A 57,671-nucleotide genomic window follows, 5' to 3' on the forward strand; every position below is an offset into this window, starting at 1 on the left:
TTGGCTATTCGATGGGAGCTGCAATTGCGCTGATGGCGGCTGCACGCCGACCGGAAGTCGAAGCGGTAATCGCTGACAGTCCTTTTGCCACGCACAAGAGCGCGGTCGAGTATGCTGTGCGGCGAACCTTGCATATCCCGTTTGTGGTCTTTGATCGCATCACTGATACCCTGTTATGGTGGCGTGCCGGGTATCATTTCAATCAGGTTGAGCCAATTCGGGAGATTGGAAAGATCGCGCCGCGACCGGTGCTGCTCATTCATGGATTGAAAGATTCGATTGTGGATCCTGAGGATGCGCCGAAGCTGTATGAAGCCGCGGGCGATCCTAAAGAGCTCTGGCTGGTGCCCGATGCCGAACATTGTGGCGTCTATTTTGTCGATCGTGAGGCATATGTGGAGAAGATGCTGAACTTCTTTGACCTGCATCTCCGAAAATCGCGCCCCCCCATTCAGTTACAGGGGCGAAAAGAGGCATCTTCAGCGGAACAGGGCGGGACGCGACCGTTCGGTGTAGGTCAAGAAGTATAGTTGAGCGTAATAATCATTCCGTCTTTCCCGGTGCGGGTGTTTGGAAATACACTGCGTGCCAGTTTTTCGGCCTGGGACGTATTCTGCACTTTCGGACTGAAGTGGGTCAGAACAAGCTGACGGGCGTGTGCGGCTTTCGCCAGGCCCGCGGCTTCGTTCGCGACCATGTGTGCATTCGCCTTTGCGAGTGGAAGATCCTCGATCGTATCGTACATACTTTCGCAGATCAGCAGATCAACATCGTGTGCAAACTGGCTGAGCGACTCTGCCGGGCGTGAATCGGTAATAATCGCGAACGAGATACCACGACGTGGTGCTCCTAAAACCTGCTCTGGTCGAAATGTCTGTCCTTCATATTCGATGACCTCGCCCTGCTGAAGCGGCTTCCAGTATTGAACAGGGAGCCCCAGACTTTTCGCTTTCTCGACTTCAAAAACCGGCTTCCGTTCAAGCTCGACACGATAGGCCAGGCAGGGAACGCCGTGGACCGCGTCAATGCATGATGCTTTGAGACCGCCAGGGAGCTCAAAATGCTGCTCACCTCTTAATTCATGGATGTGGATTGGAAAGGGAAGCTCGGGGGCAAGCCTCCGTAAGCCATCAATGATATAGGTTGTTCCTGTTGGTCCATAAATATCGAGAGGATCTGTTTTCCCTGCATGAGCAAGCATAAAGAGGATGCCGGGGAGGCCTGCCACGTGATCGGCGTGCATATGTGAAAAACAGATAGCTCCTAACTGGCGAAATCCCCAACCAAGCGATTTCCAGGGAATCTGTGTCCCTTCACCACAATCAAACAGAGTCAGTGTGGAGCCGAAGCGGACAAGCGTACTTGAGAGCCAGCGCCCGGGTAATGGCATCATCCCGCAGGTGCCGAGTAAACAGATATCAAGCATACGAGGTGGCGTCTTTCTTCACTTGGATCTACATTCAATTCTCTGACCTCAAACTGACTATATAGTATAGCAGATTCTGTCCAGGCCAGAGCTCATGAATGCTATGATATGATAAGGGGCAAGGAGTATAAGAGAATGTTACAGGTAATTGACCGTTATCACCCACAGAGACGACGTCAGCTTCAGGAAGCCGTTGACGCCGGCAGATTTGAGACATGTGACGAACTGGAATTGTTAGGAGAGGAACAGCTTTTGCCTCTGGCGCGACAGAGTCTCTTCCTGTTGATTGCGGGAGGGGTGGCACTGGCCGTCTTGAACATGCTGACGTATTTCTGGCACTACGGGCAGTGGTTTCCTTCGCTCTCATGGGGCTCTGTTTTCCTCTGGGTTGTTGTCAGTATTAGTAGCTATATTATCATTCTACCTGTTCATGAGGCCATTCATGCACTGGCTATCCTGTTCTGGGGAGGACGCCCGCATTTCGGGCTGAAATTGCCGCTGGCGCTGTTCTGTGGGGCACGTGCACAACTGTTTCGGCGTGACCAGTATCGCATGATTGCCCTTGCTCCGCTGGTGGTGTTGACCGTGGCTGGCCTGCTTGTGCTCTTCTGGCAGCCAGGACTTGCGGGCTATCTCTGGTTCGCACTGGCCGGGAATATCTCGGGAGCCGCAGGGGATATTCTGGTTGCGCAGAGAGTGAGGCGCTTTCCGGCGGAGACGCTCTTTGAAGATACTGAGACCGGCTATCGAGCGTTGCGGGTACACCCTGAAACGATATAGCTATCTGCATTGACGTTGGTCAGATGTTCGTGCTAGCATACTTCGGAATTGTACAGGCACGAGCCTGTATCATGGAATAGATGAAAAACAGGAAAGAAGTGGTATATGCCTGAACTACCTGAGGTTGAATATACAGCGCGTCAATTGCGCTCTGCGCTCGTCGGGGCGACGATCCGGGAAGTGCATCTCTTCTGGGAGCGCACGATTGGCTACCCGGATGTCCCGACTTTTCTTGCAGAGATTGCGGGAAGAACAATTGAGGGGATTCGTCGCAGAGGAAAGTATCTGATTCTCGATTTAAGCGGCAATCTGTTTTTGAGTATCCATAGACGTATGACCGGAAATCTGCTACTCTTGCCCGCTGGCTGGACGTTGGATACCAGCTTGCGCGAGCGAGACCCCGCTGTATGGAACACCAAAGGGCCAACTTTTAGGCTTGATCCAGCCAGCGGACTCTCATATAGTCATGAGCTGAACTACTGCCGGGCCTGCCTGGTGTTTGAGGATGGACGCTGTTTACTCTATACTGATTTGCGCAAATTTGGCCGTTTTGAGCTCTGGGAGCGTGAACGCGAGGCTGAGGCCTTTGCTCAGCTTGGTCCGGAGCCCCTGAATGGAGAGTTCACGGTGGAGGGATTTGCCTCAGCGCTGGCAAAGCGCAAAGGGCCAATCAAGCAGGTGTTGCTTGATCAGCTTGTGGTGGCAGGGGTCGGCAACATTTATGCCGATGAAGCGCTGTTTTATGCCGGAATCCACCCTTTGCGCAGTGCTGCCTCGCTGAATACGGATGAAGTGAAGGCATTGCATACCGGTATTGTGACGGTACTGACACAGAGCATCGAGCATGGGGGTACTTCATTCAGCGATTACCGTGACCTGTGGGGCGAAGCAGGAGACAACTACAACCACGTACAGGTGTACAAGCAGGACGGAAAGCCCTGCTCGCGTTGCGGTTCGCTTATCGAACGCATGATCGTTGCTCAGCGCAGCACGCATTACTGTCCGAGCTGCCAGAAACCTACTGGGGTGTAAAGAACGCCGAACATGTGACTTTCTGATTGCCCGCAGTAAAGGTGATATCAACCGTCGCAGGGGTTAAACGGGGCTGACGACCACCAAGTGCAATGACAAACGAAACATAACCACCCTCATCACTTGTCTGAGGGTCTCCCAGTGGCTCACTCCAGCCATCAAAATTGACCGTCCCGGTGGCTGTTAGCCCTTTCACTCCCTTGTTGTCTTTTGTAATGCGTGCATAAATAGTGACATTTCCATAGGCGGGCGGGCCATAGTTGGAAGCCCATGCTCCACAACGATATGGAGGTACGGTCGGGACTGGTGAAAGCTGCGACTGAAAAGAAGGGTCAATAGTAGCAGTCGCTCGCGGTTTTGCTGGACTGGCAGCAGAAGGTCCTGAACATCCCACGATCAGGAGCAGGACCGTACACAGAAGAATGAGTTTTAGGCTGAATTGGTAGAGATGTTTCATATTTCTTAGCTTAAAGAATACTCACCTGATTTATATTTATCACTGTACACAACTGTTGATGTGTATAAGTATACCATGACCGCGCCCGGGAGGAAGAGAAAAGGGGAATGAAGTCACGAGATCAGCTCCTCCGTCCCTGCCCGACCTCAAAAAGAGATACCGTTCCTTGTGTATGTCGCTGTTTTCCTCCTGGTATCTCAGGCAAAACAATGGAACACCAGTTAACACTAACAGCAAAGCTCCTCTCTGTCAACTTCTGAGGCAAATATACTACCCTTTTTGAACTCTGGCTTTTCAGTACTAGAATTGCCGTTTTTATCTTTTATGGACAGGAATGTGCTACCGTTGGCTTGCTGATTGTGTTAGACTATGTTACACTGTGACTGTTGCAAGATGCTCTGTTGAGCAATGTTTGTGTAATGGTCTATCTACGATTGTAGGACTCTTCAACGAATTCGCGGAGAAACAATCGTAAGCCAGTTGTGTGCCAGGAGTCGAAAAGGGCTCTACAGGCAAGCCGAAAATGGTGATTGGTTCCGCAGGGGTGCTGTGGCGAATGTGTGGAATGTGGAGGTAGGCATAGAATATGCCTGGCTGCTACAATAGTTCGTATGTGTAGTTGATCCTTGAGAAGTCAGGAGAAAGGGCAGTGCCTGTTGAAATGGTGAAGCCCCGCTGACGAAGTATCACCTGCTGAATCTAGCCATTTGAGGTGGAATGAGTGAATCGGGATACTGAACATCAACTGGAACTTTTGGGCCAAATGCTCGGGTCAAATGCTCCCGGGCAAGAGGCAACATTGAGGCATGGTAACGTAGTACAGCGGGATGCACAGGACCCTGTACAAGGTGAAGGAACATCTATTGTGGAAATTCGCCCTGATACCACTCGTGAGCTTCGCAAAGGAGCTCCAGAGGTTATCTTTGCTGAGACAAAGACCGGTGAGCAAACGATTCGTATGGCTCAAACGTTGCTTGCCGGGACAGGGCGGGCGATTATCAGTCGAGTACCTGCTGAAACCATGACGGCTCTTCAAGCAACGTTTGCGGAATATGAGACGCAGGTGCGAGAGGCGGCCCATGCAATGGTCATTTATCAACCCGGCTATGTCAGGAAGCGCAGCGGTGGGCATGTGGGCGTGATCAGTGCGGGAACCTCAGATGTTCCTGTGGCTGATGAAGCGGCGCTTCTGGCGGAAGAGATGGGCTGTCAGGTGACTCGCATCTATGATGTTGGTGTTGCGGGTTTGCATCGCTTGATCGAGCCTCTCCAGAAGCTACTGGCCGATGGTGTGGATGTGCTTATTGTTGCCGCGGGTATGGATGGAGCGTTGCCCTCGGTTGTTGCTGGTCTGGTGCCGGTTCCTGTTATTGGCTTACCTACCTCCGTTGGGTATGGCATTGGAGGTGGGGGGGTAGCTGCTCTCCTGTCAATGCTACAGACATGTGCTCCTGGTCTGTCGGTTGTCAATATTGACAATGGAGTGGGAGCAGGGATCACGGCTGGTTTAATCGCTAATCGGGTTGCGCAGGCGCGAAAACAGCATTAATCGTTCTGGGTTGTCGTCTGGGTCCTTTAGATGTCTCACCATGTTGTGGCGGGTCGCTGGCGAATCGCAATTGTTGGGAAAGAAGTAAAGAGAGGCGGGACTATCTATGGCGAACAACAAACGTGGACCTGAACCCGGATCGCAGAAGGCCAAACATGGCGGACAGGCAGTGCGGGCAAAGTATGGCGCTGAGTTCTATTCGCGCATCGGAAAAAAAGGCGGCGAGACGGTTAAGGAGAAACGCGGCCCACAATTCTATGCTGAGATTGGAAAGAAAGGCGGTGAGTCAACCAAACGACAGCAGGGATCAGAATTCTACTCGCGAATTGGCCGAAAAGGTGGTGAGAAAGGTCGTTCTCCAAGCAAGGAAGCTGTGAAACAGGTTGAGATAGAGTCATAACGTGCTTCCCGAAGAGCTCACATGCTTTTCAGCCTCTTTACCGGGGTGAAAAGGTATGCAAACGAAGAGACCCGCTAGCAATGCGATAAGAGGCAGGTTGGCTACCGGGTCTCTTTTTGCTTATTCATAGCGCTTCAGGAAGGGAGGAACATCAATAATGTCGTCCTCTCCGGCTCCCTGCTGCTTCACAGTACGACCGCGTGGGTCCTGAAAGTTGCGCTGTGGTCGTGGTGCATATGGGGTCCGCTGTGGCGTCTGTGGCGGCCGCTGATTGGGCCATCGTTGTGGGGTCGCTGGCGGACTCGGGTTGGTCTGCATGGGTCGGGCCGGGCGTGTCTGGTCTAGCTTGATCGCCTCAATTCTGGCTGTCGGTACTTCTTCCATACCGGCGGCAATCAGTGTCACGCGAATAGTATCATGCAGCGTTGGATCGACGACAGCGCCAAAAGTGATATCAGCAGCATCGTCAATGGCAACGCCGATGCGCTCGGCAACCTCGTTAATCTCAAAGAGCGTCATGTCTTCGCCGCCGCTGATATTAAAGAGGACACGCTTTGCCCCTCGGATCGTCACGTTCAGGAAGCCGCCTGCTATTGCCTCTTCGGCTGCCAGTTGAGCACGGTTGCGTCCGACCCCCTGTCCAATGCTCATCAGTGCGGTACCCGCGTTATGTAGGACATTGCGCACATCAGCGAAATCAACATTGACCATGCCCGGAACGTTAATCACCTCTGCGATACCCTGAACGCCCTGACGTAAGACATCGTCGGCGACTTTGAATGCGTCGTTCAAACTAAAATCGCGTGCGACTGTGGTGAGCAGGCGATCATTGGGGACCGTAATCAGCGCGTCGACTTCGGAACTGAGTTCTGATAACCCCTGTTCAGCAGCGCGACGGCGTCGCGTTCCCTCAAAGGTGAAGGGCAGGGTGACAATACCGATGGTTAGTGCTCCGAGCTTTTTGGCGAGAGATGCAATAACCGGAGCCGCGCCTGTGCCTGTTCCGCCGCCCATACCTGCCGCAATAAATACCATGTCGGCCTTGCCCAGTGCAGCGCGAATCTCAGGCGTGCTTTCGGTCGCGGCACGCATGCCCACTGCCGCAATGCCTCCCGCTCCCAGCCCTTTGGTGTGATGCTCTCCCAGACAGATACGGGTGGGAGCCTGAGAAAGACCAAGCACCTGGGCATCCGTGTTCATCGCGACGTAGCGAACGCCACGCACATTTGTATTAATCATGCGATTGACGGCATTCATGCCGCCGCCTCCAACTCCAACCACAACAATATCTACGTTATGGGGCGACTGTACTTCCTGATTGTTGGACCCCGGGCTTTCCTCTGTATCTCGTATCTCCCAGTCTGCCCGAACGCGCTCTCCCTGCCGTTGCATAGTTTCATCCTCCACCTCGTGTCGGAGTACGGCCCACTGGTCCTCTGGCTCCTCATATACGTCTGGCTGAGCGTAAGCATTCTCCGCCCACTGCTTCGGGACGATATTTCGTCTCTGCGAGTTGTGGTGTATTGGCTGCATGCACTCCCCCATTTCCTCTCATCGGAACTACGGCACGGGACCCTCGCCTTGAGGCATAGTGAGCAAGTGCCGACATTTTCTGAGCGTTTTCACAGAGGCCGGTCAGGTTCTCAGCCTGCTCTCCTCAGGCTTCTACCACTTTGGTGGATACCCTGACTGATAAAAAGCATTCCATTCGCATTGTAACAAGAGTGTCAAGTCATGCGATTACGTGCCAATGTGGGTTGCTTGCCTCTATATAAAATAACGTATGAAATGGTCGAAAGTGATATAGAGATTCCTTAGATGCTTTCTTTTTTACTGCAATTTGCCCCTGAATTGCTCAAAAAAAAGAAACTCTGGCGGGAAGTGCTCTCTCCTCCATTCTGCCAGAGTTCTCTTTCTGCTTCCTTCTATTTATACTGCTCGTGCAACATTCTTTCTTCGTAGCTTGCCATCGCATGGGTGATCATGCGAAGCACATTCCCGATATCCATTGGCTTCTTGAGCTGATAAATGCCCCTCTGCTCAAGATCTCGCACCGGCAGGGTTGCGCTCATCATAATGGTGGGTATGCTCCGCATTTCTTCACGCTCTTGCAAGCGATCGTAAAGCTCCAGCCCATTAATACCCGGCAGTCGGTAATCAAGGAGTAAAAGACATGGGTGGATCTTAGGAGCCTCTTCTAGTGCGGTCAGGCCATTATCGATCAGCCTGGTATTATAGATCGTCTCGTCTTCGATAAGCTGCTGTAAGAACTGCCCTATATCGGCGTCGTCCTCGACGATTAAAATGGTGGTATTCCGTGGCCCCTGTGCTGCTGGCGGAATAACTTCCCCTGGCATGTTACACTCCTTTAATTGTGCATCAATAGTACCGTTGGTTCACGTTCTTTAAAACGTACAGGAGAGGAGATCGGTGACGTTTTCTCCGGGCTTCTTTGACTGAATGGAGAAAGCTTGCTGACGGCACCGTGCTCTCTTTTCCTCTATCGGCAACTGGATAGTATCCCGATAGCTGCCAATGATCTCCCCTTCATTGGTGAATGACCATACTGTATCACATGAATTCCTATCTGCTCTATTATGCTCATGCCGGCAATAGCAAGGCTAGCAGATAGGGATGGTTGCTGTAATTGTTCCTGCTGAACGGAAAGGCTGTCAACTGCATAGGATTTTTGATCAGACACAGGCTCTCACGCAAGAAAACAATTGACAATATAGCTCGGATATGGTAACGTAAGAGACGAAGTGTCCGACCGCCTGTGTACGGCAAGGATCGCTTCTGTTGTTCCCGATTTTTGCGCCTGTAGCTCAACGGATAGAGCACTTGACTTCGGATCAAGCGGTTGGGGGTTCGAATCCCTCCAGGCGCGTCACTGAGAAGGTGGCTCATAGAGCCACCTCTTTTTTTTGGGAGTTGTGCAAAAATCTGGCAGGTCAAACAGTATTCGAACACGATCAAACGGTCTATAGGCTTGAAATCAAGTGGTTTCCCACCTCCGAAATCCAGTGTTTTGCCTTGCACAGAACTCCCGTCCTTTCTTTTTAGAAGAACTGATCCTTCATTACCATAGAGAGTGTAGAATAACCTCTTGATTAAAAAGGGCACTGCCACCAATTCCAGTGTCGCCTGAGAAGGAATAATGGACCCACTTTTTACGCCATTTTCACAGCGAAAACGGGGAGAAAGAGACAGAGTTCCGATTATGGGGATATATCAGTACTTGAAAAAGAGGTCCCTGCCACCGAAGCTGGTGTGTCGGCGACAGGGAATTGCAGGCAAAAAGAAAAGACCTCGGGTAAATACCCGAGGTCTTGAAGTGCCGAAGGTGGGATTCGAACCCACACACCCTTGCGAGTACAACGCCCTGAACGTTGCGTGTCTACCAGTTTCACCACTTCGGCGTCTGTCTTTTGTGTTCCTTTGAACACGGTGTATAATACAGGATCTTCTCAGCTTTGTCAATAGGTTTCCTGGCACATTTTCAGATCCCTCAAGATAATTGCTCGGTTGGAAAGACTTTTCAGCCCGATGCTATAATTAATCCATCTTTATTGCTTCGCATGAAGCCTCTATTCTCGAAAGAAGGGATATCTGATGTATGTTGGAGCAGAACTCCCCTGTACGAGCGGCAATTGATGTCGGTAGCAATACTATTCATATTGTTGTGGCTGCATGTACTCCGAATGACCTACAGATCCTGGTTGATGAAGATGAGGTAGTGCGAATAGGCGAGAGCGTCAATACCTCAGGAAGCATTTCTGCGCAGAAACAAAAGGCGGCGATCGCGGTGTTGCAGCGCTATAAGGCGTTGGCTGAGCAGCATGGTGCAGTGCAGATTCTGGTGGTTGCGACGGAAGCCATTCGTAAGGCTCGAAACAGCCTGGCTTTTTGCGAGGCTGTTTCCCGTGAAACCGGTCTGACCGTTCAGCTTATCGGAGGAGAGACCGAGGCGCTTTTGACCTTCTATGGTGCCACCTATGAGGCTGTACGCTCTAACACGGTTCCCGAACTGATCGGCGTGATGGATCTTGGCGGTGGAAGTACAGAACTGGTCACTGCGCATCATATGCGGATAAACTGGCGGGTATCAGTTCCCCTCGGGTCGGGCTGGCTGCATGATCGCTATCTATTGGCTGATCCTCCGTCGCAAGAGCAGATGGAGGTCGCTCAGGCGTTTTTGCAGACCTACTTTGAGGGAATGCAGATCCCTTATCGTCCTGAAACATTGATTGCCACCGGCGGCAGTGCCAGAACGCTCCTCTGGCTCGTACAGGAGGCTTTCCCTGTGCCTGAACGTGGCGCGTCCCTTTCGCTGGCTGATCTACGTCAGTGCGAGGACTTGCTTCAGGAGTGGCCGGCGGCAACTATCACAGAACGCTATGGTATTCCAGAGGTGCGGGCACGGCTCCTACCTGCGGGAGCCCTGATCATTCATGCACTGATGGAGCAGCTCGGCCTTTCAACGATTCAGGTGAGCTCACATGGTATTCGTGAGGGAACCCTGCTGGTTTATGAGCGCTATGGAACGCGCTGGCTTGAACTGCTTGAGCAGGAAGAGGAACTCCTGAACGCTGAGCAGCAGGGCGAGGCTGAACGGATGCTTTCTGAATCCTTTGGCGAAACGGGTCGCCGCCTTCTGCGAGAGTGGGCCTTGAAGGTGGAAGCGTGGCGGGAAAAAGTTGAGGCAAACGAGGATAGCGAAGCGGTCCATAAGATGCGTGTGGCGACGCGGCGCTTGCGGGCAGTGATGGGTGCCTATCATGATGTCAGCCGACCCCGGAAGTGGAAGAAGGCTTTGCGGCGTGTGAAAGAGCTTGCCCGTATGCTCGGGAATGCCAGAGATAGTGATGTGATCAGTAAGCATATCGCGCAATATCAGGTGGAGGCATCGCCTGCGCAGGAGGCAGGAATTCACTGGCTGAAGGGGCGGCTTGAGCACTATCGCCAGACCTATCAACAGCTACTGGTTGATTACTTGCAAGATTTTGATACGCGCAAACTCTATACGCTCCTTCAGGCCAGCATTCCCGAGCCTGCGAAAGCCCCACAGGCCAGTCTCGAACGTCTGACTGCCTCAACAGAACAGTGCGTCCGCTCAGTGGTTCAAGAACACCTTGAGAAAATGTATCGCTGGAGTGCGTATGTAGAAACAGAGAATGGTCCGGTCCATGAGCTGCATAAAATGCGGATTGCCGCTAAACGACTACGCTATAGTCTTGAGCTTTTTCAGGATGTTTTGCCGCCTCTCTGTCGGAAGCTGGCGAAAGAAGTGGAGCAGATACAGAGTGAACTGGGCCAGCTTCATGATAGTGATGTATTGATTGCTTTGATACAACTCTGCCTGGCCGTACAGGCACATGAAGAGGGACTGGCGCGTCTGGATCCGGAACTACTTGCCTATCTGACGGAGGCAAGGACCGATCTTTCTCCGCTTGAAGCGCAAGGGTTGCGTGAATTACTTGCTCGTGTTGAAGGGCGGCGTAAAGAACAATACCGTGTGTTTCGACAGCATTGGAAAAAGCTGCAAGAGCGAGATTTTAGAGGTGAAATTCTGGCGGTCTTGTGTGCATAATGAGGGAGAGATACATGTTACTCTTTATCAATCTATCCGTTCTAAACAAGCGGCCAATACTGGTGATGTATGAGCCCCAGACAGAGCAGCCGGTGTTTAAGCCGGAAAGATAGGGAGGATTCTTATGACGAAGCCGAGTTCGGTAGAGGAATTACAATGGTGGCAAGAGGCCCAACCGACCGCAGAGGAACTATGGATGAGTGGAGGATTGCTTGTGGAAGATTGGCCGCATGCTCGGCATGTGAAACGCCTCTCCCTGGAACTTTTTGATGCAACACAATCGCTTCATAAGCTTGATGACCATGCACGACGTTTATTAGATCGAGCGGCCTTCTTGCATAATACGGGGATGATCGTAGAGCAGCGTCAACATCATAAGCACTCATTTCGTCTGATCAGCAATACCAGGTTACCTGATTTTACCGATGAGGAGCGTCACGAGATTGCCTGTATTGCACGCTATCATCGGCGGGCCCTCCCAAGCGAGGACCATGAGGAGTACGCTGTGTTAGGTCCTCAGGCGCGAAAGCGTGTATCCGCTCTCTCTGCTATTCTTCGCGTTGCTGATGCACTGGACTTCAATCATGATGGCCGGGTCCTGTCGCTGATGGCTGATCCTGAGGGGTGCAACTCGAAGGTCTGGACTATCCAGCTCAAGGCTCGTCCATTGGCAGATCTGGATGAAGAGTTGCAGCATGCATACGAAAAGGCCGATTTGTTTGAGAAAGTATTTCGGCGCAAGCTTCGTCTGACCGTTCAAGAAGCGTAAACTCTCTACGAGGGGCAGATATGCTGCCCGCTCGTCTCTTGTTATTGCTGATACAGGATAATCGTGGCTCCGCAGGCATGGGCGGAGTGAATCCAGAGCAGTGGACGCGGTTTAGCCTGATAGGTATAAGGGACGTGGTGCGAGTCAAGATAATGCCGTGCCTCTGTCAGGTCAGCGACTTCCAGGGTCATATAGCAAATGCTTTCGCCGAGGCGTTGAAGATAACCGGCCAGCGCTCCTGGCATTGGAAGATGTGCGGGGGCATCTTCTGGTTCCAGGGTTGTTGATAGAGGCGCTATCAGGAAAATACGTTGCCTGCTCTCGCTGAAGGAGAAAGAGACGTAATTGGCATCTACCCCGAATTCCTGTCCGGAAAATGGTTCCGATGGATTAAGGCCGAAAATGCGTTGGTATCGGGCGGTTGCCTCTTCAAGGTCTTGCACCACAACTGCCACGCTATATACTCTGGTTGCGCCGAGAGGATGTGCCGGGGGCGTTTGCCAGCCAGCCAGACGGAACCGTCGCTCTTCTCCAGTGCTATCATGCTGAATCAGGAATGGATAGCGCTGTACCAGATCTGAGCGTTCAATATCAGTACGCATCCAGCCGCGATACTTGCCATCCGAGCTTTTCAGCTCTCCTGCATATGGGCCGATGACCGAGATTCCTCGCTGTTGGATGGCCTCACTGTCGCTATGAATTCGATTTGAGGCAATGACATAATTGAAGTAGCCGTTTCCTTTCGCCATCCGCTCAAGCATGCTTTGCTGAGCTTCTTCGGGCTTGCGCACTGTGATCAGTTCCAGATAGGTATCACCAATGACAATGATCCGGTTCGCGGTTCCTCCTGTGGGATGTTCGCCTCCTCCACTTACGGCCAGCCCAAGTGAGTCGTTAAAGATGCTTGTCGCTCGCTCCAGATCATCTACGCCGATAATGATATGATCCAATCCTGTTAACATGTAGAAGCTCCTCTTTGAAAAGGAATAGGGAGAACAAAAAGAAAAAGCGCCAACTGACATTTATTTTAATAAACTCTGTCAATTGGCGCGTTTTTCGTTGGACTCAAGCCTTAGCCACGTGAGCGAGCAAGCTCACGATCGCTCACATGTGAGCGTTTGCCCGAAGGCTCCTCATTTCCTTTTCTGCGTAGCCATTTCAGACCCAGTTCGCCCTTTTCCCAGACGACCAGCAGCATACTGGCGTTAAAGATGGAGGAGTAGGTACCGCAGAAGATACCAATCAGCAGACACAGCGTGAAGGTATGCACGCTGCCGCTTCCTCCGAAGAGCGTGAGGGACAGCATCGTAAAGAGCACTGTCAGCGAGGTGTTCAGCGAGCGAGCCATTGTCTGTACAAGGCTGGCGTCAACCACCTGCTCGAAGGTCTCTGTTGTGCTGATGCGCATGTTTTCACGGATACGGTCAAACACCACAATCGTATCATGGACCGAGAAACCGATAACCGTGAGCAGCGCTGTGATAAAGAGCGAGTCAATCTGGATACCGAAGAAGTGACCCAGAATAGAGAAGATGCCAATCACGATCAGGACGTCATGCAGCATGGCGATGATCGCACATGCGCCATAGCGCCACGGACGCGGGATCTTCCGGAAGGCAAACCAGATGTAGAGCAGGATCATGGCCGAGGCGGCTGCGACTGCGTAGACCGCATACCAGCGGGTCTGTTCCGCCACAGAAGCGCCAATGTGGCTACTGCTCTGAAGCTGAGTATAGATGCCATGTTTCAGGAACTCGTTCTGAATGCTTCCGACCGGGCCTTTGCCTTCAAAGCTCGTGCTGGTCATCAGGCTGATGGTCTGGCCCTTCTGACCGGGGTCACCGGTGGTGATGTTCACGATATTGACGGGAATGGTGCCCTCTTCCGGCTTCGATGTCGCGGTCGGCTGAGCTGTGGCCGTTGCGCTTGGCGTGCTTGTCGCCTGAGCGGTCGCGGTCGGCTGGGCGCTGGCTTCGTTATTGGTTACCTCAGAGGACTTGGGCAGGGTGCCCAGAACCTGCTTTAGTTCGTCTGTCGACGGAATCGGGTTCAAACCGTTGACGGCAACCACACTGAAGCTCTTGCCGTTGGTATCGGTATAGGTATCGATACCAAGCTGAATCTGGGACTTTGGATATTTCTTTTGCAGGGTATTGGTGATGTAATCGGTGACGTTCTTGCTGACCTGCGTATTGAGCTGAATCCAGACCTTTTTACTTGGCTGGAGCGCCTCGTTCGTCGAGAAGACAACCTGTAAGTCGTGCAGATTCAGCGGTTTCAGCATGTCGCGAACATCTTCGGTGTTAGCGATCGTCTTCTGCGGTACAAGCTCAACACTGGAACCGCCTTTGAAGTCGATACCGACGTTGAGACCCCAGGCGAACAGCGAGATGATGCCCGGGATAATCACCAGCAGGGAGACACCCAGGAACCAGTAACGATGCTTCGCCAGATGGAAGATGTGCGCGTTTTCATCTGTGTGTGTCTCTTTGGTGCGGGTGGTACCGGTCGTGCCAAAGGGCAGACCGAAGAGCGCCGGATGGTTGATCACGCCAGTCGGGACCAGCAGATTCAGGAAGGTGCGGGTAACCACGATAGCGGTGAACATACTGATCACAACACCCAGGAACAGGGTAGTTGCAAAGCCGACAATGATGGTCGCACCAAAGGTCGTACCAAAGATATAGAGTACTGCACAGGTGATGGTGGTCGAGATATTCGAGTCACGGATTGAAGGCCATGCGCGGGACCAACCATGGTCGATCGCCTGTGCCAGCAACCTCCCTTCTCGTAGCTCCTCTTTGACGCGCTCAAATATCAGCACGTTTGCGTCAACGGCCATACCGATTGAGAGGACAAAGCCAGCAATCCCGGCCAGTGACATCGTAACGCCGATCATCTTAAAGATCGCGAAGGTCAAAAGAGAGTAGAGAATCAAGGCAATGTCTGCCAGCAGACCCGGGAGACGGTAGTAAATGAGCATGAAGAGGATAATGATCGCCAGACCAATCGCACCGGCATAGATGCTTTTTATGATCGAGTCGTGACCGAGCGTCGGGCCGATGGTATCCATACTGGCAATCTTAAAGGAAATTGGCAGTGCACCAATCTTCAGCATCTGGACAAGCTGCTGTGCCTCTTGTAGCGTAAAATTACCGCTGATCTCACCTTTGCCCGGAAGCTGATCTTGAATCACGGCAGAAGAAATGACTTTTCTATCCAGGGTGATTGTCATATAGCTGCCACGATTATTTGCGGTGAACTTGCTTAGCCGATCGACCGCACTGCCCTTCATCGCGAACTGGATCACGTACTGACCGGTTTGCGGGTTCTGGCCGACGGTAAGGTCCGGGGAGTTAAGGTCATCGCCTTTGAAAAGTGGTTCGGTTGAATTATTGTTGTACTGCTTGAACTGTTCCGGATCAAACATGGTATCGTTCTGTAGCGGCGTCGGGCCGGTGTTCCAGAACTCCAACTTACCGGTTTTCAGCAGCGTTTCGATCTCTTCTTGCTGGTTACCGGTGTTGTAGCCCGGAAGCTCTACCACGATACTCTGCTGTCCATCGAGCGACTTCTGCGTACGCACAACTGGTTCGTTGACCCCGAGGCCTTTGTTGACGCGCTGCTCAATCAGGGTACGAGCGGTGTTCATGTTCTCGTCAGAAGGTTGTTTCGTCTCGTTGGGTATCAGAAGAGCGCGTACGCCGCCTTGCAGGTCCAGACCAAGCGTGACCTGAAACGGGTTGTTTATACCATATAGGGGCTTCCCGCCTTGCTGGCTGGCGTTGGGCCAGAAGACGACGAATGATGCGCCCATGGCTAATAAGATAATGAGAATGAGGAGTGTGAGTGTTGATCCTCGGCGCATATGTACTGTTTCCTCTCACTCAAAGAGTCTGGTTGATTTGAAGGGTGTACAATCTGACTGCCCGTCTTCCCTGAGCGCAACAAAAAACGTCCCTTGATGCGGCTTCTGGAGCCAAATTGTGTCGCCTTTCTATGACACTGATTCTGCTATGATACATACCGCTTGCGTTAGTTTTAAGGACGCGGATGCGCGTATATATGAATTACAGTGCAGTATAGCATAGTTGATTGTCATTGCCTATACCACTATCCGGCATGTGTTATCTCTTTTTGCACTATTCCTATCCTGAAAAGGAGTGATGCGGTCGATATATTCTCAGGTATTTTCTCCGAGAGAAGTGCAGGCACCTTCGGCTTCAATGCGATCAAATACACCACATGAATCGTATACTATGCGAACCAGTACTCTTTAACAGGTCGGCAGTTTGCCTATCTAATACAACGGTTTTCTTTCCCGTTTCGTTTGCCTGTTCAGTACCAATGGTTCGGAGAAGAGATGGCATGCTTGCTCTCAGGCTGTCCGCTCTCCTTGCTGTTCCCGCACATCGCTGCGGCTATTCTCTGGTTAACGATATATCGTGTTATAATCAGAAAGAGGAATCTGATTGCTGTTTATTAAAGGAGCGAAGGACCTTTATGGATTCAACCGTACAAAGTGTAGAACAGGCCCAAATAACAACACAGCAGGTTGTGATGGATGTTCGCAATATTACGAAAAGCCTCCCCTTTGGAAGAGAACGTATAGAGATTTTGAAAGGTATTCGTTTTCAGATTGCCCGAGGCGAATTTGTCGCTATTGTGGGCCCTTCTGGCTCAGGAAAAAGTACCCTTCTGGGCATTATTGCCGGTCTGGATAATCCGACTGGCGGTCAGGTGTTGATTGATGGGGTGGATATCGCTCGGATGAATGAAGGACAACTGGCAACGGTCCGGAATCAGAAGATTGGTATGGTGTTTCAGGCATACAATTTGATCCCTACTCTCACAGCGCAGGAAAACGTCGAGGTTCCGCTCTACGTCGGAAAACATAAAGGCTCTCCCTCCGCTCGGGCCCGGGAATTGCTGGAACTGGTCGGGCTCTCTCACAGACTCTCGCATCGTCCCAGTCAGCTCTCAGGAGGAGAACAGCAGCGCGTGGCGATTGCACGGGCTTTGGCAACCGATCCCGCCATTGTGATTGCCGACGAGCCGACTGGCAACCTGGATGCACGCAACGGCGAAAATATTCTCAATTTGATTGCGAATTTGCGCGAGCAGACCGGGAAAACGTTTGTTATCGCGACGCATGATCCAAATGTAGCGGCGCATGCGGATAGAGCTATTCGCATTGTTGATGGACAGATTGCCGAGCTTGATGCCTCTGGCGGGAGAATTACACAGTGAAGGCTTCGATGTACTTCAACTATACGACGCGCTCTCTGGCCAGGGGTGGCCAGCGCACGTTGCTGGCGATTTTCTGTGTCGCCGTCGGCGTCATGGCGATTGTGGCGTTGCAGCTTGTCGGCTTTATGATTGATAACGCGTTTACGAGCAATGTGCGCGATGCCAACGGGGGCGATGTTCGAGTTGTTTCGCGAAATCAGCCATTCCAGAAAGAGGATCTCGACGAGGTTGAGCGTCTGAAGAAGGATGGGGTGATTGTCTCATATACACCTGTGCTGAACGCGCAGGGATCGACCGGGGCGGCCAGTTCTTCATTGCGTGAGACATTTACTGTGCGCGTTGTTGATCCGGCGGTGTATCCTCTGGTAACACCTCCGACCTTTACCGAGCCGCAGAATGGCAAGATTGCCGACCTGCTGAAAGAGAAGCAGATCATTGTCTCCACGCCATTCGTCGAGCAATATAAGAAGAAGATCGGTGATACGTTTGATTTGCGAATTGGCTCACAGCGTGCCGGTGAGGCGCGAGTAATAAAAGTCAAGGTCGCTGGGATTGTGACGGATAGTGGAGTGCTGGCGCAGGCTGGAAGCGTGGTTCTGCTCTCGGCCAACGACTACAAGGCAGCGCTGTCAAACAAAGAGATCACCTACGATACCATCAATATTGCTACAGCCAGTAAAGAGAAGGCCAACGAGGCTGCCAAGCAGTTGCGTAGCGCGTTGCCTGTGGCGACAGTGCAGACGGTGGATGATGCCGTTGCAAGCCAGAAAGAGACGCTTGACAATATCCGCAAGTTTCTAGAGATTTCTGGCCTGCTTGCTCTGTTGATTGGTGGCGTCGGTATTGTGAATACCATGCAGGTCTTGCTCTCGCGGCGCAAGATGGAAATTGCCATGCTAAAGACAACCGGATATCGGCGCTTTGACCTCTACCTGCTCTTTGGACTGGAAACCGGTTTGCTCGGCTTGATCGGCGGTATCATCGGCGCGGGAGCCTCGATCGCGGTAAGTTATGTGGTGCGTGGCCTTGTCGAGCACACGTTTCAACTGAATATTCCGTTTGTGATCGATCCAGTGATTGTGTCCGGCGGGGTGGCAATCGGCCTGGTCACTGCTCTGATCTTTGGTTTGTTGCCCATCGTTCAGGCTGCTAATATCAGACCGCTGAATGTTATTCGTGAGCTCCCAGAGGGGCAGGGAGCTGGTAGCCGCCTGCTGACAGTCGGGCTGGTATTATTGCTGTCGGTGCTTTTCTGTGTGCTGGCAATTATCATTCTGCAGAATGATATCCTGCTTGGTGTGGTGTCTGTCTATGGCACCTTTGTGTTGTTACTGATCTTGAGTCTCTTCTTCAGCCTGCTGGCGCTACTGATCAGCAAGCTGCCCGTCCCCGAGCGGCTGACTTTGCCCTATACCCTGCTGGTGGTTCTGGGAATTGCCTGCTCGGCTGGCATTGCGCTACTGTTGCCGCCCTTTGGTCTGTTACTCCTGTTTGTCTCGCTATTGGGACTTGTGGTCGTTTTCTTGCCGCGTACCTGGAAGGCGAATATCATGATGGCGCTGCGGAATCTCGGACGGCAGCGCGTGCGTACGACTACAACGATGCTGGCGCTCTTTGTGGGTATCTTCACCATCGGCCTGATTCTGGTGCTCGGGCAGAACCTCCGGCAACAGGTCAACGATGTGCTTGCGAAGGCGCTGAGCTTCAATGTGATCTCGATTACCAGTGGCGATGATACAAAGAAGCTTCAGGATACGCTGCCTTCGCTGCCCGGCCTCACGCTCTCGCAGCAGCATACCCTGGCTTCAACGATGCCTGTGGCGGTGAATAAGAAACCGATCAGGGAGCTGTTGCCCTCAGGTGAGAAGGATCGACCCTCTACCTCGTCGCTTGGCCGAAGTGGCACGCTCTACTATCTGAGTGGCATTGAGGGGTACGATGTGGGCAACAATCAGATCCCCGTGATGGGAAAAGAGACCACCATTACAGCGGGGCGTAATCTGGGGCCGCAAGATGCCGGAACTGATAACGTGCTGGTTTCCTGGCAGCTTGCCAGCCTTGATCCGCTGCATCTCAAAGTAGGGGATACGATCACGCTCGGCGGGAATGACCGTAAGAGCATGAAAACGGTGACCGTCGTCGGGATCTACTCGCAGACGGGCTTTGGCACCAACTTCTACCCCATCATCGGAACCCGAGACACCGTCAAGGCGCTCTCGCCGGGTGGCGTCGAGCAGTCGATCTTCTTTCTGAAGATTAACCCTGAGAAGCTGAACGCGGCGGTTGATAAGGTTGGGAAAGTGGTGCCCAATGCCCTGGTGATGAACCTTGCCAATCTTGGAGACTTCATAAACCAGATGTTGAATAATATCCTGCTGACTTTGACCACCATCGCCTCTCTCTCGCTAATTGCCGGGGTGATTATCATCGCGAATGCTGTTGCGCTGGCGATGCTTGAGCGGCGGCGCGAGCTTGGTATTCTGAAAGCGGTGGGCTATACCAGTAGCTCGATTCTCGGTGAGGTGATGCTAGAAAATGGCGTGATCGGTGGGGCCGGTGCGCTTGTCGCGATGTTGTTGGTGACGCTCTCAACATCGTTGCTAGGCTCGCTGGTGTTTCAATCGAGCTTTGGTGTCAGTAGCGTTATCGCGCTGGGCCTGATCCTCGGTTCCGCGCTGCTTGCAATGCTGACGGCGGCGCTGGTAGCCTGGGGGGCAGTCCGGGTGCGCCCGCTGGAAGTGCTTCGATACGAGTAGGATACGAAGGGGGGAAGCGATTGGTTTCCCCTCTTGTTCTTTTTAGAGAGTGCATCCCTCTGCATATGGGAAAACGAGGAAAAAACAGGTACGTCTTGCGAGTTAGCCGGGATGGTAATGAGCGCTTCCGTGAAGGTGGAGTGTTGGAAGCTGGTGCCTGGATGCCATGCAGAAAAACGTTCAGGGTATCTCGTTCATGCATTCGCCAAAGAGGTGCAGTGCTTCTCGACATCGCATAGAGAAGCTTTCACCTCTGACCGTGGCGGCTACAATGGTGTTGAGCTGATCCTGCTCTTTTTCAGCATGGACAAGCAGATCAAGGTGGGCCAGTCGCTCAACCAGATGCTCGGCAGTGGAGATACCTGTACCAAGCTGTCGAGCAACATGGCCAACGGTGCAGGGTCTCACTCAACAGAGAGAAAGAGTGCCCGGATCTGTGATAGTGAGAGGTTACCTGTCAGATCAGGTCGCGTTCCCGGCTGAGAAGGTGTCGTATGTAGCTGTATTGCCGCCATGCGCTCCGCTCAAGCCTTTTTATGCGATTCGTGCATACTATCTTCTTCGCTTTCCTGCTTTAGGAGAGCATACTGTAGATGATTGATGCCGTCAAATCATTCGCTTCTCATCTGTTCCGGCTGGCTATAATGGAAGCAGAATTAACGGTATTTCCATCTCGTCAGGGGTTAATCCTCCATGATGGCCTTGAAAATGCATCTCAAATTTTCCCTCTTCATACCACCAGACAGTCTCATATTTGTAGGGCAGGATGACAACGTTGCCTAACCGTTCGAGCAATTGGGGTGAGGGTGGTTGTGTGCCGAAAAAGCCCTGTTCCAGCAGTTCACTGGTGGCATAGACCTCCGCTTTGTCCGAAAGGTGCTCTTGTAAAGTGGCGATGACCTCATCAACTGCTTTTTCTTGAATATAGAGGAACATATCCCGCGGAGAACCCGCGGGGACAATCAGGTTTCCCTGACGATTGGTCTTGATATAGCGTGTCAGGGAGGGTAGTTGCAGATTCAAATAGAAGGTTTTCTGTGGATCGACCGGTACATGGCCATGATCGGCAGTGATGATCAGCAGCGTATTGCCTCCCTTACCCTGAAGGGAACGGTAGAACTGGTCCATCGTGTTCAAAAAATAGTCGATGGTGTTTTCTGTCATCCGGGAATAGGGACCATGGTTGTGGCTGATGGTATCGATCCGGTCAAAGTAGAGAAAATAATAGGTCGGTCCTGTGAACGGTTGTCGTAATTGCTCACTCAGCAGGTCAAGCGCATTGGTAAAGGTATCGTAGGGGTGGACATTGGCCCCCTGAAAAACGATGTCAGAATAGGTTGATGGCGTATATGCCTGATATTGAAAGACATGCGATGTTACCCCGTGTGTCTGCAATCTCTGGTAGAACGTTTGCTGAGGGAAGAAGTCGGCAGGAGGAATAGAGGACCGTTTCAGGGTATCGCGCTCGATCTTATCTCGGGCATAGGAAAAAAGCAGCGGCGAGATAATCTCGTCTACTAGCGGTTCGTAATAGTTCCATTCATAGATACCACTTTGTCCGACGTTCAAGCCGGTATGAATACAGGTGACATGGGCGGAAGTTGTTGACGGAAACTGAGACGTGATCTTCGAGATAGTCCCCTCTCTTTGTGCCAGTTGCAGGAATGGGTATTTATCCTGATTCCGGGTATAGTGGTTCCAGCCAAACGCATCAATATAGAAGAAAACCACTCTATCGTAACGCGTTGGTAGATCTGCAAATGCTTCTGCTGGGATATCGGGCTGTGCGGGTGTACCTGTAAGCAGGTGTGTAATTGTCGAGGGGAGGTTGGCGAAGCAGTACGAATCGTAACACGGCCGGACAAAACGTTGTGAGAACTTTGCCCGGTTGACTGTCTTCAGAGAAGCCACGTTTAACATCTTAGTCGTGCTCCCTCTATAGGGCAGAGATTAAGCATGCATTCTGCCTTTTCTTGAAATGTACTCTGTCTTTGAATCATAACACGAATAATGAGCAATGATACTGATAGAAGCTCAGCTATATATGCGAATACTGGGTACGTTTTGTATGGGTGCATTATAACATCATCAAGTTGCTTGTGTACTTCATCTAGGTATTTTTTCTGAACGTAGCTCTTCATGTGCCAGAGAGAGTATCCTTTTTTCTCCTGTATGCATCCTGATATTCCTTGATCTATCGCTCTGATATGTACATTTTGCCCATAGCGCTCGGCTATTTGTTCACAAAGGTTGAGGTTTTTCTGGCAGGATGTGAGATTCTCCTTTTTTCCGTGGCTGCTCGGCCTGGCAGTTCGTCGCTAGTACATGGGACCTGCAAGATTCGCTTGCCTGCGCGGCTATGACGGGCGAGCGGTCTTCTAGATGAGATATCTGGTTTGTTTGCTTATTGGGAATGGAAATGAATTAAAGGGGCGAAGAAGTGAAGGCGTATAAGGCTGAACTGGCGGTATTTGGTGCCAGTCTGTTGTGGGGCCTGAATTATTGTACGGTCAAAATTGTCTTGAATTATGTGCCACCGATGATCGCAGGAACGCTGCGTTTTCTGCTGGCTGGTCTGTTTATTCTCTTTATTCTGAAACGTGTAGAAGGAACTATCAAGCTTTCGCGGACGCTGCTACTACGGGTTCTACTCGCGGGGATCGTGGGGTTTGGGCTACAGCAGGTCTTCTTTCTCTACGGTTCTGCGCTGGTTGACGCCACGATGGGAGCGCTGATCACTGCTTTTACTACAGCGGTGATGACTATTGTTGCCTCGCTACTGATGCGTGAAAAGCTGACCGGTATTATGCTCGGAGGGATTCTGATTGCCTGTGCGGGCATGGTGATGGTGGTGTTGGGTAAGGGGGCAATGGTAGCGCTGACAGCCGGGAGCGGGCTCGGCATCCTGCTGCTGTTTATTGCTGGCATCCTTAATGGCCTGTTGCCGATGTTGAATAAGCGCACGCTTGAGCGCTATTCGGCGCTGCGCGTGACGACCTGGACGATCTTTGCGGGAGCGTTTTCACTGTTCCCGTTGGGGGCTGCTGATGTGCAGAACGTACACTGGACAGGGCTTCCCTGGGGAGTCTGGGGCTCCCTTTTCTTTACTGCTGTGGGGGCAACAGTGCTGACAAATCTGCTCTGGAATTATGGGTTAACAAAAGTAGGAGTGGTGCGGCTCACAATTTATAGTTACCTTCCCTCCATTTTCGGGGTGCTGCTGGCAGCGCTCCTGCTGCGAGAGACGCTCTCATCGCTTCAATGGCTTGGTGCGGTGCTGACATTGGGCGGAGTGCTGCTTTCTCAGTTGAAGCATCTCGATCTCAAGAAACTTCTGTTGAAGAAGATCTGGGAACGGAAGGAGCCTGTGAGACAGAGGGCAGTCAATGATGTCGCGATCTGAAATAGACAATACTTTGTACAAAAGAACCGGGGTGGAAAAACCGCCCCGGCCTTTGCGTTTGCTTACTCGCCTTTTTTGTGATGACTCTCTTTGTGATGCTTCAGAACGGTGCGTGCTGCCACCTCTTCCGCACGATCTCCATAGCGCCCGCTCTTTTCGGCTGACTCTTTAATGTGTTCGTACTCGCGCTGTTCCTTTGGGCCTACGCCCTTTACATGCTCTTTTGGCTGTTTCTTCTCTTTTGCCATAAGTGCTTTTCACCCCTTCCATGTGCTATTCAGTGATCGGCGTGTGATGTCGGGTATGATAACGACGACGATAGAAACCATACGTTATCAGATGCCAGAGGCCGACAAACAGAATCGCGCCGATTAACGCCCGAAAGACGGGGATATTCTGGATATAGTAATCTCCGATCCCGCCGATAACGATAACCTTTGTCAACAGCCACATACCAACTAACGCGGCCACAATGGCGCCAATAATACCAAAGGGCACACGCCAGCCTACAATATACTCAGCAATCAGCCCGAGAACGGCGGCTACTACCAGATAGATGATAAGATCAAGCCCTATAGTCCACACGTTGCCACCCACTTTGATGGTGACATCACTGGCAAAAACCATAAACGAAGTCATAATGTCAACCCTCCATTTGGTCATCTATATTCCTGTACTTATAAATGCCATTGTTATGCTTACCTGTATTACGGTTTGCGTCTGCTTATCAGTTTCAAGCCGGTGAATTTCCAGTTTTCTTGTTGCGAATATGGGGAAGAAGGATAGCATAATCTGCTTTTCAGCGTTATACTTTGTACGGATAACACAAGCCTTCGGGCTACCATACTTTTGAAGATGATGAAGGATATTCCATGACCGACGATATGAAACATGGTTTGATTGCAAGGCAGGGGTTAACGCTGGAAGAGGTTGACGAGATCGCAGCTCTGGCTGAACTCTGTAATCAGCATGAAGGGCTGAACATGCGGTTGAACCTGCAAGTCTTGCGCCGCAGACCTGTTGATGAGATAAATGATTTTCTCTATTATGAACATGGTAGTCTGATAGGCTATCTAGCGCTCTTCTGTTTTAACAATGTTGAGGCGGAGATCAGTGGCATGGTGCATCCCGAATTTCGGAGGCGGGGCATCTTTACCCGTTTATCTCAGGAGGCCGAGGCCGAATGTCAGCGGCGCGGCGTCTCTCAGATGCTCTTTATTGTTGAGCGTGCCTCTCAAGCCGGACAACAATTCGTCCAGAAGATCGGAGCCGAGCTACATCACTCCGAGTATAAAATGGATCTGGCAACGCCTGTATTGATATCGGCTGAGTCAAGCGAGCTTTCTATCAGAGCCGCCCGTGACGAAGATGGGCCGATTTTGAATAAGCTGACTCAGGAGGGATTTGAAGTCCCATATGAAGTTAACTGGTACGGCGAAGGGAAAGCAGACCCTTCTCGCCCGGTCTATGTTGCGGAGCGGGGGCAGACCATTGTTGGCAAGATTGATATCAACTTGCAGGATACATCGGCGATGATTTATGGCTTTGTTGTCGCCCGGGAATATCGCGGGAAGGGCTACGGACGGTATATTCTTTCCCGGGTAGTCCAGCACCTCTGGAACAGTGGATATCGTGCGATTGCACTGGAAGTGATCCCGGAGAATAGCCGGGCTTTGAATCTCTATCGCTCATGTGGTTTCCGCGAGACAGCTCACTATGACTATTATGGGAAAGCAGTGAAGGGAAGATAACAGCATGAACGGGCGACTCATATGCAAAGGATGCGGGCAGCCGGTGCAGGCTCGTGTGCTCTGGGCACTTGGTGCGCCCTGGCATCCAGAACACTTTCTCTGTGCCGCGTGTGGTCGCCCGATTACTGAGGCTTCTTTTAATGAGTATCAGGATGCTCCCTATCATACAGAATGCTATATGCAGACGGTGCTACCGCGCTGTGCATACTGTGGCAAGCCGCTGGTCGGGGAATATGTAGTTGATCCGCGTGGGCGGAAGCTCTGTAGAGAAGATGCGGAACAATGTACTCCCTGTCAGTTCTGTGGTAGCCTGATCTCTCCTGAGGAGCAGGAGCGAGGAACTGGCTTGTACCGTTGCTCTGCCTGCCGGGCAACGGCGATCGAGACCGCCGAAGATGCAAAGCCCTTTTACCGGCAAGTGGTTCAGTGGATCGGTCAGGAAGGGCTGCGGTACTACAATTTGCCGCTGAGTCTGGAACTCTGTAGTCGGGAGAAACTGGCTTCCTATATGGCTCACCGGGTAACCGCAAAGGGAGGGCGTGAGGCCGACTCACTGGGAGTGACACGCAGTACCACATATACACAGAATGGACAGGTTATCCGCCGCACGATTGATGGCGTGGCGATACTGGAAGGACTCCCCGCGGCGGTCTTTCAAGGGGTAGTTGCGCATGAACTCGGTCATGTCTGGTTGGCTGTACACGCGATCGCGACGCCTTCACCCCGGGAAGAAGAGGGATTTTGTGAATTGCTGGCCTATCGCTTGTATCATCATCAGGCTACGGCTGAGGCTCGTCTACAGATAGTGCGCATGGAGCGGAATCCCGACCCTATCTATGGTGAAGGGTTTCGTCAGGTTCGGGCGTTGAGTGAGCGCCTGGGGTTCCAGCAGTTGCTTACAGCATTGCTGCAAGCACGGCGCTGGCCCGGGGGGCATCCATAGCAAGCGAGTTGGCCTGCTATGGATATGCGCTTTTATTATGCCACGTCGTCGCGGCGGGTGGTGGTGAGATATGGCATAGAGGCGATGCCCAGATGTTGGGCCGGAGCCTCAGGGCTTTGCAACGCGACGGTTGCGGGCAACTTGGCCTGAAGAGCCGGGATGGGGTCCGCCTTACAAACATTGGCGGGTTGGTTATCGGTCAGGGTACAGATAGCGGCGGTCAGATAGTTGGCTGAACCGATAATGCCCTTCGCCACGTCTGAATGAGGGTCAGAAAGATGTTGTGCAATTTCTTTCTGGTTCAGTGTGCCAAGCACCGTTGAGCTATAATTTGAGCCGGACAGAAAGTAGCGGTTGCCAATGCTGGTCAAAGGATAGCCGGGCGCATCAACATATGGTGGCGCATTATAGGTATCCAGCAGTTTCTGCTGTTCCGGTGTTGCCTTTTCCAGCGGGGGCCGGGAGATGGCGTTATTTCCCACTTCCTCAAGCGAGACAAAGTCAATGTACTGGCTGCTGTACTTATGCTGATAGAATGACAGGGTTGCGTACTTGCCTTCATCCGAGACGATGTCATGGAGCTGGGTAAAGGTGCCAAACCGGCTTAAAGCAACCACTGTTGCCCAGCGTTGGGCGGCACAGATCGGGCAAAATTCGGCACTGTAGAAAAAGAACTCTGGCTTGCCGTTCGGGCCTTTGAGCAAGGGGGGATTATCTCGCGGCGTGAAGAATCCCATTGAGACCCCACCATCGCCAATCTCCTTAAACATCTCCGGGCTGACATGTGAGATCTTGTCAAGCACTTCTGGCTCTGTTGGCGTGCTGGCGCTTCCGCTTGCATTGCGGGAGATGGCAACAAAAATACCGACGACAGCGACAACAACAACTAGAATGCCTATAATTGTGATCAATGCCCAGGGAGGCCGTTTCTGCGCACGACGGCGGTTCTTTCCCTGCTGGACCGGGCGTCTGGGTTGTTGTTGCACTGGTCCTTTGGTGGGTTGATTCGCTTTCTTTGTTTTTGCCATATGCTTTTTGCCTTTCGTTGGTCGGTCAATCTGTAGCACCTATCATAGCATGCTGTCAGGTGAATCGAAAAGAGTATATAAGAGAATGGAAGAAACGGCAAGGAAGACAGTGCGTATTTGAAGCAATACCCCGTTCTTGAAGAAATTGAACCGCTTATTGCAAGACAGGCCCCCAGGATGTGACCCGTTCCGGTATCAGCATAATCACCGGCTGCTCTTCCAGTGCCATTGTGCGGTACTGAATGTAGCGCATGCGCAGCAGACGAAGCGCGTGGGGATGTACCTCTTCATTGGGTGTTATCAGTTGGGCTTGACCCCGGATCATCAGATACCCGAGATGGGCCCAGTTTTCCTCATAGTGGTCAAGCAGAAAGGCTACGGTCGGGTGCGCCAGAATATTGCGAACGCGCTGCAAGTGGATAGGTGAGACCCGTTTCGGTTTCTCATCCAGTGGAGTATAAATATAGTGCCCATCAAATGCATAACAGACAGGAACAAGATGCGGGTTCCCTTCCGGGGTGACGGTTGCCAGACGGGCCACGCGCTGTTTATAAAGAAAGCGGAGCTCCGCTTCTCTGAACTGGACTTTCTGGTTCATGTGTCTCTCACTTCTCGCTGAAAAACAGGATAGGAGCGTCTGCAAAAGCGCTCTTTTTTAGTATAGCGTACAGAATTATAGTGAGAGAAGCAGGGGCGCACAAGGGCAAAAAAAGATCCGGCCTTTCCCTGAAAAGCCGGATCGTCGCACGCTATGGCTTTAGAGGAGTCCCTTGCTCTGAAGGAACTCGCGAGCTACTGTGCGGATAGCCTGACTCTTTGACATGCCTTCTTTCGACTTGGCATCAACCTTTGTTTGCAGGTCAATGCTGGCTTCGGTGGTGAGGTGCTGAGCCATCGGGTTCAGGATCGAGGGGATATCAGAGTACTTTTTCAGGATATCCTCGCGAACGACCGGACCCGGATTAAAGGCCGGGAAGCCATTCTTGTCGTCTTTCAGGAAGATCATGCCACTCTTCTGCACGGTCGCATCGGTACCATAGCAGACCGTTACCTGAGACTTGTTGCTCTCAACAGACTGGAAACCGATCGCGTAGTCAACCGTCTTCAGCTCTTTAAAGTCTTTGGTGGACAGCGTCTTATAGGTTTTTGCCAGACTATCAATAAACTCGATGCTATCCGATGGCGCGGTCAGAATCAGATCCTTTGTTTTTCCGGCCAGATCCGAAAGTGTACTGATGCCGAGTTTCGCAGCGGTGTCTTTCCCCATGCAGAGTGCATAGCCATCGTTCAGCGGTGCAGCCTCAAGCCAATCGAGCTTGTACTGATCCTTGAAGCCCTTCTTTACTGTCTCATAATCCTTTTTGGGATCATAGCTGGATGGAATATTGAGTTTGTTCAATCCAGTGGCGGTAAATTCCGGGTAGATATCGATCTTGTTGCTGGTGATCGCCTCGAAGATGATCGCGCTGTTGCCTAGAGCCGGTTTCTCTTCAACCGTATAGCCTGCCTTTTGCAAGAGCTGCGTATACATTGAGGCCATCAATTGTGCCTCAACATCGAGCTTACTGGCAACGATCAACTTGCCTTTATTTCCCTCCCCTCCGCTATTCCCGTTGGCGCCACAGGCGGCAAGAATGAGCAGCGGAACCAGAAGAAATACCATCCCTGCTTTGACTTTCAGAGAACGGATTGAAAACATGTAAAACTCCTTTTTACTCTTCTGTCGTATGGGCATCAGAGAGCCTGCTGTTATTGTTCCTGAATGACGCTTTCTACCGTCCGGGAAGTGCGCAGACCGGCAGGTGTCAATGCTGTTTGCAGCCAGCCCATCAGGACCTCGATGAGCAGTGCCAGAATTGCTACAGGAATAGCCCCGGCAAGGATCTCTGTATTATTTAATTTATACAGTCCATCGACAATATAGATACCATAGCCATCGGCACCAATAAAGGCGGCCAGTGTTGCGGTCGCAACAATTTGAATGGCTGCGGTGCGGACGCCCGCAGCAAGAACTGGCATGACCAGCGGCGCTTGAATACGACTGATGATCTGCAAAGTTGTCATGCCCATTCCCTTTGCAGCGTCAATAATAGCGGGATCAATGCCTCTGAGTCCTGTATAGGTGTTCAAGAGAACGGGGGGGATGCCCAGAATAATCAGGGCAATCGCGGCGGGCAAAAAGCCCAGACCCAGATAGGGAAGAACCGCGATCAGGAAGGCAATCACCGGGATGGCACGCATCAGGCCGCTGAGGTTAATGGCGATAAAGCCGAGAAATGCATTTCGCGAAACGGCTATTCCGAGCACAACGCCCAGGGCAACCGAGATCAAGATAGAGAAGCCGCAGAGTTGCAAGTATGCTATCGTCTGGTGCCAGAAACGATTCTCCGGTGCCAGAATAAACTGAAGAATATCCATCGTTTCCCTCCTTTTTCTAGGCTACCGAGAAGCCACCGCGCCCTCGATTCAATAGCGCTTGAATGCCCAGTAGAATCAGATCGGAAACGATTGCGAACAGGCTGAGAAGGATCGCCCCTGCAATAACCGCTTCAGTATCGTGACTGGTAATGTTTTTAAAGATCAGATCGCCAAGCCCGCCTTCTCCCACCAGAGAGGCCAGGGCCGCAATTCCGATAGTGGTCACAGTCGCAACACGCACGCCCGCGATAATGATCGGAAGCGCAAGCGGCAATGTTACCCGGAAAAGGAGCTGTCCGGCATTCATCCCCATTGCTTTTGCGGTCTCGATCAATAAGGGATCGATACTCGTGATCGCAGCAGCTGTGTTACGGATCAACACTAACTGAGTATAGAGGATCAAGGGAATAATTGCAGTTGCGAAACTTAACCCCGTGATTGTAATCAGAATGCCGAGTAAGGCGATGCCAGGAATAGTATATAACACATCTGCAAGTGTGATGACCGGCAGATAGAGCTTACGCCGACGTGCTACGATGATTCCAACCGGAATTGCTATGCATAATGAGATAAGCATGCTGACACCAACCAGAAAGGCGTGTTGCCAGAGAAGGTTGGGAATGCTGCCGGGGTCGGAGAGATCGTAGTTATATGGGTTGAGTAAGTATTTCATCTGACTCCTTTCACGTTATCCGAGGTAGGGTATAACCGTGAAGGTGGTTCTGCTTGTGCAATAAATCTGGTTACAGCGCATTCTTTTCAGCGAGATCGATGTTCTCTGCATTGTTGCGACGGGCCTGTACAAGCTCCCGATTGATGCTGTCCAATGTAACGGTCCCCAGGTGACTATGATTTTCTTTATCCTGCACCGAGAGCGCTGGCGCATTGCTTTCAAAGAGTTTAAGCATTGCTTCCAGCAGTGGTGTATCGGATGAAATCTTCTTGCCATCAGGGGTATTAGTGGCCTGTTCCGTCAACGCGGCTGAGACAGGAACATACTGCAATTGACGAAGAATGTTATCTGAGCCAACCAGTTGTCTGACAAAATCGTTTGCAGGCCGTGTGAGCAAGTCAACCGGGGTTCCAATCTGGACTAGTTGCCCTTCTGAAAGAACCGCGATCTGATCGCCCAGTTTAAAGGCCTCATCGATATCATGGGAAACGAAGAGAATAGTTTTATGAACATCGCGCTGAATGCGCTTGAGCTCATCCTGCATGCGTGCGCGGGTGATTGCGTCTAATGCGCCGAAAGGCTCATCCATCAGCAGAATGGCAGGATCGTTTGCCAGGGCGCGGGCCATACCCACACGTTGCTGTTGTCCTCCCGAAAGCTGACGTGGGTAGCGCTTGCGATATTCTGCCGGAGGAAGACCGACCAACTCAAGCAGTTCATCGACTCGATTCGCCAGTTGACGCTTATTCCAGCCGCCCGCGATCTCCGCGGTGACCTGAATGTTTTCGGCAACCGTCATATGTGGGAAGAGCCCAACCTGCTGAATGACGTAGCCGATGTGTCGTCGAAGTTGAATCGGGTCCTCGTCTATCACATTTTTCCCGTCGATAAGAATTGCGCCGGAGCTCGGTTCTATTAACCGATTCACCATACGCAATAATGTCGTTTTGCCCGAGCCCGAAGTACCGACAAGCATACAGATGCTGCCCTCTGGAACCTCGAAGGAGATTGAGTCGACAGCAGGGGCACTGGCACCGCGGTATTGCTTCGTAATCTCTCGAAAGGCAATTGTAGCCATTGAACTGTACATCCTCTCAGTTTGGTCGTTACGTAACACTATATGCCGAGATTGGACGAAATAGCAAGCGCCCTTGCTTGCATAGCGCCTTCACACACACAAAACTCTTCTATAGAAGTTATACGTTCTGCACGAAGAAACAGAGACAAAGAAGAGAGGAGCTGCCTTCTCTCCTCGCTCTGTGGTTCCTTATCCAGTAGGTGCACGATCCAGTAAGTGCCTGAGTACACGTTCGGCCTCTCGTACATTAGGGATCCCACTGAAACGGCCCCGAGTCAGGTTGCTATTGCCATTGCTCGCTGTATAGCCATATGGAGTCCTGGCAAAGATCAGGTCACCAGAACCATCCGGTCGTTCAATAAATGTTACCGGACCGATATCACGCCAGCTATATGAGTGCACCGTCAGCGTTCTCCCTCTGTTGATGATAAGCACTCGCTTGCTGGTGATGGCGTAGTGCACCGCCCTGGGAACAACTTTTATGACCGCGCCCAGAATGCCAAAAAGGATGGCTAAAAAGGCGAAGGTGACCCCCAGGGCATAGAAGGGAATAAGGGCTTCCATAGGGAGGGTGATGAGAAGAGCAAATCCCAGGGCCAGCATGAGCAAGGCGACAATCCCGAATGAGCCTGCCATGATCAAAAGGCCGGGTGTATTCGGGGAGTACTGGCTGCTATGCTGTCCGGGGCGTCCAGACCAGAGGACGGATTCTTCCTCATCGAGCAGATCCTGAAGCATAGCATAGGTCTCGTTAGACTCAGCAATCTTTTCCTGGTACTGGCGTTGCATATGCCCTTTGCCTGTTATTCGAGAATCCTTGAACACAATGAAAGAGAAATACGCTTCTGAAAGAAATACGAAGCAAGGAAGGAGAAGTTGCATAAATGATGCAGGGAGAAAAAAAACTGGCGGCCCTTGCGGACCGCCTGGCTGCTACCTGTTTCTACTTTACGATGACCGTGAGATTCATGTTCACATGGATTGGACAGTAGAGCTGGAATGTACCTGCCGTATTGAACGGGCCAATGGTCTGGGTATCATTCGCGCCCACGTTGATATTGATTTTTGGGGCGCCAGCTTCCTGTTTGGGTTTTGCAGTTCCGTTATCCCACGTCCCGTTTGAGATGATATGCGTCACAACCACATCATTCACCAGTTTGATGCTTTCGCCTTTTTTGATGGTGATAGTGGTGGGCGAGAATTGCAGATCGCTCATATGGACGGTATTTGGCTCAGTGGGTTGGTTGGGTTTGCTGCTCGCGCTGGTGTTACTGCCACAGGCAACGATCAGGAGGGAAAGCGCACTCAGGCACAGCAAAACAGCGATGAATTTTTTCTTCATAGTATCGAAATTGATCTCCATATAGTGCTAATCAACAGCAGTGCCTACCTTGCTGTTTTTGTTCAGCGTTAGAGAAGAACTCACGAACCTATTATAGCGTCTATGTCAGAAATTTCCACCCAACATATGAAACGATGGGGCAGTAATGAGCAATACCTTATCGCATCCCCATCATACTCAAAATGGTGTGAGGTGTAGCCTTTTCTGACATCCAAACAGTGTAGCGGAGCGGAAATGGTGGGGCATTTATCAAGGGAGAATGTATCAACTGGGGCCTTGCTGAACCTCCTTATGAGTGGTGGCAGGACGAAGAGCCATGAGAAAAGAAATGACTCTTCGTCTGAGGCTAGAAGACAATCCAACCGCCCATTTTTAGTTCGGTACCATCACTGATATCGGCGAAGTAGTCAAGGTCTGTGCCGTCCAGCCTGCCGAAGTACATCTTATAGTTTGTACTGTTTGGATCATGTTCCTGTATAGCGTAGAATGTCCCATCCCGCGAGAGGTTCGACCAGGTATACTGTGTGAACTCACAGAGGGTCTGGCCTCCTGTCAAATCGGTACTGAGACGCAAGAGATTTGAGCCATCGATATTGACACGCCATACGCCATTCTGATCAGGGGTGGCCGCGTCCTTGACCAGAAGCAGAAGTGTTTGTGCGGTGATGGCGCGTACCATTGTTACTGCTACAGGAACTGACGTTAGCGTGGTTGCAGCGCTCCCATCGAGATTGCGCACGGTGATACGACTTGGTCCGGCCAGCATACCGGAATTAGTATTGCATTCACTGATGAGCAGCCGTTTTGAATCAAAGGTCGGGTCAAAGCTACAGATAGACGATGCAATCCGCTTGAGGCTGCTTTCTTGTTGGTTCTCCCCCTTCCTGACATCAAGCGAGTAGAGATCAAGCGGCGCGCTCCCGCCCTTCGGGACTTTCAAGAGCAGATGGTTGTTATCCTGCCAGGTAGCTGGAATATAGCGTGTACCTGATTGGAGTGTGAGCAGAGTGTGAATACTGCCAGACCCGGGCTCAAGCAGCTTAAGCGTGCTACCTGTCATAAAGGTAATGCGCTGCTGATCGTATGTCCACTGGACGCCAAAAAGGTCTTCAGGGCCAGTAGTGCAATAGAGGGTCTGCTGTATCTGCCCATCGACTCGTAGCAGGCGAAGCTGTTTCTGGTTATCGAGTTTGAGGACAAAGAGGATCCAGAGCCCGTCCTGCGATACCTGTATCTCGTTGATATACGCGCCAGGTGTATTGAAGATGATGTCCGCCTTTACGGTATCATTGGCGTCACGGCGCTTGATGACGGCAGCGCTGGGATTGCCCGGAGTTCCTTCATTCACGGCATAGATCAGCCGCTGGTGTGAACCCACTGAGAGGGGAGGATAGGTCGCCGCGTTCGCCTGTCCTGAGGCCGGGCAGTTCATGGTTCCCCGGACGACTTGTGGAAGCAGGGTCGGCTGACTGGTTGGTGTGCTCTTGCTTGTAGTGGTACTTTGAGCCTGCTTTGTTGACTGGATGGTTTGGGGCGTAGTTGTGAGTGGCTGTCTGGCTTGATAGATCGTAAAGGCACTGGTTGCGATGGTTGCGAGGAGCAGAACAACAGCCACAATGACCAGTATCTTGGCATTGCGTTCCAGTCGTGAGGGCTGTTGTGGCACGATGTTATAGGGAGTACTGGGCCAGGGGCCTGGATTACTGATAGGAGGAGGTGTAACCACCTGGTGCTCGGGACCCGTTTGCTGTGCAAGAACAGTCTGCTCGCTGATCTGTGTCGGTGCTGAAGCAGGCTCTTCCGTTGGTGGTGTCACGATAGCAAGGGTGTTTTCCTCATGTGGTATGGGAAGAGGACCGCCCTTTTCGTGAGGGCGGGGAGGCGATGACTGAGCCAGATTACTGGCGTGTAGCGCCTCAAGCATCTCATTGGGATGCTTGAAACGAGCTTCAGGGTGCTTGGCAAGAGCACGCAGTACGACCGACTCAAGTTCTGGTGGAATAGTAGGTTGCAGGCTCCGAGGAGAAACCGGTTCGGTTTGAAGATGTTGAACCAGCATGCCCATGACATCTTGCGCCTTAAATGGTCGCTCGCCGGTCAGCATCTCATAGAGAATAATACCAACGGCATAGAGATCGGAAGCAGGGCCGGGCTTCCCTTGAATCTGTTCCGGGGCCATATAATCGGGGGTTCCTTTGAGCGCGACCGAATGGGTAACGGTAATATCGGTCGGGAGGGAGATTCCATCCGCTTCGGGCAGCAGCTTGGCAAGCCCGAAGTCCGCTAGCATCAACGTGCCGTCACCTTTAAAAAGAATATTGCCTGGCTTCATGTCGCGATGGATCAGGCCCCGATCATGGGCATATGCAAGGGCATCGAGAACCTGGCTTATCAGTGAAAGCGCGTGTTCGGGGGCCAGCGGGGCATGTTTGTGTAGATAGTCTCGCAGGGAGCCGCCTGCCATATAGGGCATGACCAGATACGCCTGATCATCGTGTTCGCCGTAATCATAGACCGGGAGAATATGTCGGTGGTCAAGTTGAGCGAGAACGCGAGCTTCCCGATTAAAGTGGCTGAGAAATACCTGTTTCTCGCTTCCTTCAGGTTGAAAGACCTTAACAGCGACGGATCGTTGCAGTCGTGTATCTGTTGCCAGATATACATGTGCACTGCCTCCTTTCCCGAGAAGCTGATGCAGGTGATAACGGTCTGATATGGTCATCCCTACCAGGTTCTCATCTTTCATAAGAGGGTCTCCTTTGATGTGTTTGATCAAGAGTGATAATAGCAGACTGAAAAGTATTGGAATATATTGAAACACATTTTACATTTTGAAAGACATTGAGGTATCGAACCTATTGTATCTGCAATATCGAGGATAGTCCAGTCTTACAATGTGAAGTTGCTCATCTTTTGCGCTCTTAATGCTGGCTTGACATTGCCCAATGCATCGTGTATTCTGAGTGTACTTGAAATCAAGCAACAGAAGAGAACACGTCGACCAGGATCAGTAGATTGGAACACCATCAGACAGCGAGCCGGGATAGTGGAAGCCGGTTGAAAGGCTCGGATCGAACCCACCTGGGAGTGTCAGCGAGAAGTTGACCGGAGCCCTTCACCGTTATCTGGAAGGAACGGTTCACTGAGACCGTTATGAGTGGAATGATGTGGTAACTGCATCATTCAAGGAAGGTGGTACCACGGGTAGATCTCGTCCTTTGTTGAGGGCGAGTTTTTTATTTGTGTTTTTATCTGATCTTTGCTCGAAGAAAGAGGGAATTATGGACGAAAAGGAAAAGTATGTAGAAGAGCTGGTAGATCTCGAAGACGATTATTCAAAATGGTACAATCAGGTCGTCCGAAAGGCCGAGCTTGCAGACTATGCGCCTGTTCGTGGCTGTATGATTATTCGTCCCTACGGCTACGCCATCTGGGAAAACATTCAGGGGTTGTTGGACCGGCGCTTCAAAGAGACGGGCGTTGTAAATGCCTACTTCCCGTTGTTTATTCCTCGTAGCTTCCTGGAGAAAGAGGCAGAGCACGTCGAGGGCTTTGCGCCTGAGGTCGCCTGGGTGACGCGTGGCGGTGGTGAGGAGCTGGAAGAGCCGCTTGCTGTGCGCCCGACCAGCGAAACGATTATTGGTCATAGCTATGCGAAGTGGGTGCAGAGCTATCGTGACCTGCCGTTGCTGATTAACCAGTGGAATAACGTGGTGCGTTGGGAAAAACGTACCGCACTCTTCTTGCGCACCTCTGAGTTCCTCTGGCAGGAGGGCCATACCGCTCACCGTACGCTGGAAGAGGCAGAAGAGCGTACACAGATGATGCTGGAAGTCTATCGCTCCTTTGCCGAGGAAGATGCTGCTATTCCGGTGATCGCGGGCCGAAAGAGCGAGAACGAGAAGTTCGCCGGAGCGCTGCGCACCTACTCGATTGAGGCGTTGATGGGCGACGGTAAGGCGCTTCAAGCCGGTACAAGCCATAACCTGGCTCATAACTTCGCAAAAGGCTTTGACATTCAGTTCCTTGACTCAGACGGCCAGCGGAAGTATTGTGCTACGACCAGTTGGGGTATGAGCACGCGTATGATTGGTGCGTTAATTATGGTCCACGGTGACAAATCTGGTCTGATGCTGCCTCCGCGTATTGCTCCCTATCAGGCCGTGATTGTGCCTATCTGGCGGAAGGACAAGGACAAAGAGGTTGTCATGGGTGCCCTCGAGCGCCTTGAGAAGATCCTGAAAGGAAAAGTGCGCTTCAAGACCGATGTCAGCGAGAACACCCCGGGTTGGAAGTTTAACGAGTGGGAGATGCGTGGGGTTCCTGTACGTATCGAGATTGGCCCTCGCGATGTTCAGAATAACAGTGTGGTGCTTGTCCGTCGCGATAATCGTGCCAAAGAGATCGTCTCGATCGATGCACTGGAAACTCGGTTGCCTGAGCTGCTGGAAGAGGTACAACAGGCGATGTATCAGCGTGCGGTTGAGTTCCGAGAGAAAAACACCTACTATACCGAGGACTATGAGGAGTTCAAGCAAATCATCGCCGAGAAGCGTGGCTTTGTCCGGGTGAAGTGGGCCGAGGATAGCGAGGCTGAGAAAGCAATCAAGGAAGAGACAAAGGCAACCTTGCGGGTGATTCCCTTCGATCAGCCTGAGGGAGGCGTCAAGGGCAAATGTATCTACACCGGTAAGCCTGCGACCTGTGAGGCAGTCTTTGCCCGCGCATACTAAAGCGCTTCATAAAGAAAGAATGAGTCATCCCATTACAGGATGACTCATCTTTTTTGTATCTGGCTTTACTTGATTGAGAATGTGACGTTTGTGCCAGAAAGGTTCTTACCAGAGGCAAACACCAGCGTGTAGGTGTCGGAAGGCGGAACCTGGAAGATCAGGGTGCCCTTGACATTGCTCGCGCCTGCGCTGAGGTCGTTCAGGTCATCATCATCTGAGGTATATTCGGGGGCAGCGGTTGTGTCGCCTGATTTCAGGCGGATATAGTCGTAGCCCCAGAAGTCCGAGCTAGAAGGGTTGCTGGCTGTCAATGAGACAATGACAAACACTTTGCCTTTCTTGGCCTGGGCGCCGGGCGCATCGTAGCGCTGGATCGCCGTGTTCAGCGTCCATTTCATCGGACCATAGTTGAAGGCCTTGTTCAGATCGGCCTGCTTGGGGAGATACTCACTGAGATCCGCGTTGCTCTTCAGCGGGAACTCCATCTGTGCCTCTTCCGCAGTCCCGAGACGCAGGACAAGGCTGTTGAGATCGACGGGCTTCTTGGTCTCAAAGTCAACCCAGTTCTCGCGCTGTTCTCCCTCCTTAGGGCCGCTGAATTCGCCCGCGTTCAGTGCTTTGATCGTGGTCTTATCAGGGAGAATCAAGCTGAATGCCGAGCTATAGGAGAAGTAAGCAGATCTCCCTCCCTCCTGCTTCTCTTTCATATGGATGCGGACAAAGTTGCTCTTCTTCTCATAAGAGTACGTCTTGGTATATGTGTCATCTGGAAACTGGTCTGCCTGCTCGATAGAAGTGAAGGTAATCTGATCCGTTGCATAGCTGATCGCCAGATTGGTCAGTGTAACCGATTTTGTGGCAGTATCATTACTGTTGTCACCATTGTTGTTATTGTCCGTTGTTGTCTGTGTTTTGTTATCAGTACTCTTCTTGGAAAAGAGCTGAGTGATGCCGTAGAGAGAGCCGCCACAGACAGCCAGCACAAGCACAACCACGACTGCCCCGATGATCCAGGGAAGCGAGTTTTTCTTCTTGGGCGGGATCGGTGGCATTGAGTACATACCCGGTCCCGGTGGCGGTGGCGGAGCGTAGGGATCATTCGGTGTCGGAGTCCCGCCGGGATAGCCGTTATAGGAAGGTGGAGGCGGGGGGGTATACGCTCCCGATGCATACTGACTATATGGCTGCTGGTGGTTGGCAGGATCCTCGGCAGCCATCGTCGGCGGCAGATTGGGATTGCTATTCCCAACCGGGGGGAGATTCGGGTTACTGCCAGCGGCCATCGTAGGTGGCAGACCCTCATTGCTATTTGCGGCCATCGTTGGGGGGAGGCTGGAATTGCTAGCTGCTACCGTTGGTATAACACCCTCTCCCGTACTTGAGATCTGTTTCCCGCAATTCGGACAAAAGCGTTGGCCGGGGGTAAAAGGTGCATGACATTGCGGACAAGTCGCTTGAGACACTGTGTTTCTCCTCTTAGTACCAATAAAAATAGATCATACCAGGCTGATTATAGCTAGATGATTACTTATTTGTCTAGAAAATGGCCTGTGTAACGTCTTTCTCCGTAAAATCCGCTAAATAGTGGTCTGCTCTATTATCAGACCGATAAAAATGGCTAGAACGAGAGTGCGGCTCTCTCCTATGTGATTGGTTCGGCTACTTCTCTTTATAGCATATTTTAAGGAGGCTCTGCTGTTGAATAGCTCACAGCTTCGTTGTATGATGCAGCATAATAGTATGGTATTGAATGGAAAAGAGGTAATAGTGTGATCTCCTACACCGATTTTGAGAAAGTAGATATTCGTGTTGGTAGAATCGTTCAGGTGGATGATTTTCCTGAAGCCAGAAAACCAGCTTACAAACTGCTGATTGATTTTGGCGCGGAAATAGGTGTCAAGAAATCATCGGCACAGATTACAAAGCATTATACGAAAGAGGCGTTACTGGGCCGAGAGGTGCTTGCGGTCGTGAATTTCCCGCCTAAAAGGATCGGGCCCTTTATTTCCGAGGTGCTCACACTTGGGGTTCCTGATGGTGAAGGTGGAGTTGTGTTGCTGCAACCAACACAGGATGTGCCTGTTGGCGGGCGCATGTATTAAAGATGCATTGAGGAGGAAGCAATAATGCAGACGCTTATTCAGGATGGGGCAACCGTCTTATTTCAGGGAGACAGTATTACCGATGCAGGCCGCATCCGAGAAGATAAGTTCAATCTGGGAGCAGGTTATGCTATGATGGCGGCAGCCTGGTTTCAGATGTGCTATCCAGAGAAGCGCGTTACTTTTTTGAATCGGGGCATTGGCGGAGATCTCAGCGTTGATTTGACGCGTCGTTGGGACCGTGATTGTCTGGCGTTGCGTCCAGACTGGGTTTCTATTTTAGTCGGGATCAATGATGTCTGGCGACGCTATACCGAGAGCCGTCTAACGACAGTCGAAACCTATGAACAGAACTATCGAACGCTGCTGGACCCGCTACGCCAGATGGGGACACGGCTGATCCTGTGCGAGCCCTTTGTGCTGCATACGCCCTCTGATCGGGAGCAGTGGCGCGAAGATCTGAACCCGAAGATTGAGGTTGTACGGAAGCTGGCGCGGGAATATGATGCTGTGCTGGTTCCCTTTGATGAGGTATTTGCTCAGGCTGTGCAGCGCCGTGAACCGCAGTTCTGGGCATATGATGGGGTGCATCCAACCGAGGCCGGACATGCGTTGATGGCGCGTACATGGCTCAGGGCCATTCATGCATTGGAATAGAAGGATTTCTCAATCCGAAAAGCCGTACCCCCCACATGAGAAGTACGGCTTTTCGGCTGCTTTATTTGACGACAATGACAATTGGCAGTGCGACATTAGCATCGATTTCGACCTTTTGCTGTTCTCCGTGAACATACAATCCGGTAGATGAACCGCCATCCAGATTTAAAGCCGTCTGAATGGAAAGGTCGGATGCGACAAGTAGATCTGCCATTTCGTCAAGCGTAAAGGCCAGCATAGAGCTGACAATGAACAGAAGATTCCCTTCTTTATCAAGCGCAACCACAGTGCGGCGTTGTACATCGGCATTTGCATTGAACTCAGCACGTTTCCCATCGATGACCAGCATCGGTGCTGATTGCGTCGCTTGCTGCACGCTTTCGCTGGATGGATCGTATGGCTGCTGGTTCAGTGAGCGCAGGCCGATCGTCCCCTGTGCATCGACGGAGAGCATTCCACCAAAGCCTTCATAGGAGTTCCCGAACGGTTGGCCGTTGCTTACCAGCAATGCGGTTGGCCTGTTCTGTGCATCAAAGTAGCCACCATTGATGATCGCCCGGGCTCCTGTTTTCTGCATCCACTCCTTGACGGTCAGCGGCTCAGTGGGCTGATATGCGACACTGAGCTTGATACTCTGGGGCTTCATGCGCACAATAGTGATAAGATCCTCATTGTTGCCTGCACCCTTCCAACGCTCATAGCGTACCTCTATTCCCGAGGAGGAAGGGAGCCATTTATTGAGTATCTGGCCGTTCGCTTGATTCCCCGAATTGTCCGTACCGATGCTCAAGCCGGGCAATGAACACGAAGACAAGATAATGCTGAGCAAAAGTAACAACAACAGAAAAGGTGTGCGTTTTTGATGCATGAGAATTCGTTTTCTGTCCTTGCTATCTCTTCCAGTGTGTTGCCTCAATCGCAGAGACCGTTCCTTTGTAGGCTTCCGCAAGTTTAAGTGCGGCGTTGTGGGCGGCGCTCTCGATGGTGTCGTCCAGAGGCGTGAGTTCAACCTTGCCGTAGCGGCGCTCAAGGGCACGCTGGATCAGGAAATCAGTAAACCAGGGATTTTTTGGCAGCAATGGACCATGCAGGTAGGTGCCGAAGACATTCTTGTATACTGCGCCTTCGCCGCCATCCTTGCCATTATTGCCCCAACCGGAGAGGACGCGCCCGAGCGGCTTTGCTTTTGGGCCGAGATAGGTACGTCCACTATGATTCTCATAGCCAACCAGAATCTGTTTGCCTGAGCCGAAGTCACATTCGAGCGCCATATGCGTCATAAAGCGCTCAGAACTGCCCTCTGTATGCATGTCGAGCAGGCCTACGCCTTTAAGCTCTGGACCCTCGAAGGGTTTGTAGGAATGGCCGAGAAGCTGATAGCCCGCGCATACGCTCAGGAAGACGGTTCCGGCCTCTGCCGCTTCACGCAGTGAGGGCGCTTTCGCCTGAATATCTTGCGAAGCGATCTCCATCTCGCGGTCAGCGCCACCGTGGAAAAGGATCAGGTCATATTGAGTAAAATCCGGCGTCTGCTTGACATAAATGGGATCAACCTCGGTTGCGATTCCGCGCCATTTACAGCGCTTCTCGATAGAGAAGAGGTTTCCTCTATCGGCTGCCACACACATCAACGTCGGGTAAAGGTGGGCAATTTTCAGCACTAAGCGCCCGCCGTTCTCTTGCTGGCTCATGTTATTCCTCCCAGTAGTGTTTGACCCAACCGCGCTTCTGCATAATCTTGCGCAGTTCCTGTGTTGGTGTATAGCCGCTGAGAATATAGAGCGTGCCACCGGGTTCTACATTGCGCAGAGCGGCATCAAGTGCGGCTTCACGATCATGAATCATCTTGATTTTGTCTGTAGAGACTTCGGCATATTTCAGACGCATTGCCAGTTCCTCGGCCTTGTTGCCACAACAGATGGCGTCAAGGATATCTGGCACAATCTCCTCAATATCGGCATCCCAGAGCCAGGCAAAATCTTCGCCATCAACGACCGTGTTACTCATCGCGAGCAACAGATGCTTTTTCCCTTGATGCTGTGCGATCAAGCGCATTATCAAGTTAAATGAGGTTGGATTCTTGACGAATGACAGGTAGATGGTTTTGTCACCAGCCTGAATCTTCTCCAGGCGTCCGAAGGCCGGGCGAATGTGGCTGAGCGCGGCGTCCGATTTTGTGATGTCGAAGTCAGCAGCCATCGATGCAGCGATTGCTGCCGCGGCGTTGTAGACGTTATGCAATCCGGGCAAGGGAATTGTCAGTTCGATATCTCCCTGTGGGGTACGGATCGTGGTGTGCGTCGGGCCCTCACCATCGGAGGCAAGCTGTACCGAGGTGGCCGCGAAATCCAGCTTGGGCAGCGTGTAGCCACAGTTGGGGCAGCTATACAGGCCGAGATGCGAGAGGTATGCAACTTTGTATTCAAGGTCATGATTACAATGAATACAGCGAATGATATCTGCTGACTGCTCAGGAACCGGTGTCCCGACCTCCATTGTTTCAAGGCCAAAGTAAACACGGCGGGCTCGGGCGTTCTGACCGAAGTTTGCAACCTGAGGATCATTGCCGTTAAGCACGATGGTGGCCGTCTCTGGCAGGCTTTCCAGCATCTTATCAAGGGCCTTTGCCACGGAATAGAGCTCACCATAGCGGTCAAGCTGATCGCGGAAGATATTGGTGATAACCACCACATCCGGCTGAATCTCCGGCACGGCATGCGGGATCGTGCCTTCGTCGATCTCGAAGAGCAGCACATCACAGTCAAGGTTGCCAAAGATGCTGGCGGCGTTGACCGCGACGGAAGTTACGCCCTGAAGCAGGTTGGAACCGGTTCGGTTCTGTGAGACCCGGAAGCGGTTCGCGTCAGCGATCGCTGCGGTCATACGCGCGGTAGTGGTCTTGCCGTTACTGCCAGTGATAACGATCTTTCTGGCTTTGCTTGCACCAACGACGGACTTTAAAACATTAGGATCAATTCTGCGGGCAATCATTCCCGGAAGGCTGGTGCCACCTCCTATGCGAAGAAGTCGACCGGAGGCACTGGCGAGTTTTCCAGCAGAGATAGCCAGCGCAAGGCGAGCACGGTCAATGCCGCTTGGTGATTCTGCAGCCGGAAGTGTCGGCTGTGGCCTGGCTTGTTCTTTATGTTCGCTTTTTACATCCTTTGTCTGCATATGCTCTTTTACTTTCGTCCTGAAAAATGAATCAATTCAGAGAAGATCAGGTTATTTCTATAGGTTGTTTGCAGTATAACAGACCGCGCGAGAATGGGGCAAGCTTGCTAGTCACAATGTCAGTGTTGTATTTGCATACTTTCTTTTTAGATGATGTGGAAAGAGACAACCTGTTTCTTGCTGAGAGGGAGACCACCCTGAAAGGGTGATCTTCCCTCTGCTATACCTTCTTGCATGCTTTGCGAGAAAGGTCGCATTGAATTGAACTACGATCGAATTGTTGTGTAATGAACGAGCCGTTTCCAGCTTTTGGCTGACTCTTCGGGAAACCGAAGGTGTTCAGACCGCCATTTTTGTCAAAGTAATTCATAATCGGTCCAGAAATACTATATCCGGTATAGACATAGTAGCGGCCTTTATCGGCTGTCGGAATCGTAAGTTCCTTCTGGTCTTTCTCAAAGAAATTCCAGTCGGCATCGTATGGAATGGGGTGCTCTTTATCTACTTCAGCAGGAGAGATCCATGTATAAGAGTTGAAGCCCCAGTTCATCAGGCTGCGCATATCAGTCCACCAGTCCTTTGTGTGGATCGCGACGCCGATCAGATGCTTGCCATTGCGTGTACAGGAAACGACCTGCACAAAATTCTTCTCGCCATCCCATCCCGGTTTTCCTCCGTCGACGCCCGGATACCACCAGAGAAACTGATTGCCGTTGATCAGAGTGAACTCGGGATGCTCTTTTGTCTTCGGGATATCATATTCTTTCGTGGAGGAGATCGCTTTTACCAGCTTGTTGCTCAGGCTCTCCTTCCCTAGAATTGCCAGATCATGAGAGCTGGAATAATGCTCTTTTTCCAGCAAGCCATGAGGATTCATAAAATGTGTATCCCGCAGACCCAGTTGTTGCGCTCGCTGGTTCATCAGAGAGACAAATGTGTTGAGATTGCCGCTAACACTATCGGCGATCGCAACCGCTGCATCGTTGCCCGAGACCAGCATCAGGCCATAGAGCAGATCTTTCAGCGTATAGGTTTCACCCTTTTTGATCCCCATAACCGAACTGTCTTCCGAAAGCTCACTGATATCCTTCCAGATTTGCCCCTCGATTTTGATCTTTTGATCCAGCTTCCCATGCTCAACGGCAAGGAGGGCCGTCATCAGTTTGGTAGTACTGAGGATCGGGAGCCGGGTAAAGGGATTATGCGCATATAGTGTTTCGCCGGTATCCGCATCCAGCAGGTAGGCAGCCTGAGCGAAGACCGGGGGTGAGGGATGGTCGGTACTGGGTGGATGAATTACCAGTTGATGCGGGTCTTCTGTTGGTTCAGTCTTTGGTGTGGCCGTCGTATGCTCCGTTGTGCTTTGTAGCGGCGTGATGATCTGCTGAGGCTGTGGACGAATCGCGCTAACCGCCAGCGGCGTAATGAGCAACAGCGCCACGATAGCCGTAATGAGCACTGTCAGAGAGCGCTGCCGCGGCATTGTTTGCAGGTAAGCCAGAAAGGAACGTGGTTGCTGCTTTTTGGTGCTCCAACGTCGGTTGGTGGCCGAGTATGGCTGATAGACCGCTTTGCGGGTACGCGGTTTCAGAGATACTTTTGACGGCGTGTTGAGCGGCGTCAGTGCGGCCATGTCCTCGTCTGCCTCTGCATCTGACTCGCGTAATACCCTGGTTGCACGTTCCTGCGGGGTAGGAGGGGCAAGCCGTGCGCGTGAGCGTCTGGGCATACGAGAATGAGGCCGGAGGATCTCCGTGCTTGGCGACAGTTTATCGGTTGGACTGGTCATATCCTCCAGTGTAGGCTCATCCTCATCCATGTATTCCGTTGCCCGGCTTCCTCTGCGTGTTGTGCGTCTTTGAGCCGGAGGACTATAGGCCGAAGTATCCATGACATTACGCCACTTCCTGGGTCTGGCTGTTTCCTGGGAGGTCTCTGTTGCTAATGAATAGTCTTCTTCGTGCGGTGGCTGTGTAGCCATGCTCCGGTTTCTCCTTAAAGGGCTTGTTTGCCATTTCTAAAGGTATGAATATAGTCACGATAATGTAACAGGGTATTACATTCTTTTAAGATCGTTCTTTTGCAGAGTTACGCAGCAATGCTTATATTACCCGGTTCTTATCGCTCTTTCAACCCTTTCCTGTCTATATAGACGGGGTTTAGGGGGTTTTTGGTTGCAATGAATCCCTGCTCTGCGGCGCTCTATTTCGCTTGGAATGGGTCAGTAGTATAGATATAGCGGCGGAAATGAGGTGTGTGTTCGGAAGGATATTTTCTATGTTGTCTAAGAAGGAGTATCCCAGGGACTTTCAGGCTATATCCGGGAAGAGGAAGGTTCATTTTCCTCTCTCTTTGTTTGCTCCCCGTCGTCTGTCGCCGGCTGTTTTCATGCTCATCTGTCTCTTTTGTCTCTCGACTGTCCTATCGGTCCCCTTGCTTCTGATAGCGCAACAGCGAGAGCAAGCACAATTTTCACCTGTACAGGCGACTGAGGTTGCCTGTACCCGGCTCCAGATTCATCAGGAAGAGGGCACATTGGTGGCGCTACAGGCCGCAGTACTGAAGCTACAGACCGGATCGGGGCGGGTGCTGGACATCGCCTATAACGAAGATACTCGCTTTCTTGAACGAGCGCCGCTGCGCGCCTCTGGCCTGCGGGAGGGCGTACCGGTTGAGGTAGTGGTTTCGCGTAAAGATACTGTCTCCACTGCCTCCGATGATATCTATACCGCTCAGACCGTTTTTGTGTTGAATACCAGGCTTGATCCAGTACCGATACGGCTACAGCAACTCTGTCCCTTCGCCCGGACACAAGAGCAGGAGCTTCGCGGCACGGTGAGTAAGCGCACGCGTGATATGCTGCTTGTGAGGGCACTGGATCAAAGCGGAGTTCCATCTGAGTTCAAGGTGGCGCTCACGAACAAAACCGGTCTGTTTGCGCTGAACGAGGGCTCTGTTGTCAGCTTGCGTGAGGGCAACATACTTTCTCTACTGGTGATGGCCGATGTTCAGCATGAAATGATGGCGCTGAGTGTGCTGCAAGAGAAATAGCGGAGAAACCTGCTTGGAGGAAATGTTATGGTGGAGAAGACCGCTATAGAACCGGAGATAGAAGATATTGAGGCGCATTTTGGTCTGGCGCCGCGTCGGCCTTTCTGGAAACGGTTTCCCCGGTCGATATTGATAGGATCGCTTTTTCTGGCACTGATACTCATTGTCTCTCCCTGGCTGATTTCGCTGGCTGTGCGGCCTCCCTATGCCCTGGCAAGCACTGTTGCGGGCAATATCGCCGTGAAGCTGTCGGCTCCGGGCGTGTTAAAAGCGCGAGCTCTCTACAACATGCAGTTCCGTGAGACGGGACAGGTAAGTGAGATCAGTGTCTATGTTGGGCAGAGGGTCAGACAGGGGCAGGTACTGGCAAAGCTGACAGTCGACGATACATTATTACGGGCTGACGTTAGCAAACAGCAGGAGGCGGTCGATGCGGCGCAGGCGGCTGTAGATACCGCTCGAACCAATCTGAATGCGGCTCAGCAACACCTCAATTATATTCAGTCCACGAATGCCGCGACGCTGGCAAGCGCACAGCAGGAGCTCCAACAGCAGCTAGCTGTCTGTACCACTGAGGTGTGCAGGAAGCAGGCCCGAAATACCTTTACCCGTGTCCAGAATCAGCTTAACGTCGATAACACAGCAGCGCAGAATCAGCTTAATGCCGCGAACGCTCAGGTGGAGAGCGCACAGGGAACGTTGCAGATCGCTCAGGTCCAACTGGCCGAAGCGCAAAAGAAGCTGGACGAGGTGCTCACCGGAGCGCTATTAACAGCTCCAGTCAACGCAACAGTTGCCGCGATTCATGGTACTGTGGGTCAGATTATCTCGGGAGAACAGCACACCGAGCAGCCATTTATCGTGCTTGCTGACACCGATTCGTACACCATTGCGGCACAGGTCAATGAAACTGATATCGGACGTGTCCGACGCGGACAGCCAGCGCTGTTTACAGTACAGCCCTATCCAGGACAGACGTTTCGTGCCACGGTCTCCACAGTAGAGACGGTTGGCGAAACGATCAACAAAAAGGTGATGTATACGGTGCATTTACAGGTGGATCAGCAGAGTATCAAGGATGCACAGCTCTATTCAGGGATGTCGACACAGGTAACGATCACTACCGATCAGCGGATAGGAGCGCTCTTGATTCCCACCTCGGCCCTGGAATTCGCGGAGAAGGCGCTTCAGGCCGGAAAGGTCGAACAGAGTCGTGTTGCCTCGCTGTTGCCGCTGGTGCAACAGGGGAGAAAGCGGCATATTGTCCTTCAGTGGCGTGATGGTGTGCTGGAACCGCTAGTCATTGATGTCGGGTTGAATACGGGAAAGTATGTTGAGGTACTTTCCGGGCTTCAGAATGGGGATCAGGTGGTGATCGGTGAGTAAGGGAGAGCAGAATGTGGCATAATGGAGCTAAAAGGACGATACTATCAATGCTGTCTGGCGAGGTGAAAATACTATGAGCACACTCATTGCGGTTGCGCAACTACAGTCACATGTTCAACCCGAAGAGAACCTGCCGAAAGCTGTTGCAGCAATCAACAAAGCGGCCTCTCGTGGCGCTCAACTGGTGGTGTTACCAGAGATCTTTATGGCATGGCTCTCGCACGAGAACTTTAATGCTGCTACAGCGCGACAACTTGCGCAGCCCCTTGATGGGCCCTTTGTGACCGGGTTACGTCAGGCTGCTCGGGAGGCGAATATCTGGGTGGTGTGTGGCACATTGGAGACGGCAGAGGGAACGGTTGACAAGTCATATAATACGACCGTCGTTATTGATAATAGCGGAAACCTTGTCACCTGTTATCGCAAGACACACCTGTTTGATGCTTTTGGCTATCTTGAATCGAACGTGTTTGCTCGTGGAGAGCAGCTTTTCCAGCCAATCGAAACGCCATTTGGGCGGATGGGGCTGTTCGTCTGCTATGAGTTGCGTTTCCCGGAGGTCGCCCGGGCTCAGGCCGCTCAGGGAGCTGATTTGATCGTCGTTCCAGCCGGATGGGTCAACGGCTCGATGAAGGAGGTGCACTGGCGGAACCTGGTGACAGCGCGCGCGATTGAGAATACAACCTATGTTGTTGCCTGCAATCAGGTGGGTCATCAGTTTCTGGGCCGCTCGTTGATTGTTGATCCGATGGGGGTTGCGCTGGCCGAGGGCCCCGAAGTGGAAAGTATGCTATATGCTGAGATCGATAGCCAGCGGCTCGCTCAGGTGCGCTCAACCGTTCCTTCCGTTTCACATCGCCGCCCCGAATTGTACCACCTGTTGCATTGCTGATGCATTCAGGTTATCATGTTCGGAAATAGAGCCAGGGCAAAAGCGCGTATAGAGAAGGATAACACAACAGGCAAGCGTTTTTGCCCTGGTGCTTGTATTGCCGATTTTAAGTATTTAAATGGCGGCGCGGCAAAGCAGCTACAGATATTCTCTGAAGAAAGGAATGCATACCAGATGGAGCTTGCCGAGATCAAAAGGCTTATCGAGGAAGGGGAGATCGAATTTATCAAGCTCGGTACTCCCGACATTGAAGGAGTCTTTCGGGGGAAGAGGGTAGCAGCACAATTTTTTCTGGACTCCCTGGAGGAGGGATTTGCACAGTCAGACGTTATTTTCGGTTGGGATATTGCTGAGAACGTTCTACCAAACCTGGATATTAGCAACTGGGAACGCGGCTTCACCGATTTTGTGATGAAGCCTGATCTCTCGACCTTTGCGCTTGTCCCCTGGGAGCAGCGGGTTGCTTCCTGCATCTGTGATATGTGGACAGAACATGGTGATCCCATTCTCGTTGCGCCGCGCTATGTATTACAGAAGGTGATCGAGCGTGGGCGTGAGATGGGGTTTGAGGCAATGGCAGCGGCTGAGCTCGAAGTGCGCTATTTCCGTGAGACACAGATCTCTTTACGCGAGAAAGATTTCAGCACCAATCTGGTTCCGCTCAATCCAGGGACAAATTGCTATGTAATCAGCCATGCCACCACGGACGAACCGTTGATCGGGCATATTGCGCGAATGATGCGCGATTATGGCATCGAGATTGAGGGCTACACACGAGAACACGGCCCTGGCATGTACGAGATGAATATGCGCTATACCGATATCCTGTCGGCTGCTGACCGCACCATGCTATTTAAGAACGGTGTGAAGGAGCTGAGTCACCAGCTTGGCTATGTCGCGACCTTTATGGCAAAGTGGAACGACAAAGAGGACGGCAGTAGCGGCCATACCCATCTCAGCTTGTGGGATCGCAACCGTGAGCGTAATGTCTTCTGGGATACAGACGCCGAGGGCCACATGTCCGAAACCATGCGGCACTTTGTGGCGGGTGTACTGGCGAAAATGCCGGAGTTGCAGGTCCTGTACGCGCCCGTGATTAACTCCTACAAACGCTATATTGAAGGATCCTGGGCTCCGCTGAATACCTCATGGGGCATGGATAACCGTACCTGCGCTGTGCGTGTCATCAACAGCGGTAAGCGCGCTATTCGTATTGAGAACCGGGTACCGGGCTGTGATGCGAACTTCTATCTGGTGCTGGCAGCTATGCTGGCAAGCGGCCTCTATGGGATTGAGCATAAGCTTGAGCTGCCAGGCCGCCTTGAGGGTAATGCATATAGCCGTGCTGCGCTTCAGAAGGCAATGCAGGAGGGCGCGATTCAGCCGCTTGCACGTAACCTGACCGAGGCGACCGATAGATTTGAACAGAGCGAGATGGCCCGGGAGTATCTGGGTTCCTACTTTGTGGATCACTTTGTTGCTACGCGCCGCTGGGAGGTGCAGGAGTTTGAACGCGCTGTCACTGACTGGGAGCGTCGTCGCTATTTCGAGCTGATCTAAGCACCTGGGAGGGGTGGTCTCTGCCAACGAGACCACCTTTTTTCGGCTCTGGCTTCGGCCATCAGCGTGATGCTATCTTCCCTTTCTCGCTTGTTGTATTTCCAGATGAAGCAGAGAATAGACATGATTGATGCGCCTCTCACTCTCTATAAAGTTACAGCCTTTGCAACGCGCAAGAATGGCTCAGAGCTGCTCGTATTTCACCATCCCACAGCGGGTGTACAGGTGCCTGCCGGAACCGTTGAAACAGGCGAAACGCTGGAGGAAGCGCTTGTCCGTGAGTTGTTTGAAGAGACAGGACTGCATGCAACCGGAGGTATCAAGCACCTGGGAACACAAGTTTCCTGCTTGAGCGAGGAACGAGGTGTTCTGCTGCGCTCGGTATTGTTGCGAACCGAACCGATGGAAGCAGCAGCAGTTGTGCCCGAGACCGATATTTTGCGCGCGGAACTCGGTAGAGGATGGGCGGTCCGAGTACTGGAGCGTACCGATTCCTGGGCTCGCGTTCTGTATGAGGAATATGATCTCTCCGTTCAACCATCGCTGGTGCGGGCGAGCCTTGAGGGATGGATTCCGGCCCGGTTTCTGGCCTCGCGTCTGGAGCGCAGCTTTTTCCATGTGCCAATGCTGGATGCGACACCGGATACCTGGGACTGGCAGCCAAAGGGTGGCTTTCAGGAGCAAATGCTCCTCTTTCGGCTCTTCTGGACCCCCCTCGTGCCGCGTCCGCGCCTTGTTGCTGGCCAGGATGAGTGGCTTGCGAGCATGTATACCCGGCTGCTGGACGAGGCGACTAAGCCTTTTTCTGGATAAGACATCGATAAACCTGCTCGCCATAGCCTTCCCAGACGCGCTGAAAGTGGGAGCGAACAGGCAGGTCAGAACCTGTCAGATAGCGCTCACTATGGCATTTCTGAAAACGGGTATCCTGTTCAATGATTGCGAGCATGTCGAAAAAGAAATCGCATACATCGGTCATCACGCTGAGTGTGCCTTCCGGCTTCAGGGCTCGATGCATCTGTTCAAGGAACTCGGCGTTCAGTAGGCGACGCTTCTGGTGTCTCGGACGCAGATGCGGATCGGGAAAGTGAAGATAGACGCTTTTCAGCGTATCGGGCATCAGCAGCGGATACATCTGCCGGAAGTCAGCATTGATGAACTTGAGATTAGGTAGACGATACCTCACAGCCTGCTCTACCGCTTTATCCAGCATTTTCCGGGAGATGTCCACGCCTACAAAGTTTGTGTGTGGACGCTCACGGGCCAGGAAGAGGAGCAATTCGCCGCTACCGCAACCTATTTCGAGTTCTAAGGGCTGCTCATTCTCAAAGAGTGCGGCTGAAGTCAGAGGCGGGAACTGTTGCCAGTTGTGAAAGAGCGCTTCGGGTGAGTAGCAGCGTAGATAGTGTTGCTGTTCGTGCTGATCGATCTGCTGAGCGCGTGTGAAGCGCAAGAATGTACGCCGTGGCATGTCGCGTCGTCTCCTTTCTCCTGTATGATAGCCGCCCTTTTGCACGGATGCAAGGTTTTTCTCTGCCGTGCTATGATGTAGAGGTTGTGGTTTATGGGTGGTGTGCGGATCTCTTCTGTTCTGTAAGGAATGAAAGGAAGGCGTTATGTTGCGAAGGATTTGTGTCTATTGTGGCTCTAGCTCTGGTTTTCGGAAGGAGTATCGGGAGGCGGCTGAGGCACTTGGGCGTGAGCTGGCTGAACGAAAACTAGGTCTGGTCTATGGTGGTGCCTCTGTTGGCTTGATGGGAACGGTTGCTGATAGCGTACTGGCGGCGGGAGGTGAGGCGATCGGGGTCTTACCACGCGCCCTGTTCGGTATTGAGCTGATGCATAAAGGGCTGACGCAACTGCATGAGGTGGGCAGTATGCATGAGCGCAAACAGCTTATGGCCGATCTCTCAGATGGCTTTATCGCGCTGCCCGGTGGCTTTGGCACTTTCGATGAGCTCTTTGAGATTATCACCTGGGCGCAACTGGGCATCCATCAGAAGCCAGTCGGATTGTTGAATGTTGCTGGCTACTTTCAACCGCTGCTGGCGATGGTTGATCATGCCATTCAAGAAGGCTTTGTCAAGGAGGAATATCGCTCATTCCTGCTGGTTCATGAGCACCCTGCTGCCTTGCTGGAGAGCATTGCTAACTTTACGCCTCGGACCGATATCCTCAAGTGGATTGATGAAGAAAAGATAGAGCCATAAAGTCGCCCCGGGAATCGTTCTCCTGCCTGGGTCTTTCAGGTAGGAGAAAGTCGCTTCCCTGTGATGATGCATGATATAATGAGAGGCGAGTTCTATTGTTTTTGTAGCATTATCAGGATTGCAGAGATGAGGAATGTGCGTGGTGCTGCTGAGAAGACAAAAGGTGTCATTCTCCTGGTAGAGGACGATGCGCAGCATGCCGAATTGTTAGTCCAGGCAATTGCTCAAAGGCGTCCTTATCGCGTTTTCCATGCATCTGATGGGCCAACAACACTCAAGTTTACCGAGTATTTTCGGCCTAATCTCTTTATTCTGGATTATCGCCTGCCTGCAATGAATGGGATCGAACTGTACGAGCGTCTGCGCCTGCGGCGTGATTTGCAGCATATCCCTGTACTGATGATTAGCGCGGCATTACCTTCAAAAGAGATACGAGAACGAGGGATTGTAGGATTGCGGAAGCCCTTTAACCTGCAAGACCTCTTCAGAAAGATTGATTCTCTGTTGTCGGAATAGGGGGTATCCCTGCTGGACAGAGAACCGGCCTCTGACCGGTTCTCCGCTTCGTTTTTTCCTTTTTTTTATACCTCTTTTTTGGGGCCGACCCAGATGGTTTTGATGTTTGTGAACTCGCGTATGCCAAAGCTGGAGAGCTCTCGTCCGTAGCCGCTTCGCTTGATCCCACCGAACGGGAGTCGGGGGTCACTGGCAGTCATTCCATTGATAAAGACCGAGCCGGACTCAATGCGGCGGGCAAGTTGCTGGCCACGCTCTACGTTGCGGGTCCAGAGGTTGCCGCCTAGCCCGAAATCGGAATCGTTTGCCAGTTCGATGGCGTGGTTGGCGTCTCGGGCACGAATGACCGCGGCGACCGGACCAAAGGTCTCTTCACGAAAGATCGGCATGGCAGGCGTTACATTGCCGATAATAGTCGTCTCGTAAAAGTAGCCCTTGCGCGGAAGCCGATTCCCGCCAAGCAGGAGCTTCCCGCCCATCGCGAGCGTTTCTTGTACCTGTCGTTCAAGCGTGTCTCGAAGATCGGCGCGAGCCAGCGGCCCAATCCGGGTTGTCGAATCGAGTGGATCGCCTACGCGTAGTTGTGAGGCGGCGGCGGCAAACTTCTCTTCAAATTCCTGTGCGACAGCCTCAACGACAATAAAGCGTTTCGCCGCGATACAGCTCTGCCCGGTATTCTGGTAGCGAGCGCGGGCGGCTGTGGCGGCGGCGCCATCTATGTCGGCGTCTTCCAGCACAATAAAGGCATCGGAGCCTCCCAGTTCAAGCACGTTCTTTTTCAGTGCTCTGCCACTGGCGGCGGCCACCTGAGCCCCGACACTGTCGCTTCCAGTCAGCGTCACAGCGGCGATGCGTTTATCGGCAATCAGAGTATCGGTCTTTGAGCCGGGAACCAGCACGGTGCGGAAGAGGCCGTGCGGCGCGCCACACTCCTTGAAGATACGCTCAATTTCCAGCGCCACGCGTGACACGTTTGAGGCATGTTTCAGGACGGCGGCATTGCCAGCCATCAAGGCCGGTGCCGCGAACCGGAACACCTGCCAGTACGGGAAATTCCAGGGCATCAGCGCAAGAATCACGCCAAGCGGTTGAAAGGCAACATAGCTCTCCGATGCGTCGGTTTGAATTGGTTCATCTGCCAGAAAGTGGGCCGCGTTTTCGGCGTAATAATCGCAGTTCCAGGCGCATTTCTCAACCTCAGCCTCGGATTCGATGATAGGTTTACCCATTTCCAGTGTCGCAAGGCGGGCCAGCTCGGATTTATGGGCGCGAAGATAGCCAGCGATTCGATGAAAGAGGGTGCTCCGGTCAGCAAAGGAGCTTTCGCGCCATTGAAGGAAGGCCTTGCGGGCGTCGTCAAGGGCAGCATCGATCTCTGCGGCGCTGAAGGGCTGGAACTCTTCGATGAGCTCTTCTGTCGCAGGGTTAATGGATTGTATGCTCATACATTGTTCCTCCTGCTTTTTCTTTGCACTATTGTATTTCACGGTGTATGTCAGAGACAAGATGAGCGCTTTTTTTTTGCCCCGTTTCTGCGTCAAATATTCTGAAGGGTAAAACTGTAAAAACGGTTTGCCTGCTTTTGGAAGATGGCATTCTGGTTTGTAAAAGGACGACAGGCATGAGTATTCACAGTGATAGAAGAATTCTGTTTCGGCATCAGGATATCAGATATGTGATGCATGCGCTGAAACTGAAGAAGTCCTGTGCACTGATTGGCGCTGATGGGGCCGGGAAAACGTCGTTTCTGCGCCGCCTGCTCTCGCAGGAAGTGCAGGAGCAGTTTCTAGCAGATCAGCAGGAAGCTTTTCTTTTTCTGTTTCTGAACACGTATGAGCTTGAGCAATCATCTGCTCTGGCTTATTATCAGCGAATGGCTCTGCTGCTTGAGCCTTCCTATCGTCAGCTTGGGCCCTCATTGCCTGAAGGAAATGTGCTCTTGCTGGAAAACGAGACGATTGCGCGACATCTCCTTTTTGAGCGCGTAGAGGCAATCTTACAGGCGAAGCCGGATCTGACCATTGTCTTTCTGATCGATGCATTTGATGCGGCTTTTGTGGAAGTAAAGCCGCATTTCTTGCGGGTGTTGCGGGCCTTACGCGAGGAGGCGCAGCGACGCGTGTGCTATGTCGTTTCCTGTAGCAATCTGCCCGCGTTGATCTGTCAGACCCCGGAGGGTAAGGTTGTCAAAGAAAGCTTTCTGGAACTCTTCAATGGGCATGTGCGCGGACTGAAGGGCTTAGAGCATACTGACATTCAGCTCTTGCTCCGGGACGTACAGCAAGAGTATCATTTCTTCTGTTCTCCCGAGATCGAGCAACTGCTGATTGAGGTCACCGGCGGCTATCATAATCTGTTGCGCATGGCACTTGCCACGCAGGCAGAGAGAACAGTGCGCTTACATGAGCGTGACTCTATCACAGTATGCGCAGAAAAGTTGATCCGGGACAGCGGTGTCTTGAGCGCCTGTGAGCAGCTCTGGAACAGTTTAAGCGATATCGAGCAACACATGCTATTCCAGATGCAGAAAGGCCTGCTTTCCCGCAATGCGCTGGTTGAGCTCTTCCCGGTACGGCAGGTGAACGATGCCCTGAATTCCTTGCTGCTCAAGGGCATCCTGATAGAGACAAATCGGAGCAAGGTGTATCGCTGTTTCGCACCGCTCTTTGTCGCGTTCGTGCTCTTGCAGCTCTCAACGCAGACGCATGGGTTACAGCTTGATATGATGCGGCGGCAAGTCTGGATTGATGGCAAGCTACATCCTGTTCGCCTGACAGTGAAGGAGTTCACGCTGTTAACGTATCTGGCACAGCATGCGGGCGAGATTTGTTCGCGGGCCGAAACAACCAAAGCGGTCTATGGTGAGGAGTACGATCCCTTACGCGATGATGCCCGACTGGATGCGCTGGTAGAGCGGACGCGTCATTGTATTGGTGATCGTTCGCGCTCTCCACGTTTTCTGGAAACAGTACGCGGTATCGGGCATCGGTTGAACGGGTATGGAGGTGAGCGCCGCTAACCCTTTAGAAAGACTGTTGAGCTGTAGCGAGCGCCTGACAGATCAGATCTGCTGCCTGCTCATAGGTGAAGAGGCCTGTGTTGATGAGCAGGTGATAGAGCTCGATCTGCTGTCCGTCGTTGCCATAGTTATAGAGCAGATAGCGCCTTTGCTCATAGTCTCGTTCTGCGATCAGATGTGCAGCTTCTTCAGCGGAAAGCTGCATCTGCCTCATCACGTTCTGAATACGGAGTTGCATCGGTGCGAATATAGCAATATGCAGCGTGCGCGGTGCTTGTTGCAGCAGCAGTTGTGAGCCGCGACCGACCAGAAGCACGTTTCCCTGGGTTGCAGCCTCAAGTAAGATCTGTTGCGTTAACTGGAAAAGGGCCTGCTCGTGCGATTGTGAGATGATGGCCTCATTTTTATTGAAGACTGTGCCATAGTTGATGGTCAGTGGATTGGTTGTTTGTAAGGCGGTCAGAAGATGTCCCGTAATCCCCGTTGTTTGTTCGTCGTGTTTGGCAACGCTCTGCTCGTCCTGATTCAGCCGCCGCGCCACTTTGCTGATAATATCGTTGTCCACACAGGCAAAGCCGAGGCGTTCGGCGACCAGCCTGGCGATTTCAGACCCTCCGCTCGCGAATTTGCGCGTGACCGTAATAACGGTTGTTCCCACTGGGGGGATATCGGCGGCCAGCAAGTTCTGAGGAACCGCGGTAGGGGACATCGGTTCCGCTACTCTGTTTCTGGGCGGTCGTTTGCGTTGGCGAAAAAAGAGGAGTTGCATACCATTAATCCTTTAACTCACGTACTGTCATTGATCGTCATGCTGTGTTTTATTATATGTCATTGTGTTTTATCTCGACGCTATAGAATATCCTACAACGTAGAGAGGCAAACCGCAAGCTGTGAAAGCGCCCCCAGTTCGCTGAAAGAAGGACAAACTTGTGTTACACTCATTTATAAGTATAGTAGGGCGTTAAAAAGGCTGTCCTGATTCGGAGGGATGAGTGCGTACCATTAACTTACATCAACTGGCGACTTTTCAGGTAGTGGCGAAACACTGTAGCTATGTGCGGGCGGCGGAAGAGCTGCATTTCAGCCAGCCCGCGGTCTCGGCACAGATTCGACAGCTTGAGGAGTCACTGGGCGTTAAGCTCTTCGATAAGATAGGGCGCAGGACACACCTGACTCAGGCAGGGGAAGAACTGTATTTCTATAGTCGGAAAATATTTTCGCTCATTGATGAAACGCTCGATACGATGGAGGCGCTGCGCAGCCCGCACTATGGCAAGCTCAGCGTGGGGGCTGATACCACTGTGGGAACATATGTGATTCCCCGCGTGCTGGGAAAGTTCCGGCAGATGTATCCCGAGGTTGAAATCACGCTGGAAGTGGTCAATCATAATTATCTGGTAGAGGCGCTGATCAACAATCGTATCGATATGGCGATTATGGGGCGGGTGCCGCAGGAAGTGCCATTCTTCGTTGCTCCGTTTGCCCTGAATGAACTGGTGATCGTTGCTCCGCCAACGCATCGGCTGGCCCATTGTCAGCGTATTCCGTTTGCTGAGCTGGCACGCGAACATTTTCTGTTACGTGAGGTCGGTTCGGGCACGCGGGCCGCCCTTGAGGGTGCTTTTCAGGAAGCGGGACTCCCTTTGCAGGTCAGTATGCAGGTGGGAAATAACAGCGCGATCAAGCAGGGGGTGCAGGCAGGATTAGGCATCGCGCTTATTTCGCG

Annotated in this window: 51 protein-coding genes, 2 tRNA genes and 1 other annotated feature (2 of these 54 cut by a window edge); of the genes, 25 read left to right on the top strand and 28 right to left on the bottom strand. The window is 52.1% G+C overall.

The annotated features are described in order from the left end of the window. A protein-coding gene (locus tag EI42_RS06960) for an alpha/beta hydrolase (RefSeq protein WP_111320251.1) crosses the window boundary here: on the top strand, positions 1 to 530 show its 3' portion. The gene continues 502 nt to the left of window position 1, outside the view; only the last 530 of its 1,032 coding nucleotides appear in the window; its start codon lies beyond the left edge, outside the window; the stop codon is at positions 528 to 530. Here EI42_RS06960 and EI42_RS06965 read toward each other — a convergent pair. Next, the gene (locus EI42_RS06965) at positions 518 to 1,426 is read right to left on the bottom strand and encodes a ribonuclease Z (RefSeq protein WP_111320253.1); all 909 of its coding nucleotides are present in this window, start codon (positions 1,424 to 1,426) and stop codon (positions 518 to 520) included. The genes EI42_RS06960 and EI42_RS06965 overlap by 13 nt on opposite strands. 135 nt (positions 1,427 to 1,561) lie before the next feature. Between EI42_RS06965 and EI42_RS06970 the strand changes: the two genes are divergently transcribed. Both EI42_RS06970 and mutM read left to right on the top strand, forming a co-directional pair. Next, a complete protein-coding gene (locus EI42_RS06970) occupies positions 1,562 to 2,206 on the top strand; it encodes a DUF3267 domain-containing protein (protein WP_170142421.1) in 645 nt (214 codons plus the stop codon). 105 nt (positions 2,207 to 2,311) lie between these two features. After that, positions 2,312 to 3,238: a DNA-formamidopyrimidine glycosylase gene (gene mutM / locus EI42_RS06975; RefSeq protein WP_111320257.1), complete on the top strand. Its 927-nt coding sequence runs from the start codon at positions 2,312 to 2,314 to the stop codon at positions 3,236 to 3,238. Here the strand turns inward: mutM and EI42_RS06980 are convergent. Beyond that, positions 3,225 to 3,695, bottom strand: a complete 471-nt coding sequence (locus EI42_RS06980) for a hypothetical protein (RefSeq protein WP_111320259.1) — start codon at positions 3,693 to 3,695, stop codon at positions 3,225 to 3,227. The genes mutM and EI42_RS06980 overlap by 14 nt on opposite strands. A gap of 865 nt (positions 3,696 to 4,560) precedes the next feature. On the opposite strand from EI42_RS06980, the gene larB reads away from it, so the two are divergent. Together larB and EI42_RS06990 are read left to right on the top strand one after the other, a co-directional pair. Beyond that, entirely contained in the window at positions 4,561 to 5,244 is a 684-nt protein-coding gene (larB, locus tag EI42_RS06985; RefSeq protein ID WP_246046355.1) for a nickel pincer cofactor biosynthesis protein LarB, read from the top strand. A 106-nt stretch (positions 5,245 to 5,350) separates the two neighbouring features. After that, positions 5,351 to 5,644: a KGG domain-containing protein gene (locus EI42_RS06990; protein ID WP_111320263.1), complete on the top strand. Its 294-nt coding sequence runs from the start codon at positions 5,351 to 5,353 to the stop codon at positions 5,642 to 5,644. A 120-nt stretch (positions 5,645 to 5,764) separates the two neighbouring features. Here EI42_RS06990 and ftsZ read toward each other — a convergent pair whose 3' ends face one another. Then, entirely contained in the window at positions 5,765 to 7,177 is a 1,413-nt protein-coding gene (gene ftsZ, locus EI42_RS06995) for a cell division protein FtsZ (protein ID WP_170142422.1), read from the bottom strand. Positions 7,178 to 7,569: 392 nt separating this feature from the next. Then, the gene (locus tag EI42_RS07000) at positions 7,570 to 8,001 is read right to left on the bottom strand and encodes a response regulator (protein WP_111320267.1); all 432 of its coding nucleotides are present in this window, start codon (positions 7,999 to 8,001) and stop codon (positions 7,570 to 7,572) included. Between the two features lie 457 nt (positions 8,002 to 8,458). Here EI42_RS07000 and EI42_RS07005 point away from each other — a divergent pair. Next, a tRNA-Arg gene (locus EI42_RS07005) sits at positions 8,459 to 8,531 on the top strand. A gap of 448 nt (positions 8,532 to 8,979) precedes the next feature. Here the strand turns inward: EI42_RS07005 and EI42_RS07010 are convergent. Then, a tRNA-Leu gene (locus EI42_RS07010) sits at positions 8,980 to 9,063 on the bottom strand. A 197-nt stretch (positions 9,064 to 9,260) separates the two neighbouring features. Between EI42_RS07010 and EI42_RS07015 the strand changes: the two genes are divergently transcribed. Both EI42_RS07015 and EI42_RS07020 read left to right on the top strand, forming a co-directional pair. Further along, positions 9,261 to 11,234, top strand: coding sequence for a Ppx/GppA phosphatase family protein (locus tag EI42_RS07015; protein ID WP_111320269.1), 1,974 nt, complete (start codon positions 9,261 to 9,263; stop codon positions 11,232 to 11,234). 124 nt (positions 11,235 to 11,358) lie between these two features. Beyond that, entirely contained in the window at positions 11,359 to 12,003 is a 645-nt protein-coding gene (locus EI42_RS07020; protein WP_111320271.1) for a hypothetical protein, read from the top strand. A gap of 41 nt (positions 12,004 to 12,044) precedes the next feature. Here the strand turns inward: EI42_RS07020 and EI42_RS07025 are convergent, their stop codons facing one another. Continuing rightward, a complete protein-coding gene (locus tag EI42_RS07025) occupies positions 12,045 to 12,965 on the bottom strand; it encodes a VOC family protein (protein WP_170142423.1) in 921 nt (306 codons plus the stop codon). A 110-nt stretch (positions 12,966 to 13,075) separates the two neighbouring features. Next, positions 13,076 to 15,871, bottom strand: a complete 2,796-nt coding sequence (gene secD, locus EI42_RS07030) for a protein translocase subunit SecD (RefSeq protein WP_111320275.1) — start codon at positions 15,869 to 15,871, stop codon at positions 13,076 to 13,078. Positions 15,872 to 16,506: 635 nt separating this feature from the next. Here secD and EI42_RS07035 point away from each other — a divergent pair. Both EI42_RS07035 and EI42_RS07040 read left to right on the top strand, forming a co-directional pair. Further along, complete coding sequence (locus tag EI42_RS07035; RefSeq protein WP_111320277.1) at positions 16,507 to 17,253, top strand: ABC transporter ATP-binding protein; 747 nt, start codon at positions 16,507 to 16,509, stop codon at positions 17,251 to 17,253. Then, positions 17,250 to 20,009, top strand: a complete 2,760-nt coding sequence (locus EI42_RS07040) for an ABC transporter permease (RefSeq protein WP_111320279.1) — start codon at positions 17,250 to 17,252, stop codon at positions 20,007 to 20,009. Before EI42_RS07035 ends, EI42_RS07040 begins: the two co-directional genes overlap by 4 nt. A gap of 180 nt (positions 20,010 to 20,189) precedes the next feature. Here the strand turns inward: EI42_RS07040 and EI42_RS33145 are convergent, their stop codons facing one another. Both EI42_RS33145 and EI42_RS07050 read right to left on the bottom strand, forming a co-directional pair. Beyond that, positions 20,190 to 20,417 (bottom strand): hypothetical protein, encoded by a 228-nt coding sequence (locus tag EI42_RS33145; RefSeq protein WP_211326064.1) that lies wholly within the window; start codon positions 20,415 to 20,417, stop codon positions 20,190 to 20,192. Between the two features lie 231 nt (positions 20,418 to 20,648). After that, entirely contained in the window at positions 20,649 to 21,929 is a 1,281-nt protein-coding gene (locus tag EI42_RS07050) for an alkaline phosphatase family protein (RefSeq protein ID WP_111320283.1), read from the bottom strand. A gap of 520 nt (positions 21,930 to 22,449) precedes the next feature. On the opposite strand from EI42_RS07050, the gene EI42_RS07060 reads away from it, so the two are divergent. Continuing rightward, the gene (locus tag EI42_RS07060) at positions 22,450 to 23,412 is read left to right on the top strand and encodes a DMT family transporter (protein ID WP_111320287.1); all 963 of its coding nucleotides are present in this window, start codon (positions 22,450 to 22,452) and stop codon (positions 23,410 to 23,412) included. Positions 23,413 to 23,474: 62 nt separating this feature from the next. Here the strand turns inward: EI42_RS07060 and EI42_RS07065 are convergent, their stop codons facing one another. Further along, positions 23,475 to 23,660, bottom strand: coding sequence for a hypothetical protein (locus EI42_RS07065; protein WP_111320289.1), 186 nt, complete (start codon positions 23,658 to 23,660; stop codon positions 23,475 to 23,477). A 25-nt stretch (positions 23,661 to 23,685) separates the two neighbouring features. Then, positions 23,686 to 24,075 (bottom strand): GlsB/YeaQ/YmgE family stress response membrane protein, encoded by a 390-nt coding sequence (locus tag EI42_RS07070; protein ID WP_211326065.1) that lies wholly within the window; start codon positions 24,073 to 24,075, stop codon positions 23,686 to 23,688. 209 nt (positions 24,076 to 24,284) lie between these two features. Between EI42_RS07070 and EI42_RS07075 the strand changes: the two genes are divergently transcribed. Further along, complete coding sequence (locus EI42_RS07075) at positions 24,285 to 25,163, top strand: GNAT family N-acetyltransferase (protein ID WP_111320293.1); 879 nt, start codon at positions 24,285 to 24,287, stop codon at positions 25,161 to 25,163. Between the two features lie 4 nt (positions 25,164 to 25,167). Then, the gene (locus EI42_RS07080) at positions 25,168 to 26,106 is read left to right on the top strand and encodes a protein DA1 (protein ID WP_111320295.1); all 939 of its coding nucleotides are present in this window, start codon (positions 25,168 to 25,170) and stop codon (positions 26,104 to 26,106) included. Positions 26,107 to 26,141: 35 nt separating this feature from the next. Here the strand turns inward: EI42_RS07080 and EI42_RS07085 are convergent, their stop codons facing one another. The 9 genes from EI42_RS07085 to EI42_RS07130 all read right to left on the bottom strand — a co-directional run bounded on the left by EI42_RS07085 (position 26,142) and on the right by EI42_RS07130 (position 35,391). Beyond that, entirely contained in the window at positions 26,142 to 27,134 is a 993-nt protein-coding gene (locus tag EI42_RS07085) for a DUF929 family protein (protein ID WP_111320297.1), read from the bottom strand. Between the two features lie 154 nt (positions 27,135 to 27,288). Next, positions 27,289 to 27,732, bottom strand: coding sequence for a TIGR03668 family PPOX class F420-dependent oxidoreductase (locus EI42_RS07090; RefSeq protein ID WP_111320299.1), 444 nt, complete (start codon positions 27,730 to 27,732; stop codon positions 27,289 to 27,291). 159 nt (positions 27,733 to 27,891) lie between these two features. Continuing rightward, a complete protein-coding gene (locus EI42_RS07095; RefSeq protein WP_111320301.1) occupies positions 27,892 to 28,833 on the bottom strand; it encodes a glycine betaine ABC transporter substrate-binding protein in 942 nt (313 codons plus the stop codon). A gap of 50 nt (positions 28,834 to 28,883) precedes the next feature. After that, complete coding sequence (locus EI42_RS07100) at positions 28,884 to 29,552, bottom strand: ABC transporter permease (protein WP_111320303.1); 669 nt, start codon at positions 29,550 to 29,552, stop codon at positions 28,884 to 28,886. 16 nt (positions 29,553 to 29,568) lie between these two features. Beyond that, the gene (locus EI42_RS07105) at positions 29,569 to 30,225 is read right to left on the bottom strand and encodes an ABC transporter permease (protein ID WP_111320305.1); all 657 of its coding nucleotides are present in this window, start codon (positions 30,223 to 30,225) and stop codon (positions 29,569 to 29,571) included. A gap of 70 nt (positions 30,226 to 30,295) precedes the next feature. After that, positions 30,296 to 31,303, bottom strand: coding sequence for an ABC transporter ATP-binding protein (locus EI42_RS07110; RefSeq protein WP_111320307.1), 1,008 nt, complete (start codon positions 31,301 to 31,303; stop codon positions 30,296 to 30,298). A 189-nt stretch (positions 31,304 to 31,492) separates the two neighbouring features. After that, complete coding sequence (locus EI42_RS07120) at positions 31,493 to 32,092, bottom strand: phage holin family protein (RefSeq protein ID WP_111320311.1); 600 nt, start codon at positions 32,090 to 32,092, stop codon at positions 31,493 to 31,495. 154 nt (positions 32,093 to 32,246) lie between these two features. Beyond that, a complete protein-coding gene (locus EI42_RS07125) occupies positions 32,247 to 32,666 on the bottom strand; it encodes a cupredoxin domain-containing protein (protein ID WP_249033450.1) in 420 nt (139 codons plus the stop codon). Between the two features lie 325 nt (positions 32,667 to 32,991). Next, complete coding sequence (locus EI42_RS07130; protein WP_111320314.1) at positions 32,992 to 35,391, bottom strand: serine/threonine protein kinase; 2,400 nt, start codon at positions 35,389 to 35,391, stop codon at positions 32,992 to 32,994. A 242-nt stretch (positions 35,392 to 35,633) separates the two neighbouring features. After that, positions 35,634 to 35,867 (top strand) — a binding site (T-box leader). A gap of 59 nt (positions 35,868 to 35,926) precedes the next feature. Between EI42_RS07130 and proS the strand changes: the two genes are divergently transcribed. Beyond that, complete coding sequence (gene proS, locus EI42_RS07135; protein ID WP_111320316.1) at positions 35,927 to 37,378, top strand: proline--tRNA ligase; 1,452 nt, start codon at positions 35,927 to 35,929, stop codon at positions 37,376 to 37,378. Positions 37,379 to 37,443: 65 nt separating this feature from the next. Here the strand turns inward: proS and EI42_RS07140 are convergent, their stop codons facing one another. Further along, a complete protein-coding gene (locus tag EI42_RS07140; RefSeq protein WP_137686200.1) occupies positions 37,444 to 38,841 on the bottom strand; it encodes a zinc ribbon domain-containing protein in 1,398 nt (465 codons plus the stop codon). A gap of 306 nt (positions 38,842 to 39,147) precedes the next feature. Between EI42_RS07140 and EI42_RS07145 the strand changes: the two genes are divergently transcribed. Then, the gene (locus EI42_RS07145; RefSeq protein ID WP_111320320.1) at positions 39,148 to 39,480 is read left to right on the top strand and encodes a tRNA-binding protein; all 333 of its coding nucleotides are present in this window, start codon (positions 39,148 to 39,150) and stop codon (positions 39,478 to 39,480) included. Positions 39,481 to 39,504: 24 nt separating this feature from the next. Next, on the top strand, positions 39,505 to 40,137 hold the full coding sequence (locus tag EI42_RS07150; RefSeq protein ID WP_111320322.1) for an SGNH/GDSL hydrolase family protein: 633 nt from the start codon (positions 39,505 to 39,507) through the stop codon (positions 40,135 to 40,137). Positions 40,138 to 40,198: 61 nt separating this feature from the next. Here EI42_RS07150 and EI42_RS07155 read toward each other — a convergent pair whose 3' ends face one another. The 4 genes from EI42_RS07155 to EI42_RS07170 all read right to left on the bottom strand — a co-directional run bounded on the left by EI42_RS07155 (position 40,199) and on the right by EI42_RS07170 (position 45,292). Further along, positions 40,199 to 41,005, bottom strand: coding sequence for a phosphodiester glycosidase family protein (locus tag EI42_RS07155; RefSeq protein ID WP_111320324.1), 807 nt, complete (start codon positions 41,003 to 41,005; stop codon positions 40,199 to 40,201). Between the two features lie 22 nt (positions 41,006 to 41,027). Beyond that, entirely contained in the window at positions 41,028 to 41,828 is an 801-nt protein-coding gene (locus tag EI42_RS07160) for a type 1 glutamine amidotransferase (protein WP_111320326.1), read from the bottom strand. A gap of 1 nt (position 41,829) precedes the next feature. Then, on the bottom strand, positions 41,830 to 43,311 hold the full coding sequence (locus EI42_RS07165; RefSeq protein WP_111320328.1) for a MurT ligase domain-containing protein: 1,482 nt from the start codon (positions 43,309 to 43,311) through the stop codon (positions 41,830 to 41,832). A gap of 220 nt (positions 43,312 to 43,531) precedes the next feature. Then, positions 43,532 to 45,292, bottom strand: coding sequence for a D-alanyl-D-alanine carboxypeptidase family protein (locus EI42_RS07170; protein WP_111320330.1), 1,761 nt, complete (start codon positions 45,290 to 45,292; stop codon positions 43,532 to 43,534). A 371-nt stretch (positions 45,293 to 45,663) separates the two neighbouring features. Between EI42_RS07170 and EI42_RS07175 the strand changes: the two genes are divergently transcribed. The 5 genes from EI42_RS07175 to EI42_RS07195 all read left to right on the top strand — a co-directional run bounded on the left by EI42_RS07175 (position 45,664) and on the right by EI42_RS07195 (position 51,013). Then, positions 45,664 to 46,362: a hypothetical protein gene (locus EI42_RS07175; protein ID WP_211326066.1), complete on the top strand. Its 699-nt coding sequence runs from the start codon at positions 45,664 to 45,666 to the stop codon at positions 46,360 to 46,362. Positions 46,363 to 46,389: 27 nt separating this feature from the next. Next, a complete protein-coding gene (locus EI42_RS07180; RefSeq protein ID WP_111320334.1) occupies positions 46,390 to 47,748 on the top strand; it encodes an efflux RND transporter periplasmic adaptor subunit in 1,359 nt (452 codons plus the stop codon). A 73-nt stretch (positions 47,749 to 47,821) separates the two neighbouring features. Next, positions 47,822 to 48,640, top strand: coding sequence for a carbon-nitrogen hydrolase family protein (locus EI42_RS07185; RefSeq protein WP_111320336.1), 819 nt, complete (start codon positions 47,822 to 47,824; stop codon positions 48,638 to 48,640). A gap of 174 nt (positions 48,641 to 48,814) precedes the next feature. Further along, positions 48,815 to 50,200, top strand: a complete 1,386-nt coding sequence (locus EI42_RS07190; protein WP_170142424.1) for a glutamine synthetase family protein — start codon at positions 48,815 to 48,817, stop codon at positions 50,198 to 50,200. Positions 50,201 to 50,323: 123 nt separating this feature from the next. Next, positions 50,324 to 51,013: an NUDIX domain-containing protein gene (locus EI42_RS07195; protein WP_111320340.1), complete on the top strand. Its 690-nt coding sequence runs from the start codon at positions 50,324 to 50,326 to the stop codon at positions 51,011 to 51,013. On the opposite strand, the gene trmB is transcribed toward EI42_RS07195, so the two are convergent. Then, positions 50,994 to 51,671: a tRNA (guanosine(46)-N7)-methyltransferase TrmB gene (gene trmB / locus EI42_RS07200; RefSeq protein WP_111320342.1), complete on the bottom strand. Its 678-nt coding sequence runs from the start codon at positions 51,669 to 51,671 to the stop codon at positions 50,994 to 50,996. The genes EI42_RS07195 and trmB overlap by 20 nt on opposite strands. A gap of 148 nt (positions 51,672 to 51,819) precedes the next feature. Here trmB and EI42_RS07205 point away from each other — a divergent pair, with 148 nt between their 5' ends. After that, a complete protein-coding gene (locus EI42_RS07205) occupies positions 51,820 to 52,410 on the top strand; it encodes a TIGR00730 family Rossman fold protein (protein WP_111320699.1) in 591 nt (196 codons plus the stop codon). A 126-nt stretch (positions 52,411 to 52,536) separates the two neighbouring features. Next, complete coding sequence (locus EI42_RS07210) at positions 52,537 to 52,926, top strand: response regulator (RefSeq protein ID WP_170142425.1); 390 nt, start codon at positions 52,537 to 52,539, stop codon at positions 52,924 to 52,926. 65 nt (positions 52,927 to 52,991) lie between these two features. Here EI42_RS07210 and EI42_RS07215 read toward each other — a convergent pair whose 3' ends face one another. Next, positions 52,992 to 54,371 carry an NAD-dependent succinate-semialdehyde dehydrogenase gene (locus tag EI42_RS07215; protein ID WP_111320346.1) on the bottom strand — a complete coding sequence of 460 codons (1,380 nt, stop codon included), beginning with the start codon at positions 54,369 to 54,371 and terminating at the stop codon, positions 52,992 to 52,994. Positions 54,372 to 54,547: 176 nt separating this feature from the next. On the opposite strand from EI42_RS07215, the gene EI42_RS07220 reads away from it, so the two are divergent. Beyond that, entirely contained in the window at positions 54,548 to 55,945 is a 1,398-nt protein-coding gene (locus EI42_RS07220; protein WP_111320348.1) for a winged helix-turn-helix domain-containing protein, read from the top strand. A 4-nt stretch (positions 55,946 to 55,949) separates the two neighbouring features. On the opposite strand, the gene EI42_RS07225 is transcribed toward EI42_RS07220, so the two are convergent. Then, the gene (locus EI42_RS07225) at positions 55,950 to 56,714 is read right to left on the bottom strand and encodes a cytidylate kinase-like family protein (protein WP_111320350.1); all 765 of its coding nucleotides are present in this window, start codon (positions 56,712 to 56,714) and stop codon (positions 55,950 to 55,952) included. A gap of 223 nt (positions 56,715 to 56,937) precedes the next feature. On the opposite strand from EI42_RS07225, the gene EI42_RS07230 reads away from it, so the two are divergent. Further along, positions 56,938 to 57,671 carry the 5' portion of a LysR substrate-binding domain-containing protein gene (locus tag EI42_RS07230; RefSeq protein ID WP_111320363.1) on the top strand. Its footprint extends 208 nt past the window's final position, so only the first 734 of its 942 coding nucleotides appear in the window; its start codon is at positions 56,938 to 56,940; its stop codon lies beyond the right edge, outside the window.

The organism is Thermosporothrix hazakensis, from assembly GCF_003253565.1.
GTDB classification, from domain to species: Bacteria; Chloroflexota; Ktedonobacteria; order Ktedonobacterales; family Ktedonobacteraceae; genus Thermosporothrix; species Thermosporothrix hazakensis.

Bases quoted from the DNA above. Each gene is read 5' to 3' on its own strand.
- EI42_RS06965 (WP_111320253.1), bottom strand. From the start codon at position 1,426: ATGCTTGATATCTGTTTACTCGGCACCTGCGGGATGATGCCATTACCC.
- EI42_RS06970 (WP_170142421.1), top strand. From the start codon at position 1,562: ATGTTACAGGTAATTGACCGTTATCACCCACAGAGACGACGTCAGCTT.
- mutM (WP_111320257.1), top strand. From the start codon at position 2,312: ATGCCTGAACTACCTGAGGTTGAATATACAGCGCGTCAATTGCGCTCT.
- EI42_RS06980 (WP_111320259.1), bottom strand. From the start codon at position 3,695: ATGAAACATCTCTACCAATTCAGCCTAAAACTCATTCTTCTGTGTACG.
- EI42_RS06990 (WP_111320263.1), top strand. From the start codon at position 5,351: ATGGCGAACAACAAACGTGGACCTGAACCCGGATCGCAGAAGGCCAAA.
- ftsZ (WP_170142422.1), bottom strand. From the start codon at position 7,177: ATGCAGCCAATACACCACAACTCGCAGAGACGAAATATCGTCCCGAAG.
- EI42_RS07000 (WP_111320267.1), bottom strand. From the start codon at position 8,001: ATGCCAGGGGAAGTTATTCCGCCAGCAGCACAGGGGCCACGGAATACC.
- EI42_RS07015 (WP_111320269.1), top strand. From the start codon at position 9,261: ATGTTGGAGCAGAACTCCCCTGTACGAGCGGCAATTGATGTCGGTAGC.
- EI42_RS07020 (WP_111320271.1), top strand. From the start codon at position 11,359: ATGACGAAGCCGAGTTCGGTAGAGGAATTACAATGGTGGCAAGAGGCC.
- EI42_RS07025 (WP_170142423.1), bottom strand. From the start codon at position 12,965: ATGTTAACAGGATTGGATCATATCATTATCGGCGTAGATGATCTGGAG.
- secD (WP_111320275.1), bottom strand. From the start codon at position 15,871: ATGCGCCGAGGATCAACACTCACACTCCTCATTCTCATTATCTTATTA.
- EI42_RS07035 (WP_111320277.1), top strand. From the start codon at position 16,507: ATGGATTCAACCGTACAAAGTGTAGAACAGGCCCAAATAACAACACAG.
- EI42_RS07050 (WP_111320283.1), bottom strand. From the start codon at position 21,929: ATGTTAAACGTGGCTTCTCTGAAGACAGTCAACCGGGCAAAGTTCTCA.
- EI42_RS07065 (WP_111320289.1), bottom strand. From the start codon at position 23,660: ATGGCAAAAGAGAAGAAACAGCCAAAAGAGCATGTAAAGGGCGTAGGC.
- EI42_RS07070 (WP_211326065.1), bottom strand. From the start codon at position 24,075: ATGACCAAATGGAGGGTTGACATTATGACTTCGTTTATGGTTTTTGCC.
- EI42_RS07075 (WP_111320293.1), top strand. From the start codon at position 24,285: ATGACCGACGATATGAAACATGGTTTGATTGCAAGGCAGGGGTTAACG.
- EI42_RS07080 (WP_111320295.1), top strand. From the start codon at position 25,168: ATGAACGGGCGACTCATATGCAAAGGATGCGGGCAGCCGGTGCAGGCT.
- EI42_RS07085 (WP_111320297.1), bottom strand. From the start codon at position 27,134: ATGGCAAAAACAAAGAAAGCGAATCAACCCACCAAAGGACCAGTGCAA.
- EI42_RS07090 (WP_111320299.1), bottom strand. From the start codon at position 27,732: ATGAACCAGAAAGTCCAGTTCAGAGAAGCGGAGCTCCGCTTTCTTTAT.
- EI42_RS07095 (WP_111320301.1), bottom strand. From the start codon at position 28,833: ATGTTTTCAATCCGTTCTCTGAAAGTCAAAGCAGGGATGGTATTTCTT.
- EI42_RS07100 (WP_111320303.1), bottom strand. From the start codon at position 29,552: ATGGATATTCTTCAGTTTATTCTGGCACCGGAGAATCGTTTCTGGCAC.
- EI42_RS07105 (WP_111320305.1), bottom strand. From the start codon at position 30,225: ATGAAATACTTACTCAACCCATATAACTACGATCTCTCCGACCCCGGC.
- EI42_RS07110 (WP_111320307.1), bottom strand. From the start codon at position 31,303: ATGGCTACAATTGCCTTTCGAGAGATTACGAAGCAATACCGCGGTGCC.
- EI42_RS07120 (WP_111320311.1), bottom strand. From the start codon at position 32,092: ATGCAACGCCAGTACCAGGAAAAGATTGCTGAGTCTAACGAGACCTAT.
- EI42_RS07125 (WP_249033450.1), bottom strand. From the start codon at position 32,666: ATGGAGATCAATTTCGATACTATGAAGAAAAAATTCATCGCTGTTTTG.
- EI42_RS07130 (WP_111320314.1), bottom strand. From the start codon at position 35,391: ATGAAAGATGAGAACCTGGTAGGGATGACCATATCAGACCGTTATCAC.
- proS (WP_111320316.1), top strand. From the start codon at position 35,927: ATGGACGAAAAGGAAAAGTATGTAGAAGAGCTGGTAGATCTCGAAGAC.
- EI42_RS07150 (WP_111320322.1), top strand. From the start codon at position 39,505: ATGCAGACGCTTATTCAGGATGGGGCAACCGTCTTATTTCAGGGAGAC.
- EI42_RS07155 (WP_111320324.1), bottom strand. From the start codon at position 41,005: ATGCATCAAAAACGCACACCTTTTCTGTTGTTGTTACTTTTGCTCAGC.
- EI42_RS07160 (WP_111320326.1), bottom strand. From the start codon at position 41,828: ATGAGCCAGCAAGAGAACGGCGGGCGCTTAGTGCTGAAAATTGCCCAC.
- EI42_RS07165 (WP_111320328.1), bottom strand. From the start codon at position 43,311: ATGCAGACAAAGGATGTAAAAAGCGAACATAAAGAACAAGCCAGGCCA.
- EI42_RS07170 (WP_111320330.1), bottom strand. From the start codon at position 45,292: ATGGCTACACAGCCACCGCACGAAGAAGACTATTCATTAGCAACAGAG.
- EI42_RS07180 (WP_111320334.1), top strand. From the start codon at position 46,390: ATGGTGGAGAAGACCGCTATAGAACCGGAGATAGAAGATATTGAGGCG.
- EI42_RS07185 (WP_111320336.1), top strand. From the start codon at position 47,822: ATGAGCACACTCATTGCGGTTGCGCAACTACAGTCACATGTTCAACCC.
- EI42_RS07190 (WP_170142424.1), top strand. From the start codon at position 48,815: ATGGAGCTTGCCGAGATCAAAAGGCTTATCGAGGAAGGGGAGATCGAA.
- EI42_RS07195 (WP_111320340.1), top strand. From the start codon at position 50,324: ATGATTGATGCGCCTCTCACTCTCTATAAAGTTACAGCCTTTGCAACG.
- trmB (WP_111320342.1), bottom strand. From the start codon at position 51,671: ATGCCACGGCGTACATTCTTGCGCTTCACACGCGCTCAGCAGATCGAT.
- EI42_RS07210 (WP_170142425.1), top strand. From the start codon at position 52,537: ATGAGGAATGTGCGTGGTGCTGCTGAGAAGACAAAAGGTGTCATTCTC.
- EI42_RS07215 (WP_111320346.1), bottom strand. From the start codon at position 54,371: ATGAGCATACAATCCATTAACCCTGCGACAGAAGAGCTCATCGAAGAG.
- EI42_RS07220 (WP_111320348.1), top strand. From the start codon at position 54,548: ATGAGTATTCACAGTGATAGAAGAATTCTGTTTCGGCATCAGGATATC.
- EI42_RS07225 (WP_111320350.1), bottom strand. From the start codon at position 56,714: ATGCAACTCCTCTTTTTTCGCCAACGCAAACGACCGCCCAGAAACAGA.